At 33.9% G+C, this 57671-nt stretch carries 48 protein-coding genes, 4 tRNA genes, 1 other RNA gene and 7 pseudogenes (1 of these 60 only partly in view); 21 read left to right on the top strand and 39 right to left on the bottom strand.

The genetic code is table 11. From position 1 onward, the window contains the following. Window positions 1–62 precede the first annotated feature (62 nt). The 6 genes from petA to ONG75_RS07575 form a co-directional block, all read right to left on the bottom strand. Window positions 63–662 carry a ubiquinol-cytochrome c reductase iron-sulfur subunit gene (gene petA, locus ONG75_RS07600; protein WP_006014178.1) on the bottom strand — a complete coding sequence of 200 codons (600 nt, stop codon included), beginning with the start codon at window positions 660–662 and terminating at the stop codon, window positions 63–65. A gap of 94 nt (window positions 663–756) precedes the next feature. Continuing rightward, complete coding sequence (gyrA, locus tag ONG75_RS07595) at window positions 757–3459, bottom strand: DNA topoisomerase (ATP-hydrolyzing) subunit A (RefSeq protein ID WP_264376160.1); 2703 nt, start codon at window positions 3457–3459, stop codon at window positions 757–759. Window positions 3460–3510: 51 nt separating this feature from the next. Further along, a tRNA-Val gene (locus tag ONG75_RS07590) sits at window positions 3511–3583 on the bottom strand. A gap of 64 nt (window positions 3584–3647) precedes the next feature. Further along, window positions 3648–4514 (bottom strand): tetratricopeptide repeat protein, encoded by an 867-nt coding sequence (locus ONG75_RS07585; protein ID WP_264376159.1) that lies wholly within the window; start codon window positions 4512–4514, stop codon window positions 3648–3650. A gap of 68 nt (window positions 4515–4582) precedes the next feature. Further along, window positions 4583–4981, bottom strand: a complete 399-nt coding sequence (locus tag ONG75_RS07580) for a DUF1284 domain-containing protein (RefSeq protein WP_064085958.1) — start codon at window positions 4979–4981, stop codon at window positions 4583–4585. Then, entirely contained in the window at window positions 4978–5505 is a 528-nt protein-coding gene (locus tag ONG75_RS07575) for a biotin transporter BioY (RefSeq protein ID WP_010403957.1), read from the bottom strand. The genes ONG75_RS07580 and ONG75_RS07575 overlap by 4 nt, the downstream gene beginning before the upstream one ends. An 85-nt stretch (window positions 5506–5590) precedes the next feature. Between ONG75_RS07575 and ONG75_RS07570 the strand changes: the two genes are divergently transcribed. Together ONG75_RS07570 and ONG75_RS07565 are read left to right on the top strand one after the other, a co-directional pair. Next, window positions 5591–6181 carry a nitroreductase family protein gene (locus tag ONG75_RS07570; RefSeq protein ID WP_010403959.1) on the top strand — a complete coding sequence of 197 codons (591 nt, stop codon included), beginning with the start codon at window positions 5591–5593 and terminating at the stop codon, window positions 6179–6181. 116 nt (window positions 6182–6297) lie between these two features. Beyond that, window positions 6298–7108, top strand: a pseudogene (locus ONG75_RS07565) (IS630 family transposase). A gap of 28 nt (window positions 7109–7136) precedes the next feature. On the opposite strand, the pseudogene ONG75_RS07560 reads toward ONG75_RS07565, so the two are convergent. Together ONG75_RS07560 and ONG75_RS07555 are read right to left on the bottom strand one after the other, a co-directional pair. Further along, window positions 7137–8017, bottom strand: a pseudogene (locus ONG75_RS07560) (IS110 family RNA-guided transposase); the annotation flags it as partial. 170 nt (window positions 8018–8187) lie between these two features. Next, the gene (locus ONG75_RS07555; RefSeq protein WP_264376157.1) at window positions 8188–8895 is read right to left on the bottom strand and encodes a glycoside hydrolase family 5 protein; all 708 of its coding nucleotides are present in this window, start codon (window positions 8893–8895) and stop codon (window positions 8188–8190) included. A gap of 72 nt (window positions 8896–8967) precedes the next feature. On the opposite strand from ONG75_RS07555, the gene dapF reads away from it, so the two are divergent. Further along, window positions 8968–9762, top strand: coding sequence for a diaminopimelate epimerase (gene dapF / locus ONG75_RS07550; RefSeq protein ID WP_010403976.1), 795 nt, complete (start codon window positions 8968–8970; stop codon window positions 9760–9762). A 6-nt stretch (window positions 9763–9768) separates the two neighbouring features. Here dapF and sucD read toward each other — a convergent pair whose 3' ends face one another. From sucD to hemF, 10 genes and pseudogenes are all read right to left on the bottom strand, one after another. After that, a complete protein-coding gene (gene sucD / locus ONG75_RS07545) occupies window positions 9769–10650 on the bottom strand; it encodes a succinate--CoA ligase subunit alpha (protein ID WP_064085491.1) in 882 nt (293 codons plus the stop codon). Window positions 10651–10653: 3 nt separating this feature from the next. Then, window positions 10654–11814, bottom strand: a complete 1161-nt coding sequence (sucC, locus tag ONG75_RS07540; protein ID WP_264376156.1) for an ADP-forming succinate--CoA ligase subunit beta — start codon at window positions 11812–11814, stop codon at window positions 10654–10656. A 30-nt stretch (window positions 11815–11844) separates the two neighbouring features. Further along, complete coding sequence (gene rpsU / locus ONG75_RS07535) at window positions 11845–12045, bottom strand: 30S ribosomal protein S21 (protein ID WP_007302350.1); 201 nt, start codon at window positions 12043–12045, stop codon at window positions 11845–11847. 198 nt (window positions 12046–12243) lie between these two features. Next, window positions 12244–12317: transfer RNA gene (locus ONG75_RS07530), tRNA-Pro, on the bottom strand. 122 nt (window positions 12318–12439) lie between these two features. After that, a pseudogene (locus ONG75_RS07525) lies at window positions 12440–12745 on the bottom strand (RsmE family RNA methyltransferase); the annotation flags it as partial. Between the two features lie 33 nt (window positions 12746–12778). Then, window positions 12779–13738, bottom strand: coding sequence for an IS5 family transposase (locus ONG75_RS07520; protein ID WP_264375556.1), 960 nt, complete (start codon window positions 13736–13738; stop codon window positions 12779–12781). A gap of 114 nt (window positions 13739–13852) precedes the next feature. Further along, a pseudogene (locus tag ONG75_RS07515) lies at window positions 13853–14263 on the bottom strand (RsmE family RNA methyltransferase); the annotation flags it as partial. Window positions 14264–14295: 32 nt separating this feature from the next. Further along, window positions 14296–14367 (bottom strand) — tRNA-Glu (locus tag ONG75_RS07510). A 68-nt stretch (window positions 14368–14435) separates the two neighbouring features. Continuing rightward, complete coding sequence (locus ONG75_RS07505; protein WP_264376154.1) at window positions 14436–15425, bottom strand: hypothetical protein; 990 nt, start codon at window positions 15423–15425, stop codon at window positions 14436–14438. A gap of 232 nt (window positions 15426–15657) precedes the next feature. Beyond that, window positions 15658–16482: an oxygen-dependent coproporphyrinogen oxidase gene (gene hemF, locus ONG75_RS07500; RefSeq protein WP_264376153.1), complete on the bottom strand. Its 825-nt coding sequence runs from the start codon at window positions 16480–16482 to the stop codon at window positions 15658–15660. A 159-nt stretch (window positions 16483–16641) separates the two neighbouring features. On the opposite strand from hemF, the gene ONG75_RS07495 reads away from it, so the two are divergent. The 3 genes from ONG75_RS07495 to ONG75_RS07485 all read left to right on the top strand — a co-directional run bounded on the left by ONG75_RS07495 (window position 16642) and on the right by ONG75_RS07485 (window position 20914). Next, window positions 16642–19122, top strand: a complete 2481-nt coding sequence (locus tag ONG75_RS07495) for a response regulator (RefSeq protein WP_064085912.1) — start codon at window positions 16642–16644, stop codon at window positions 19120–19122. 86 nt (window positions 19123–19208) lie between these two features. After that, entirely contained in the window at window positions 19209–20051 is an 843-nt protein-coding gene (locus ONG75_RS07490; protein WP_264376152.1) for a ParA family protein, read from the top strand. Continuing rightward, window positions 20048–20914, top strand: coding sequence for a ParB/RepB/Spo0J family partition protein (locus ONG75_RS07485; protein WP_264376151.1), 867 nt, complete (start codon window positions 20048–20050; stop codon window positions 20912–20914). The genes ONG75_RS07490 and ONG75_RS07485 overlap by 4 nt, the downstream gene beginning before the upstream one ends. 84 nt (window positions 20915–20998) lie before the next feature. Here ONG75_RS07485 and ispD read toward each other — a convergent pair whose 3' ends face one another. Beyond that, window positions 20999–22204 carry a 2-C-methyl-D-erythritol 4-phosphate cytidylyltransferase gene (gene ispD, locus ONG75_RS07480; RefSeq protein WP_264376150.1) on the bottom strand — a complete coding sequence of 402 codons (1206 nt, stop codon included), beginning with the start codon at window positions 22202–22204 and terminating at the stop codon, window positions 20999–21001. Window positions 22205–22306: 102 nt separating this feature from the next. On the opposite strand from ispD, the gene ONG75_RS07935 reads away from it, so the two are divergent. The 7 genes from ONG75_RS07935 (at window position 22307) to ONG75_RS07440 (ending at window position 28831) form a co-directional block, all read left to right on the top strand. Further along, window positions 22307–23194 carry an alpha/beta hydrolase family protein gene (locus ONG75_RS07935; protein WP_236607922.1) on the top strand — a complete coding sequence of 296 codons (888 nt, stop codon included), beginning with the start codon at window positions 22307–22309 and terminating at the stop codon, window positions 23192–23194. Window positions 23195–23243: 49 nt separating this feature from the next. Continuing rightward, window positions 23244–24317, top strand: a complete 1074-nt coding sequence (locus tag ONG75_RS07465; protein WP_264375194.1) for an AI-2E family transporter — start codon at window positions 23244–23246, stop codon at window positions 24315–24317. 105 nt (window positions 24318–24422) lie between these two features. Then, complete coding sequence (locus ONG75_RS07460; protein WP_015588224.1) at window positions 24423–25058, top strand: DnaA ATPase domain-containing protein; 636 nt, start codon at window positions 24423–24425, stop codon at window positions 25056–25058. Window positions 25059–25428: 370 nt separating this feature from the next. Then, window positions 25429–26415 carry a site-specific tyrosine recombinase gene (locus ONG75_RS07455; protein ID WP_010404031.1) on the top strand — a complete coding sequence of 329 codons (987 nt, stop codon included), beginning with the start codon at window positions 25429–25431 and terminating at the stop codon, window positions 26413–26415. A 56-nt stretch (window positions 26416–26471) separates the two neighbouring features. Beyond that, complete coding sequence (locus tag ONG75_RS07450; RefSeq protein ID WP_029237643.1) at window positions 26472–27197, top strand: lysophospholipid acyltransferase family protein; 726 nt, start codon at window positions 26472–26474, stop codon at window positions 27195–27197. A 43-nt stretch (window positions 27198–27240) separates the two neighbouring features. Then, window positions 27241–27510, top strand: a complete 270-nt coding sequence (rpsT, locus tag ONG75_RS07445; RefSeq protein WP_007302369.1) for a 30S ribosomal protein S20 — start codon at window positions 27241–27243, stop codon at window positions 27508–27510. Between the two features lie 79 nt (window positions 27511–27589). Next, on the top strand, window positions 27590–28831 hold the full coding sequence (locus ONG75_RS07440; protein ID WP_064086000.1) for a citrate synthase: 1242 nt from the start codon (window positions 27590–27592) through the stop codon (window positions 28829–28831). A gap of 44 nt (window positions 28832–28875) precedes the next feature. Here the strand turns inward: ONG75_RS07440 and ONG75_RS07435 are convergent, their stop codons facing one another. Then, window positions 28876–30021 carry a hypothetical protein gene (locus ONG75_RS07435; protein ID WP_264376149.1) on the bottom strand — a complete coding sequence of 382 codons (1146 nt, stop codon included), beginning with the start codon at window positions 30019–30021 and terminating at the stop codon, window positions 28876–28878. A gap of 235 nt (window positions 30022–30256) precedes the next feature. Further along, window positions 30257–31158, bottom strand: a pseudogene (locus tag ONG75_RS07930) (IS5 family transposase). Window positions 31159–31469: 311 nt separating this feature from the next. Here ONG75_RS07930 and ONG75_RS07420 point away from each other — a divergent pair. Continuing rightward, window positions 31470–32123: a glutathione S-transferase family protein gene (locus ONG75_RS07420; protein WP_010403901.1), complete on the top strand. Its 654-nt coding sequence runs from the start codon at window positions 31470–31472 to the stop codon at window positions 32121–32123. Here ONG75_RS07420 and ONG75_RS07415 read toward each other — a convergent pair. After that, on the bottom strand, window positions 32095–32772 hold the full coding sequence (locus tag ONG75_RS07415) for an O-methyltransferase (RefSeq protein ID WP_006013497.1): 678 nt from the start codon (window positions 32770–32772) through the stop codon (window positions 32095–32097). The two genes, ONG75_RS07420 and ONG75_RS07415, sit on opposite strands and share 29 nt — an antisense overlap. A gap of 251 nt (window positions 32773–33023) precedes the next feature. Here ONG75_RS07415 and ONG75_RS07410 point away from each other — a divergent pair, with 251 nt between their 5' ends. Beyond that, window positions 33024–33302 (top strand): DUF2671 domain-containing protein, encoded by a 279-nt coding sequence (locus tag ONG75_RS07410; RefSeq protein ID WP_010403908.1) that lies wholly within the window; start codon window positions 33024–33026, stop codon window positions 33300–33302. Window positions 33303–33330: 28 nt separating this feature from the next. On the opposite strand, the gene ONG75_RS07405 is transcribed toward ONG75_RS07410, so the two are convergent. The 3 genes from ONG75_RS07405 to ssrS all read right to left on the bottom strand — a co-directional run bounded on the left by ONG75_RS07405 (window position 33331) and on the right by ssrS (window position 34717). After that, entirely contained in the window at window positions 33331–34062 is a 732-nt protein-coding gene (locus ONG75_RS07405; protein ID WP_264376148.1) for a DsbA family protein, read from the bottom strand. A gap of 14 nt (window positions 34063–34076) precedes the next feature. Continuing rightward, window positions 34077–34538 carry a type II toxin-antitoxin system RatA family toxin gene (locus tag ONG75_RS07400; RefSeq protein ID WP_254229976.1) on the bottom strand — a complete coding sequence of 154 codons (462 nt, stop codon included), beginning with the start codon at window positions 34536–34538 and terminating at the stop codon, window positions 34077–34079. Between the two features lie 17 nt (window positions 34539–34555). After that, window positions 34556–34717, bottom strand: a non-coding RNA gene (gene ssrS / locus ONG75_RS07395) — 6S RNA. A gap of 117 nt (window positions 34718–34834) precedes the next feature. Between ssrS and ONG75_RS07390 the strand changes: the two genes are divergently transcribed. Together ONG75_RS07390 and ONG75_RS07385 are read left to right on the top strand one after the other, a co-directional pair. Next, window positions 34835–35419 carry an MlaC/ttg2D family ABC transporter substrate-binding protein gene (locus tag ONG75_RS07390; RefSeq protein ID WP_179945643.1) on the top strand — a complete coding sequence of 195 codons (585 nt, stop codon included), beginning with the start codon at window positions 34835–34837 and terminating at the stop codon, window positions 35417–35419. Then, a complete protein-coding gene (locus ONG75_RS07385; protein WP_264376147.1) occupies window positions 35416–36714 on the top strand; it encodes a bifunctional folylpolyglutamate synthase/dihydrofolate synthase in 1299 nt (432 codons plus the stop codon). The genes ONG75_RS07390 and ONG75_RS07385 overlap by 4 nt, the downstream gene beginning before the upstream one ends. Here the strand turns inward: ONG75_RS07385 and ONG75_RS07380 are convergent. The 5 genes from ONG75_RS07380 to ONG75_RS07360 form a co-directional block, all read right to left on the bottom strand. Further along, window positions 36702–37538 carry a J domain-containing protein gene (locus ONG75_RS07380; protein WP_264376146.1) on the bottom strand — a complete coding sequence of 279 codons (837 nt, stop codon included), beginning with the start codon at window positions 37536–37538 and terminating at the stop codon, window positions 36702–36704. The two genes, ONG75_RS07385 and ONG75_RS07380, sit on opposite strands and share 13 nt — an antisense overlap. Next, a protein-coding gene (locus ONG75_RS07375) for an IS5 family transposase (RefSeq protein WP_264375461.1) occupies window positions 37535–38327 on the bottom strand; the annotation gives its coding sequence in 2 pieces (ribosomal slippage) (window positions 37535–38062 and window positions 38064–38327; 792 coding nt in all). Before ONG75_RS07375 ends, ONG75_RS07380 begins: the two co-directional genes overlap by 4 nt. 25 nt (window positions 38328–38352) lie before the next feature. Continuing rightward, window positions 38353–38487, bottom strand: a complete 135-nt coding sequence (locus ONG75_RS07370) for a hypothetical protein (protein WP_264376145.1) — start codon at window positions 38485–38487, stop codon at window positions 38353–38355. Window positions 38488–39307: 820 nt separating this feature from the next. Further along, window positions 39308–39787 carry a DUF4231 domain-containing protein gene (locus ONG75_RS07365; protein WP_264376144.1) on the bottom strand — a complete coding sequence of 160 codons (480 nt, stop codon included), beginning with the start codon at window positions 39785–39787 and terminating at the stop codon, window positions 39308–39310. A 62-nt stretch (window positions 39788–39849) separates the two neighbouring features. Further along, window positions 39850–39934, bottom strand: a tRNA-Leu gene (locus ONG75_RS07360). A gap of 62 nt (window positions 39935–39996) precedes the next feature. On the opposite strand from ONG75_RS07360, the gene tldD reads away from it, so the two are divergent. Then, entirely contained in the window at window positions 39997–41427 is a 1431-nt protein-coding gene (gene tldD, locus ONG75_RS07355; protein ID WP_264376143.1) for a metalloprotease TldD, read from the top strand. A 567-nt stretch (window positions 41428–41994) separates the two neighbouring features. Here the strand turns inward: tldD and ONG75_RS07925 are convergent. From ONG75_RS07925 to ONG75_RS07335, 3 genes and pseudogenes are all read right to left on the bottom strand, one after another. Next, a pseudogene (locus ONG75_RS07925) lies at window positions 41995–42922 on the bottom strand (IS5 family transposase). A gap of 424 nt (window positions 42923–43346) precedes the next feature. Further along, entirely contained in the window at window positions 43347–46811 is a 3465-nt protein-coding gene (locus ONG75_RS07340) for an ankyrin repeat domain-containing protein (RefSeq protein ID WP_264376141.1), read from the bottom strand. Between the two features lie 9 nt (window positions 46812–46820). Further along, a complete protein-coding gene (locus ONG75_RS07335) occupies window positions 46821–47798 on the bottom strand; it encodes a hypothetical protein (RefSeq protein ID WP_264376140.1) in 978 nt (325 codons plus the stop codon). 98 nt (window positions 47799–47896) lie between these two features. On the opposite strand from ONG75_RS07335, the gene priA reads away from it, so the two are divergent. After that, window positions 47897–50218 (top strand): replication restart helicase PriA, encoded by a 2322-nt coding sequence (priA, locus tag ONG75_RS07330; protein WP_264376139.1) that lies wholly within the window; start codon window positions 47897–47899, stop codon window positions 50216–50218. A 115-nt stretch (window positions 50219–50333) separates the two neighbouring features. Continuing rightward, window positions 50334–51113, top strand: a complete 780-nt coding sequence (locus ONG75_RS07325; RefSeq protein WP_264376138.1) for an ankyrin repeat domain-containing protein — start codon at window positions 50334–50336, stop codon at window positions 51111–51113. 123 nt (window positions 51114–51236) lie between these two features. Here ONG75_RS07325 and tnpC read toward each other — a convergent pair whose 3' ends face one another. From tnpC to ONG75_RS07305, 4 genes are all read right to left on the bottom strand, one after another. Beyond that, window positions 51237–52619 (bottom strand): IS66 family transposase, encoded by a 1383-nt coding sequence (gene tnpC / locus ONG75_RS07320; protein ID WP_264375454.1) that lies wholly within the window; start codon window positions 52617–52619, stop codon window positions 51237–51239. Window positions 52620–52771: 152 nt separating this feature from the next. After that, a complete protein-coding gene (locus tag ONG75_RS07315) occupies window positions 52772–54256 on the bottom strand; it encodes a hypothetical protein (protein ID WP_264376137.1) in 1485 nt (494 codons plus the stop codon). 26 nt (window positions 54257–54282) lie between these two features. Then, entirely contained in the window at window positions 54283–54462 is a 180-nt protein-coding gene (locus tag ONG75_RS07310; protein WP_264376136.1) for a hypothetical protein, read from the bottom strand. 80 nt (window positions 54463–54542) lie between these two features. After that, window positions 54543–54671 (bottom strand): hypothetical protein, encoded by a 129-nt coding sequence (locus tag ONG75_RS07305; RefSeq protein WP_264376135.1) that lies wholly within the window; start codon window positions 54669–54671, stop codon window positions 54543–54545. Between the two features lie 150 nt (window positions 54672–54821). On the opposite strand from ONG75_RS07305, the pseudogene ONG75_RS07300 reads away from it, so the two are divergent. Then, window positions 54822–55107 (top strand): annotated as a pseudogene (locus tag ONG75_RS07300) (GIY-YIG nuclease family protein). A gap of 144 nt (window positions 55108–55251) precedes the next feature. Here the strand turns inward: ONG75_RS07300 and ONG75_RS07295 are convergent. Continuing rightward, window positions 55252–56472, bottom strand: a complete 1221-nt coding sequence (locus tag ONG75_RS07295; RefSeq protein ID WP_264376134.1) for a hypothetical protein — start codon at window positions 56470–56472, stop codon at window positions 55252–55254. A gap of 268 nt (window positions 56473–56740) precedes the next feature. Then, on the bottom strand, window positions 56741–57671 hold the 3' portion of the coding sequence (gene ruvB, locus ONG75_RS07290) for a Holliday junction branch migration DNA helicase RuvB (RefSeq protein WP_007302374.1). 59 nt of this gene lie beyond the right edge of the window; the window shows 931 of its 990 coding nt (coding positions 60–990); its start codon lies beyond the right edge, outside the window — the gene reads right to left on this strand; its stop codon occupies window positions 56741–56743.

Here is a 57671-nt window from a genome sequence, read left to right as displayed (position 1 = left end):
TATGAAGTCAGTGTGCTTCTTGAAATGCAATATACTTTTATTACTTTAATTATGAAAATCCGTTAAGCCTTCTTGCCAATTACTACAATATTTTCACTTGGAAAAAAGTAGTCAGGTATAGCCATGTTCTTTGGTGCAGGACCGCCAATTACTCGGCCTGATGTGTCATAATATGAACCGTGACAAGGGCAGAACCAACCGTTGCCGTCTTTTGTAGCGTGATCAACTGGTACACATCCAAGATGGGTGCATATTCCAATCATAATTAACCATTCATCTTTTCCTTTGTATACTCTTTTTTCATCTGATTCAGGATCTCTCAAATTTTCTGCATTTATGGCTCTTGCAGCCTCAATCTCTTGTTTTGTGCGCTTGCGGATAAATACTGGCTTACCTTGCCATTTTACCTTTTTTCCTTGTCCTTCTTGAATATCAGATAGATTAACCTCAACCGTAGACATCGCTAAAACCTCAGCAGAAGGATTCATAGACTTAACCAATGGCCAAAGACCGCTTGCAGCTCCTATACCTGCCATGGCACACGTAGTTAATGTGATAAAATCTCTTCTACTCTTATTTTTGGCAAAATCTTTAACAAGAGATGTTTTTTTATTCTTCTCATTCGTCAATGATTTTTTATTTTTAGTTAACTTCTTATCCATCAATCTCTACTTGAACATAGACATATATTTTAATTTAAATATTATAGATTAATCAATAGAAATTTGCACTATTTGTTTAACCTTTGCTATACAGTTAAGAAGAAACAGAGTTGTCAATTTCGGAAATACTATCTTCAGTGGAATCGGGATCCTCAACTTTCGCTACTGACACCACCTTTTCTCTACTCTCTGTTTTAAACAGAGTGACTCCTTGAGTGCTACGTCCTGCAATTCTGATATCATTTACTGAAATACGAATTAACTTTCCTTTATCTGTAATAAGCATGATATTGTCACCCTGTTCAACTGGAAAGCTAGCAACAACATTACCGTTTCTGTCGGTAGTAAGGATATTTGTAATACCAACACCACCTCTATTTGTTACCCTATACTCGTACGCAGAAGTTCTTTTACCAAAGCCATTTTCAGTAATAGTTAATATGAACTCCTCATTCATTGCAAGTTTTAAGAACAGTTTGTTATCTATTCCTAAATCATTCAAAGTCTTTTCCAATTTAGAATCAATGGAGTTATTAATTGCAGTCCCCAGTCTTTTTGCAAGTGGAACTTTTAAGTAAAGTTCTTTTGTTTCTGTTGCTACACCTATCCCATTTAATATGGTCATAGATATCACGCTGTCATTCTTTGCAAGTCTGATACCTCTTACGCCATCTGAATTGCGACTTTTAAATTGACGCACATCACTTACAACAAATCTGATACTTTTGCCGAATCTTGTTGAAAGAAAAACATGATCAATTTCATTGCATACTTTAACTGATATTAACTTATCTCCTTCATCGAGCTTGATTGCTATTTTTCCATTGCTTGGAATATAGTGAAAATCTGCTAAAGAGTTGCGCCTTATGTTCCCATGAGCAGTAGCAAAAACTATGTTTTGATTTTCGTCATTTTCACTTGGTAATGGCATTATATTAGTTATAGTTTCACCATCGCTAAGCGGGAATATATTAACAAGTGCTCTTCCACGTGCAGTTGGCTCTGCAATAGGTAACTTATAAACTTTTAATCTATAGACTCGGCCAATATTAGAAAAGAATAAAAGGCTAGTGTGGGTATTCCCAACAAATAATTTTGTGGTTACATCCTCTTCTTTTAATCCTTGTCCTAGCTTTCCTTTTCCACCACGACGCTGAGTTCTATAATGAGAAAGCTTCACACGCTTGATATAACCATTCATAGTTACGGTTATCACCATATCCTCTTGTGGAATTAGATCTTCAGCTTCAATGTCCGTATCTGATTCCTCTATTGAAGTTTTTCGCGGCACAGTAAATCTGTTCTTTATTTCTTGTAGATTGTTTTTTATTTCTTTCATCAACTTCTCTCCTGAGCCAAGAAAAGCGATATATTCTTTTATCAGGTTGATCATTGAACTTAGCTCAGCTTCTAATTTGTCTTTTTCAAGGCCTGTTAAACGTTGCAATTTCATGTCAAGAATAGCTTTCGTTTGCAGCTCAGTTAATCTATACACTCCGTCTTTCAAAAAGCTTGTGCTGTCTGAGATTAATCCAATAATTGTGTTTATCTCAGCTGAAGTTTTCCATTCTTTATTTAAAAGTTCTCTACTTGCTTCCGCAGGATCTTTTGCACCACGGATGATTTTTATCACTTCATCTATGCTCAAGACCGCAATGTAGAGCCCTATATATATATGAGCTTTTTCCCTCGTTTTTCTTAGACGAAACTCTGTTCTCCTGATTAATACTTCTTTTCTAAAATCAATAAAAGCAGCTATAATTTCTTTCAACGACATCAAAGCAGGCCTGTTGTTGTTGAGGACTAAAGTGTTAACACTAAAACTACTTCTTAGTGGAGTTAGTCCCAATATTTGATTAAGTATAAAACTTGCTTCAGCATTTCTTCTGAGGTCAATTACTACCCTAATACCAGACTTATCAGATTCATCCCTAATTTCTGTTATGCCATCAATTCTTTTTTCTTTTACAAGCTCACCTATCTTCTCAATTAATTTTACTTTATTTACCTGGTAAGGTATTTCATCAATCACTATTGCTTGCCTATCTTGTGACAGGTCTTCCATGTGAGTCTTGCCTTGCACAACAATTGATCCACGACCCGTTGCAAATGCTGATCTTATTCCAGACCTTCCAAGAATCGTTCCCCCAGTTGGGAAATCCGGTCCTGGCATCACTTCAAGTAACTCATCCAAAGTAACTTCAGGATTATCTATATATAACATACAAGCATCTATTATTTCTCCAAGGTTGTGAGAAGGAATATTGGTTGCCATACCAACTGCAACACCGCTTGCACCATTTACCAATAGATTCGGAAATTCTGCAGGCAGTACAACAGGCTCTGTTTCATTTCCATCATAGTTTGGCCTAAAATCAACTGTATCTTCGTCAATATCATTTAGTAAAAAATGCGACACTCTGTGGAGCCTTGCTTCTGTATATCGCATTGAAGCTGGCGGATCTCCATCTATCGAACCAAAGTTACCTTGCCCATCAATAAGTGGTAAAAGAAGAGAAAAATCTTGAGCCATCCTGACCAAGGAGTCATAGATAGCCATGTCACCATGTGGGTGATATTTTCCCATTACATCCCCGACTATACGAGCTGCTTTTTTATACGGTTTACCGGCATCGAACCCAGCCCTCGACATTGCGTATAATATGCGCCTATGAACAGGTTTAAATCCATCTCGCACATCAGGTATAGCTCGACTTATGATCACACTCATTGCGTAGGAGAGATAAGAATCCTCTAGCTCTTTCACTATTGAAACTGGTACTATGTTGTCTTGCATTTTCTATACTTTGATTGAAATAATTGTAATATTAATATTCAACTAGGCTAATGGGCAATGACAGACTTGAACTGCCGACCTCCTCGGTGTAAACGAGATGCTCTACCAGCTGAGCTAATTGCCCCTCTAGATATAATTCTATAGTTCAATGTTGTTGTTGTAAACAAAAATAGCGATACAAGCAACTCTTATGGAATCGCTGGGTACGCACTATGGAGTTGTATAAATTTTAGCCTTGCTGCTACCTTGTATAAAGGTATTCTTTCACTTGCATTTTTTGACATGTTCAACAACTTTGAATAACATGCTGTGGCATTTTTAAAATCTGAGAGCTTATCTAGAATAACAGCTAAATTATAGGTATAAAAAATATTGTTTTGATCTAAAGAAATTGCTGCTTTCATATATTCTTTAGCTTTTACGTAATCCCCTTTTTTCATATAGATCAAACCTAAATTTGCTGATAAAGGGGCGCTATTTCTGAGTGTATCATACAATTTCAACATTTCACTCAATGCTAAATTAGGATCATATTGTGAGATTATCGTCAGAAAATTCTTTAATACATAAGGGTTGCTAGGATATTCTTTTAACAGTCTTGTGTAAATCTCTACAGCTTTTTTAAATTCTTTGTTAGCGTAATAGATATTCCCTAGTCCAATTAAAGCACTTTCATGATAAGGAAATCTTGCGATAATCTGATTGAGGAGAGAAGTAGCTGTTTCACTATCTCCTAACTCAAAGGAATCTTTTGCTTTTTTTAAAATAGAGTATATGTCAAAATTCTTGCCAGAATTCTGCGAAATTTTGATATTAAATTTGTCACTTTTTCTCTCGAGAACATCAAGATCTTTATATTTTTTATCAGCTTTTATATGCTTGACAACACTATCAAAGACCTTCTGTATCTCCAAATTTTCACTAGCATAGGTAACAGAAGACCTCCATAAAATCACAACGCAAATTAACATGCAGACAAACATAGATCCTAGTGTTGTGGCATTGGCTGCAGCGCGTAACCAGTAAATCTTATTTCTTTGAACTATACGCAACACATTACAAATTCATAAATGCTAAATTACTTATCTAATATAATAATAAAGATATTATTAATTGGCAGATACTATTTAGAATGAGTTAAAAGAGCACTTCTACAGATTCCATATGGTTGCCAATTACACTCCTCACATGCGTAGTCAAATTTCTCTAAAGACATTTTCTTTCTAATTCTTTTTACTGCTTTACTCCAGGTCAAAATCTCGCCAATTTTTATTCCTAAAATTTCCATATGCCTTCTATCTAGCTCTAAAACTTTAGCTTGTGTGGTACATTTACCTTGTTTAGTCTGGTTTGGGCAAACACTACAAATAGTGTCAAGATTATCAACTACTTCGATTTTAGTATTAGGATCACTAATTACTTTACTTGCTATCTTTTTGTAATTTTCTACAAAGCTCTGAGAATATCCATACCCTTGAAATGCAAGAGTGCACATAAAATGATGAGGACGAAACCTTATCACTTTTTCAAATACTGCAAAGCTGCTACAAGTAGAAAAATTTTTACCAAACCAGGAAGGATGAATGGTAAAACACCTACCATTATTGCTTGTTTCAGACCCACGTAAATAGTAAGCCAACTAATACCACAAATAAAGATTACGACTGTACCCGCCAGACAACTTAAAGAATTACACATAAATGATTTATATTTAGAGTTCAGTAATTCATTTACTCTGCTCATTACTACAACAGCAACTAAACAGCCAATCAAATATCCACCTGTTGGCCCGAGAAAAATGTGATAACCACCAGAAAAATTCGCAAAAACAGGCAATCCTGCTGCACCAAGTGATAGATATGTAAGCACAGAATAGAATGCTGTTCTGCGGTTAAATTTAAGCCCAATAAGCATTACTCCTAAAGTTTGCAATGTGATAGGCACAGGCTGCAATGGTATGCTTATTTGAGCCATCAAGAATAAAAGTAAAACGCAAGACAATATTTCAGCCAGTGTTGATCTGCTGCTAGATTGTGTTATAAACATACTTTCCCAATAAAAATAACTTATTAAATGTCATATATGTGTATGAGAGGTTTTGCAATTTAAATTTTGCTCATATTGTGCTACAATGAATTATTTATGCACTATTAAATTAAAAATGATGAGTAAACAAGATCTATTATCGTTGATGAAAGCAAGACACAGCGGACGTTCATACGATCCTACAAGAGCAATATCTCAGGAAGACATGGATATTTTAATGGAAGCTGTAAGGCTGACTCCCTCATGTTTTGGTGATGAACCCTGGAGATACGTAATATGCAACAAACAGAACAATCAAAGCGCATGGGAAAAGCTGCTAAATTGCCTTGATGAATCTAATCAAAAGTGGGCAAAAGATGCACAAATACTAATTATATCTCTAAGCGCTAAGAATTTCCGTAAATCTGACAAAGGTGAAAATTTTTGGGCTAATCACGATACTGGTGCAGCAAATTATGCACTTATGCTACAGGCTGCAGCTATGAACTTAATGGCTCATCAAATGGGTGGATTTGATAGAGATAAAATAGTAGAAAAATTCAACATATCCGATGATTTTAATGTAATGTCAGTGATAGCGGTTGGTTACGAAGAAGATGGCGCTGAAACAAGTAAGAAGAAAAGAAGACCAATAGAAGAAATATTTTTTTATGATGAGTGGCCAAAAACTAGTTAACTTACTTTGACCACCCCTCTCTCAATACCTTAAAAATAGGATTATCTGGTAAGTATAGCTCTTTTCATAATAGTCCAAACGAGGTAAAATAAGGTTTTATAGTAGTGAAGGTAAGGATGCCAGCAGCATATAGTTATAAAAAAAGCAATGGAAGCACTAGAAGAAGGAGAGAGCAGGGAAACGGTGGCAGCAAGATTTAAAATTGGAAGAACTACGTTATGGGAGTGGCAGCAAAGAAGAAAAGAAACAGGAGATTTTCAGTCAAAAAAACTTGGAAATGGAGGTTATAATCACAAAATTACTGACTGGAATAAATTTACTGAATTTGCTAAAAAATATGGTGGTATCGGAAATGGCTAAGCTTTGGAGCAATGTTAGTATCCCAACGATCCATCGAGCTCTTAAAAAAATTGGACTCACACGCAAAAAAAGACATATGGATACAAAGAAAGAAACGAAGAAAAACGCGCTGAATTTTTGAAAATTATAGCAACAAAAGAACCTCAAAACTTAGTTTATATAGATGAGTCTGGACACCGAGTTATGGATATTGCCAGAAGGGACAGAGGTTTTATGCTCTAAAATCTGGTAAAAAAATTCAACGAATCAGTATGATTGCAGCCTTAAACGGCAGAAAAATAGTTGTTCCGTTAACATTTGAAGGCCACTGTAATATGGATATCTTTAATAAATGGTTTGAGCAGTTTCTGACACCGATTTTGAAACCTGGACAAACTGTTATCCTTGATAATGCTACTTTTCATAAGTCTAATAAGATTTGCTAAAGGAGTTGGCGCAGAAATTTTATATCTACCGCCTTATTCTCCCGATTTTAACAAAATTGAGCATCATTGGTTTGCTATAAAAAACAGAGCTAGTCCTCTATTCACATCTTTTCGTCATGCTGTTGATTCCGCTTTTCTATAAGCTTTTCGGACTATTATGAAAAGAGCTATAGTATATCCAATCCAGGAATTTTGGTAAAATCTATACCAGTTACTCGATATAATTCTTCATGCAAAGCAAAGTTTGGTTTACTTTTTCTGTGCTTATTTTTCTCTTCACCTAACTTTTTACTCTCATCAGACTTTGTCTCAAATGTTTTATAATATTCTTAAATGCTCCTGTCACATTCTGCTACTTTTTCCTGATAAATATTATATAGCTCAAATTCTTGCTTTAATGTAAATAGGTGTTCTTTTCTATAGTTTCCTGCTAATGCTTTTGCAATAACAGATTTATCACTTTTTATTCGTCCATCTCTTAGTTCAGCCAATTTTTCAGGATTATTCTCACCATCTATTATTGCTTTAATAATTTGCATTCCAGTTACACCAGTTGTATCGCTTATAACTTTATGTAGTTGAATATTCATTTGTGTTAGCGCTTTTTGCATACGCAAAGTATGTGTAGAAGCATTTTCAATTAAATTTTTACGTTGCCGAACATAACTACGCAATACACACATTTGATCATCTGGCCTAAATGACCCTTGGAGTAACCCGTAACTGTGTAGTTGTTGAATCCATTTGCACATCTGATTTTCTCCCAGGTACATTTTTAACATGTTTTGCGTTTACCAGTTTTACTTCAAATCCGTGTGATTCAAGTACTTGAAACAAAGGAATCCAGTACACTCCTGTTGACTCCATGGCTACTGTATTAACTTTACATTTTTTCAACCATTTTGCTATGTTGTAGAGATCTTACGTAAAGCAGCTAAATTTTTGTATACGTTGTTCATCGCTTCCTTCGGGTACACATACATAATGTACAGCCGAGCCAACATCGATTCCTGCTGCATTAGATCTCTAATTTACTTTTGAACTTTGCCATTTTTAATCTCCATTATATAATAATCCATAATTGAGAAGTGCTTAAGCTTGGGACGGTTGAGTTATACATTCTTCTAATCGAGGTAGCCCAAAAGGCTCCATCAGTGGTTCGACCGTTCCTCCAAAGCCACGCTGTCCTACGGGCACTTAAGGCACCATTGCACAGTTCGGCTATAACTGCAAAAAGCTCTTCTCTACAAAATTATACATAAAATTTGCTATACACTCAGCTAGGAAGTTTCTTTTTGGTTTGACAGGTTTTATCTGTCCGGCGCTGTCCAGTATGATAGGGGTTTTTAGGTCAATTCGGCGGATGCTATATACCATGCTGCTATAAAACCTAAATAAATCTTTCTGAATTCGACTTTGTTCTACATTATGAATGGCAGAATTGTTAGTATTATAAAGCCTTTCTGGATGTGGTTCATTTAAGATATTATATCCAACAATGGCAGGATGGTCCTTAAGTTCTCTTGCAAGATCTTGCCAAAATTTTGCTGCTTGTTTTTGAAAAGCTTGATCTGACCATAAACGTAAATCATCTTTATCGTTATTATTTTGCTTCCATCTAGATCCAGGTAAGCTAAGCATCGTTAACACTACTGGTATTTTTTGTTGATGAAAAGCATCTAAAACATCTTTCAGAACTTTCAGGTCTTTGGAAATCAGGCCCGGATAATTGTCTGCATTGCCTAAGAGGAAGTCACGTTGCGTAGTTTCAAATTTGTCAGGAGCAAGACGAATAAAACCAATTTTGTATTCCTTTGCTGCTTTGATTAAGTCACTATCAACTTTTCTATTGAAAACATTTGCTCCCTTTCTAACTCCAGTTTGCCAAAAGAGCATTTTGCTGTTCTCCGGTATTGACTTAGCACTCACATTACAGAAAACTATAGAATACAAAACAGCTGTAATTAGAAGAAAAATTTTCACTTATATAATTTTGCTATAATGGTAAGTAACCTAACAGACAAGATCCCGTTTGTAAAGATGCATGGTACTGGCAATAGTTTTGTTATCATAGACTCACGTTCAGCAAATAATTTAGACTGGAATTATAGACAAATTGCTGATCAAGGCAGTTGTGATCAAGTGATAATTATAACAATGTCTAATGCTGCAAACTGCTTTATGCATATCTACAATGCTGACGGTAGTCGAGCTGAAATGTGTGGAAACGCAGCACGCTGTGTTGGATATTTGATAATGTTAGAAAAAGGTACTGAATATATCACTATTGAGCTGATAAATAATCGTATCTTAGAATGTTTTAAAGTAGGTGATAAATCAATAAAGGTCAATATGGGTAAACCACTGCTTAAATGGAATGAAATTCCTCTTTCTTGTGAATGCGATCCCCTTTATCTACCTATAGAGCTTGAAATGCTGAAAGAGCCAGTTGCAGTAAATATTGGTAACCCTCATATAGTTTTTTTTGTTGATAACATAAGCGAAATACCATTGCAGAATTTAGGACCAAAGCTAGAAAATCACGAATTATTTCCTCAGAAAACAAATGTTAGTATTGCACAAATAGAAAAATCTGGAGAAATAAACTTAAGAGTTTGGGAAAGAGGAACAGGTATTACTGCTTCATGTGGTAGTGCGGCTTGTGCAGCATTTGTTGCATCTATACTTCGTAAGTGTTTGGCTACTAAACAAACTTCAGTGCATTTACCAGGAGGTCAGTTACTGATTGAGTGGTCAAAAAATATACTGATGACTGGGGATATAGGGTTTTTATGACCTAGGCTAGGCACTGACACTCATTACTTCTAACACCTTTTTACCAATCACAGCAGGGGTTTCTGCAATCGCAATCCCAGCACTGCGCATAACCTCTAACTTTGCACCAGCACTTCCGCCACTAGAGGAGATAATAGCCCCAGCGTGCCCCATACGTCTTCCTGGAGGTGCTGTTTGACCTGCTACAAAACCAACGATTGGCTTTTTAGTTTTTTCTGTTTTCACAAAATGTGATACATCCTCTTCTTCGTTTCCACCTATTTCACCAATAACTACAATACCATGAGTATCGTCATCTTTTAAAAAGAGCTCCATACAGTCAACAAACGTCATACCATGAACAGGATCCCCTCCAATTCCTATACATGTTGACTGACCAAGACCAACAGCGGTTGTTTGTGCTACCGCTTCATAAGTTAAAGTTCCAGAACGAGACATAATTCCTATATGTCCACGTCTGTGAATATGTCCTGGCATAATTCCTATTTTGCATTCTTCGGGTGTAATAACCCCTGGACAGTTTGGGCCAATCAATCGACTGTTTGAACCAGCGAGAGCGTGCTTTACCTTTACCATGTCAAGTATAGGAATGCCCTCTGTGATGCAAACTATTAATTCTATCTCTGCATCTATTGCCTCAAGTATTGCATCAGCTGCAAATTTAGCAGGTACATATATCACAGTAGCATTCACATCAGTTTTTTCTTTAGCTTCTGCTACGGTATTAAAAACTGGTAAATTAAGGTGAGTGCTTCCACCCTTGCTAGGAGTTACACCGCCAACCATTTTGGTTCCATAGCTAATTGCTTGTTCTGAATGAAATGTACCTTGTGCACCAGTAAAGCCCTGGCATATTAATCTTGTATCTTTATTTACTAAAACAGACATACTCTACTTCACCTCTTGTACTATTTTCTGTGCAGCCTCGTCAAGTTCGTCTGCAGCAATAATATTTAGCCCTGACTCTTCTAAAATTCTTTTTCCTTCTTTAAAGTTAGTGCCTGATAATCTAACCACTAAAGGGACCTTAATATCTATTTCTTTTGCAGCTTCAACTATTCCATTTGCAATGATATCACAACGCATTATACCGCCAAATATATTAACCAAAATTCCTTGTACATTACTATCAGATAATATAATTTTAAATGCTTCAGTGACAGTTTCCTTATTTGCTCCACCACCAACATCTAGAAAGTTAGCAGGCTCTGCTCCATAGTACTTTATTATATCCATTGTTGCCATAGCAAGACCTGCACCGTTCACCATGCAACCAATATTGCCATCCATTTTGATGTAACTAAGTCCATGTTTTGAAGCTTCTATCTCTTCTTTAACTTCTTCATCATAATCACGAAGCTGCACGATTTCTGGATGACGATATAAAGCGTTGTCATCAAAATTAATTTTAGCATCAAGTGCAACAAAATCCCCGGAATTTGTTTCAACTAGTGGGTTAATTTCTATTTGGCTTGCATCAGTTGTAATAAACGCATCATATATATTTTTTGCAATATTTGTTATTCTTTCTATTTGTTCTGAATTCAAATTAAAATTATTGGCAAGTTTACTGTTATCAAGATTTGTAAAACCAGTAGCAGGGTCAATATCAAATTTCACAATTTTTGTAGGAGAATTTTTTGCCACTTCTTCAATATCCATTCCACCTTCTGAGGAAAATATAAATACTAACCTACTGAGCTTTGGATCAACTACTAGACTCAAATAGTACTCTTTTTTAATGCTTGAACCTTCCTCAATGTATACTCTTCTTACCTGCTGTCCACTAGGCCCTGTTTGATGAGTAACTAAAGTTATGCCAAGCATGTCCTTTACAAGTTGTTGAGCTTCTTTAGTTGACTTTGCTAGCTTTACGCCACCAGCCTTACCCCTACCACCTGCATGAATCTGAGCTTTAACCACAAACACGTCAGATTTTAGTTGATTTATTTGAGTTTCTACTCCTTCTGCAGATGTAGCAACAAAACCCTTTGGTACCGGGACATTAAACTTGTGTAAAATTTCCTTTGCTTGATATTCATGAATATTCATAAGATAACTAATTATTAACCTTAGTAAAAACTACCAACCATAACGCTGTCTTCTGCATTCTTGCTGATACCTCTTTTTCCTTGCTTCAGCTTTTTTTTTAGCTGTTTTCTCTGATTTCTTTTCGTGATATTTTTTTTTCATTTTGAGCCCTCTTCCTTCCTTTTGAATTATTTTTCTCAACACTGGAAGAGCTCTATCTACATCACCATAATGGACTGATACTTCAATCAAACTCTATACCTCCTTCGGTAATCACTTCAAAATCCATTTATAAATTAGAAAATTAACATTGTCAATTATTTTATAAACTTGAGCGATAGAATATGATATGCAGTGATTTATATGAAAAAAGCTTCATTCTGCTGTCAATCATTTACTTGCTGATAAAAATTGCTTTTAGGTTACAGTGCTCTTGTAATTTTTCTAATCTCGGGGCGGAGAGATTTGAACTCCCGACCCTTTGGTCCCAAACCAAATGCGCTACCAGGCTGCGCTACGCCCCGACTTCTTTACTAAGAGTATCGATAGTTCGGAAAAATGCAAGTTTCATTTATTTCTTTTAGGAAAAATATAATGCAGATTTCTTTATATAGAGTGTCAAGTTGCACTAGCCATATTAAAAAATCTAGCTATACCAATTGGTGAAGGTTAATGCAGCAACTACAGCAGTATCAACTCTCAAAATTCTTTTTCCTAGACTCAGTTTCTGACAAAATTTATTGGTAGAATCAAGTTCGTAAGATGAAAAACCACCTTCGGGGCCAACAATAATAGCAACGTTTTTCTTGCCTTTTAGAACTTTATTAGGAGGTTGTCCTTCACCTGTTTCATCACACAAAACAAAATTTTTATTCTGGGAATCGGATAATTCACAAAAATTAATAGGAAGAAAAATCTGTGGTATACTTGTCCTACCGGATGGCTTTGTTGCATAGCACTGATAGGCATGTAAATCACAGTGAATTTACGCAGCTAATTTAAATTTAGCCATACCTATATCAGTAAATTTGTTCAATAAGTAGCACTTAATTAACAGCTCTTTTTCACGATTTACCTCTGATTTATTTTTCAAGCCAAACCCAAATATTTGCTTCAACCTATAGAAAAAGACTTCAATATAAGACCGTGCTCCATACTTAACTTTTTTCTTCCATTCATTAATACCATCTTCATAATTCTCATATGACCTAATTCTACTAATATACTTGTTTCTTTCTGATAAGTAGTCAGCTAAACAAATTTTAGTATCCTTCCTAGGGCGAATAATAGGCACAATATTGTATTTTCTGCATTCTTTATACACACTTTTTATATCATAAGCCGCATCTGCTCGAATAGAACAAATGTTATATTTATCACTGACTTCTTCTAACATATCGCAGACCGGCAAATAGTCTACAGCAACACCACTAGTGTAGTTCATGCTTATTGCTTTCTTATCATTTATGTTTAAAACAACATGTAATTTTCTTACTTGACCATAACCACTGTATTTCCTTTTTCGAATATTAAGCTTACTATGCCCACCGTTATTATTGTAGATACTAACTCTAGTGCTATCTACGGCAATTTCAACATTTTCCAGATCATCTTTATTGCTTCTATGGTCATCAATCTTCAAATTAAGCTTTTTAAATCTTCTGGAAGCTTGTGTATAGCTGATAATCTTAAGTTTTTTGCCTATTTGTACCATATAACCTTTTACAAAACCTACAGCTTGTCTCAAGCCAATTCTAAAAAGATGAACTATTATGTGTATTAAAATTACAACTTTATCACTATAAGTGTTATTGCCACCTGCAACTTTTGGACTATTTTCATACCAATTTTCTATGGCTTGATTAACAAAATGAAAAACATTTCCTCTTTTTTTGAGAAACTCGTTATATTCTCTTTGGTTACTTACTCTCATTTTTTGTGGCATAAGTTGTACTTGTTTGAAAAATGCCTATTTTACAACAAAATGCGTTAGTAGCCATATATTAAAAAGCTTTTCTTCTTACAATAACCTCAACCAACACTAGCTATGCAACAAAGCCCTACCGGATTGTTCCGCAGCTTCAATTGCCTGTAATTTCGCTCTACTTAGGTTAATGTTTTTTACTACTGTACGTTCTGTTGAAATAAATTGAATGCAGGTTACTCCCATTTCAGTTGCTTGTCTTACTATGTTGCTTAAGGCGCCGCTTTTTACCAGAGCACAATACAAATATAGATTTTTTTCATGTTGTTGTTGTTTAGTGCGTTCTTTTATTATAATTTTTGTCGATTTACTTGATATATTCACTACTTCTCCTAACCATTCTCCATCCTTTCCATTAAAAAGATAGATGTTATCATGCTTCTTAAGCCGCATTACATTGTAAATATAGTGACTTTGTCGTGGATGAAGAGCCAAACTTACATTTTGTGATAAAGCTTCTTCAACATAAAGCCTAATTTTTTTCATTCAAAACTTTAGTTATTTGCATTCTGTTTGAGTGACTCTTACGGGATTTGAACCCGTGTTACCACCGTGAAAGGGTGGTGTCCTAACCACTAGACGAAAGAGTCGACTTGAATCTAACTGAGTTATATCGATTATACATATAAAGTCAATTCAATTATTTTGAATCACACAGTTAGAGTGATATATCAGTGATTTTATATCGACAGCCTCCTATTACCCCATGTTCAATGCTTACTGAACCTATCTCAGATTTAGGAGCTTTAGATCCTAAATCTAATTTTTGTTCAACTTTTGTATCTGAATCATAGCCAGAATCGTATCCAGAATCTCTACGCTCAAAATTTTGCCTTATTTCTTTTACGTTAAAGCCAGCCTTGGTCTTGATTTGCTGACTCGCTGGCTTATTAGCACTTTGCTCATTTAGTTTTACTTGCAAATTATTCACTTTATCCTGCACTAATCCATGATAAGTCCCAGAATTATCTTTTATATGTTTTGCTTGTCTTTCTGATCTCTTTTTCGATAAATCTACTTTGGCATAAATAGGCTCTGGTTGCTCTTTATGATTTAAGCTAGTGGGCTTTTTTTGCTCTGAGAAATCATCTACATCTTCATAAATAGGTTCTCCTGATATACTAGAATAACCACTATCTTTCAATGATAAATTTTCAGTAGATCTTTTATGCAAATCATATACTTCAGCATAAATGGATTCTTCCGATACGCTCAACTCTTCTAATGAGTTACTAACCTTAGCGTCATATACCTCATCATAAATGGGCTCTTTTAAAAGTAAAATATCATCATGCTCAAAAATTCTAGGAGGTTTTTTAGGTGAGTTGGCCTTAAATTTTAGCTCTACTTCCTCTTTAAGCTTGTCACAACTTTCCGTTTGTTTCAAAATCTCCAATATTTCTTTTCTTTCTTTTTTTATTAGCTCACCAAGCACTAAACAACATTTTTCTTTACGATCTTTGAGACTGTCCTTATCTCCGTACTGCATAGCTTCTGATGCTATTTTGTATTGAAGGATTACATTTCCTATACTATTATTTATTTCATTAATATTTGCTCCAGCACTAATAAGTAACGTCATTACATTATGATCAAGATTTGTTACTGCATACTCTAAAGCTCGATTTAAAGTTTGATCATTATTCAAGTCAAATGACCCCTTGTTCCTAAAAGGATTAATTCTAGAAAAGAGTTTTTCAAAGCTGTTTACTATATTATGAAGACTTAAAGCTAGCCTCACGCCTCTTATATTGCTATTTCTAGCGGATTTAATTAAAAAACTATCTACTATACCCATGATTGTACCCCTCTATATAAAAGCTCACCATTGTGGTACAATTTTAAACTATAACGATTTATTTTATATTAATAACCGCTTTTCACACCCACTTGACAAGAGGCGGCATCGACATCATAATTGCATCGGGGTTACCATTAGTCATTAAACCAAACCTTGTACCACGATCATAAAGAAGATTGAACTCCACATATCTGCCACGTTTTATCAATTGTTCTTCTCGTTGTTCTTTTGTCCAAGATTTTTGCATATGTTTGTGTATGATGTGTAAGTAAATTTCTAAAAAGGCTTCACCTACTGCTTTTGTGAACTCAAAATCATTTTTCCATTTGCCAGAAGTTAGATTGTCATAAAAAATTCCACCAATACCACGTGGCTCTTTTCTATGTTGTAAAAAAAAGTAATCATCACATTGCTTTTTAAATTTCGGATAATATTCGATGTTGAACTCATCGCAAGTTGCTTTAATTGATTCGTGAATATACTTGCAATCTCCCTCATCTTTATAAATTGGAGTAAAGTCCATTCCTCCACCAAACCATTGTTTTGAGGTATATATCAGCCTTGTGTTCATATGTGCTGCAGGGATAAGGGGAGATTGCATGTGAGACACTAAAGATATACCGCTTGCCCAAAACTCTCCATTGCTTTCACTTGCACCAGGAATTTCATTAATGGCTGAGTCTGAGAGCTTTCCGTATACTCTTGAAACGTTTACTCCAACTTTTTCAAAAATATTACCAAAGATAATTGTAGATTCACCACTTCCTCCACCTGGTCGGTTCCACTTTCTTTTTTCGATTTTTGGTTCTGTGAATGACTGTAACTCAATTGATAAGAAAGATTCGGTGATCTTGTTTCTCAGTGCGCAGAACCATTCAAATGCTTGTGTCTTTTGTTTTTCCATAATGCCTTCTGTTGGCTTATTAATATTATTCTACTCTATATTTACAGGAATTAATTAGATTGGGATAGTAACTACCTATCAAGGATGTTAATAAATCTATAATAATTAAATCAATATAGTAGAATATTTTTATATGTGCAAGGATGCCAAGCAATAATAATGAGTAAAAGATACATAGATAACAAAAAAGAGAACAGAGTTGACTTCATACTAAGAAATTATGGGATGTCAATTATTGTGATGGCAGTCATTATGTTCTTACCTCCAATAGCAATATCAGTACTCTATTTTTCTAATGTATATAGTCAGCATGTTAATATAGAGATTAATTTATTAATTAGCATTCTAATGACTCTCTTTGTGGCATATAATATAAAACGTTACAAGTATCTACTTAATATCATAGAGTTTCAAAATGCAATATTTGCAAATGCGCTGAATCATAATACAGAGTTTTGTCTCATTTTACATAAAGATGAGGGTATTATTTATGCTGATGCGAGGTTCTACGAAAGGTTTAAAGATCACATAAACGATGATGTTACGCTAGATAAAATCCTTGAAGCAGGAGATGTGTCAGAAAAAGACAGAAAATCACTCTATCATGCGTTAAGAAATAACACTTCTGTAAAAGTATGCATTTCCTTAAGCAAGAAGAGTAGAATATCTAACTTTCTTTTGCTCTCTGAACCAATACCGGATAATCCACAAATTGCTATAAATAGTAATAAGACTTTAAATTTATCATTAGCCCCAATAGCAAGACCGAATGGGTATTTTGTACTGAAGGCAACACAGGTAAACAAAGAGCAGGTATATGAAGAGTTGATAGAGAAACACAATATAGCAACTTACGTTGCAAATACAAAAGGAGGTATCTTATCTGTAAATAAAAGATTTTTAGACATGTTTGAACTAAAAAAATTGGAAAAAGGTAGCTCAATCAATGATTTTATATCTCAATCTAAGTATGACGATACAATAACCAAAAATGAAATTATGTTTTTTACTATAAGCGGTGCTCCATTTAAGGCTTATATGAGTACTGCTATATTTTGTGATAAATACAATCATAGCTATATACACGGCTTTATAACACCAACTGAATCAAATATTGTTGATTATCAACTACACCCTTGTTTTACAAATTCGTCAATTGCTATTGCACAATGCGACATAAATGGCAATTTTATAAAGAAAAATATAGCATTAGTAAAACTTGCGGGGTCAAATAATGGTTCTATCTTTGCATTGATATCAGATGGTTATCATATGAAAGTGCGTGAATATTTTTCAAGTAATAGGATAAATAATGCGTCCTTTGATGTGCAGCTCAATGGCGGTAATAACATGAAAATATATTTTAATAAGTTTCTTCATAATAAAGTGATGTTCATACTTTGTTATTTTATTGATAATACTGAACGTAAAAAACTAGAGATAAAACTTGAGCATTATCAAAAGGTGCAAGCTATAGGGCAATTAGCAGGTGGTATTGCACATGATTTCAATAATATATTAACCGGAATAATAGGATTTTGTGATTTGCTTTTACTCCAGCACTCAGCTAGCGATCCATCTTTTGGAGATATAATACAGATACAGCAAAATGCAAAACGTGGGTCAAATTTAGTAAGACAACTGCTTGCTTTTTCAAGAAGACAGACTTTGCAGCCAAAGATTATTAATGTAAATGGTACGATAGCTAATCTTTATGAAATGATCAAAAGATTAATAGGTGAAAATATAAAATTTAATATTTATTATGGTAGCGATTTGGGTGCTGTTAGGGCTGACCAAGGACAATTAGAGCAAGTTATGCTTAACTTAGCAGTTAATGCTGGTGCTGCTATGGAAAAGGGGGGAGAGTTAACTATACGAACCTTTAATCAAAAGGTTGATTCATTAAATTCTACACCTCAGGATATGTTTTCTCCAGATAAGGAAACGATTGAACATGGGAATTATGTTGTGATTGAAGTGATTGATACTGGATGTGGAATGACGAGTGATATAATTGAAAAGGCATTTGATCCATTTTTTTCTACCAAAGATATTACTTCTGGTACAGGTCTTGGCCTCTCTACTGTATATGGCATTATTAAACAAACCGAAGGATACATCTATGTTGCTAGCAAAGTGAATCATGGAACTAAATTTAGCATATTTTTGCCCATAGTTTACATATCGGATGAAAATGATAAAGAGGAAGATAGTAAAGAAATAGAGAAACCGGTAGAGATTAAAGGTAATGGTATAATTTTATTAATTGAAGATGAAGATTCAGTAAGGGAATTTACTGCTAAGGCTCTTACAAGAAAAGGATTTAATGTAATAGAAGCGAGTATAGGCAGCGAGGCACTAGAGATCATTAGAAAAAAAAATCAACACATAGATCTAATAATCACTGATGTAATCATGCCAGAGGTGAGTGGTCCAGAAATAGTTAAAGAAACATTGATACATAGGCCAAACATCAAAGTTATTTTTATTTCTGGGTATACAGAGGATGCTTTTTTAAAGAGCGATGAAATCAATATAGAAGACTTCCATTTTTTACCCAAACCATTTACTCTGAATGAGTTAGGAAATAAGGTTCAAAGTGTGTTACACAAGACAAAAAAAGGCAGTTTACTTTGAGCATGATTGGCAACAAAAAAATTTTTCTAATGCAAAAATTTCTTGCATATATACAATAGAGTTATTTTATACATAAGATAAAAGGCGTGAGCAAGATCATTGCAATAGTAAATCAAAAGGGTGGAGTTGGTAAAACTACAACTAGTATAAATTTATCAACAGCCTTTGCTGCTGTGGGAAAAAGTACTTTACTGGTAGATCTTGACCCTCAAGGAAATGCTAGTACAGGACTTGGGATTTCTTATCGTAGCAGGGAAGAAAAAAATATATATAAAATACTGCTGAGCAGCGAAAGTGAATTGGTGGAATCGGCAATTTTCAATATAAAGGAAATTCCAAATCTATCGCTGATTTCATCAGTGGTTGACTTATCAGCTGCAGAAATTGAGCTATCACAACTTGAGCAGGGAAAATTCGTACTAAAAGACACTCTAGAGAAAGTGCGTGATAATTATGAGTACATAATCATCGACTGCCCTCCATCACTTGGTCTGCTTACTATCAATGCTTTGACCGCTGCTAACTCTATTATTGTTCCTCTTCAGTGTGAATTTTTCGCTCTGGAAGGATTGAGCCATTTAGTTAAGACTGTAGAGCTGATAAAAAGAAATAACCTAAACCCTTTCCTGGCAATAGAAGGAATATTGCTCACAATGTATGACAGACGCAACAAACTTAGTGAGCAGATAAAAAATGATATTTGCCAGTATTTAAATGATAAAGTATATAAAACTATCATCCCATTGTATGAGACCATTATTCCACGTAACGTACGGTTATCAGAAGCGCCTTCTCATGGAAAACCTGCTATTGTATATGATCTTAAGTGTCCTGGTGCACAAGCATATATAAGTTTGGCAAAAGAAATTTTAAAGAAACACATGAGCATCTGTAAAGAGAAAAAGCTGATAAGTGAGGGTGCAGCGTGAAGGACAATAGGCGCTTAGGTAGAGGTCTTGCTGGCCTCATAGGCGATAATTATGGTAATAAAGAAGATCGGTTACCTATTTCATTACTACACCCGAGCAAATTTCAGCCGAGAAAATATTTTGATGAGGAGTCATTAAAAGAACTTGCAGGTTCGATAGAGAAAAATGGTATAATACAACCTGTTGTGGTGCGCAAAGATCCAAATAATGAAGGTTATGAAATAGTAGCAGGGGAACGTCGTTGGCGAGCAAGTAAGGTCATAAATCTTGATAGTGTGCCGGTTATCATAAAAGATTTAAATGACAAGGAATGCTTAGAAGTATCGATAATTGAAAACATACAGAGGCAAGATATTAATCCAATAGAAGAAGGTGAGGCGTACAGAAAACTAATAGATGAATTCTCCTATACACACGAAGAATTAGCCTTAACTTTAGGTAAAAGCCGCAGTCACATAACCAATATGATACGAATGCTGTCACTCCCTAATGGAGTAAAAACAATGATCAACGAGAAAAAATTGTCTATGGGTCATGCAAGAGCATTGATTAATGTTGAAAATGCGGAAAGTATTGCAGAAAGAATAGTTTCTCAGGGCCTGAGCGTTAGACAAACTGAAAAATTGATAAAAGACTTACAACAAAATAACGACCGAAAAGAGCATAATTGTACTAAAAATCAAGATATGGCAGCATTAGAAGGAGCTATATCTTCTCAGCTTGGTTTAAAGATCAAAATTAATGACAGTAATTCTAAGGGTAAAGTCATGATACGTTATAACAACTCAAATGAATTGGATTTTATATTGAAAATTTTGAATAGAAGACTTGAATCAGCTATTAATGTCGAAAGTAGCTCATAGAAATTTCTTGACAAACCTTCCCACTTTCCTTGCAATGGAAGTGAAATGGTGGAGTTTGTCAAGTAAGTTATTTCGTTTCTACCTTCAATAAAAATTTGCACGCAATAGCACAGAAGCATACGTTGCTATTCCCTCATTTCTTCCAATAGAACCTAATTTTTCCGCTGTGGTTGCTTTGATATTTACGAATTCATCATTAATTTCTAATATTTTTGATATGAATTCCTTCATTCCTGCTTTGTAAGGCGATATTTTAGGCTCTTCACAAACTATAGTAATATCTAAATTAGACACGCTATATCCTTTTTCCTGTGCTTTTTTAGCAGCAAAGTCAAGAAAATGAGATGAATTGCAATCCTTCCATTTAGAGGAATTAGGAGGAAAATGTTCTCCTATATCGCCACATCCTAGTGCTCCGAGTATTGCATCAACGATTGCATGTATTGCAACATCACCATCGGAATGTGCCTCTATTGCCATATTATGCTCAATTTCCACACCGCAAATTTTTATAAAGCTCTTAGCATCATTTTGAATTTTAACAAATTTATGTATATCATAACCGGTTCCGACACGGAATTTTGGCTCTCCAAAGAGAAGTTTTGCCATATTGATATCCTCTTTTGTAGTTAACTTAAAATTCTTTTTCTCACCTTCAATAATCGCAACATGTTTTTTATGCTCCACCATTAGTGATGAATCATCAGTAAATTCTTTGACTGACTGATGGCACGATAATAATTCTCTGAAATTAAAAATTTGAGGGGTTTGTATGGCTCTAAGTTTTTCTCTTGAAATCGTAGATTCAACGAAATTATTACTCACCAACGATATAGTATCCTCGACTTCTATTGCTGGAACTACTCCTGTATATTGACCATTAATCATAGATTCAATCAAGTTATTTATTAGAATATTTGATACAAAAGGCCTACAAGCATCATGTATAATAACAAAATCTGGATTGATCTTTTGCAAACTCTCCAGTCCAAGTTTAACTGAACTCTGCCTGCTTTTTTCTCCACATACTGGACTCAGCAATTTAGTATCTATAGTTGATGACGTAACTTCTTTATAGAAATCTTTTTGACTTTCATTTACTACCACTCTTATGTAACTTATGTACTGATTAGCTAAGAATTTTCTAATTGTGTGAAATAAAACAGACTTACCTGCCAGTTTTATATACTGTTTAGGGATTTTGGCATTGCATCTACTGCCTACTCCTGCTGCAACTATTAATGCTGCTATCTTGTATTCCTCAAGTCTGTTAGTGTACATGCTTATCATTTTCGTTGTTAATACAAGTTATCTAGCATTTTAAAAAAGTTTGATCCAATTCTCAAAAAAGAATATTCTTTTACTAGGTGTAATATATGTTAGAGGGAAATAATGCACGTTGCTAAGTATAATAAAGAAAATGAGATACATCTTATATTTTTTCATGGAATAGGTGATAATTATAAAAATGCGTCCAGGTATATACAAGATAGATCTACATATCTCCATAGGTCTAATTTCTACACTCATGCACATAAATACCCAATTGCATTTCAAAACTATATAACTTACGCAATAGCTAGTTTCTTATTTTTAGGAATATCCATATTATCACCCGCTCTGATATTATTTACCAACCCAATGACGTCTAGGACAGCGAATTCAGCAATATTAGCAGCTTTGATTTGCACTTTTTTGTCTATATCAATACTCATGATTCCATTTATAAATAAGAATAAAAGCTTATCTCAGTCTTCGATAAAAAAAATCAATGAATTAATGGACAAGGGTGTAAAACCTGAAAACATCATACTTTTCGGCCATTCCTTTGGAGGAGCAGTTGCATCAGAAGTATTAAAATATTTTACAGACAAAAATATTAAACTTGGAGGCGTTATTTTTACTAGCACTTTCAGCTCTTTTCATAATGCAATAAAGCATTTTCCAATTCCTCAAGCAAAAATTTTAAGTGTACTGCCCTCATGCTTATTGAAAAAGATGCTTAAGGTCCTAAATTTAGATTTTGATATAGTAAGCAATATACAAAAGCTACAAAATGATAATATACCAATAGTAGTCATTAATCATGAAAGAGACACCTTAATACCATATCCTGTACAATTGGCAAAGGCAGTAGATGATCTATTGTTAAATAGAAATTCGATTAAGATCGTTAATCTGAGAGGCTTTACAGATAACCCGCATAACGGAGTTTTATCTAGTTGGCAATTGAGTGAAAATTTGGCTGATCTCATGCCTAATAAAATAATGAATAGATAGTACTTACAAAAAACTGTATATTTTTCGGTAAATTAACTATTCTAAACACATGCAAAAACGTCATATAACTATTTGTTGTGTACTGCTTTTCATAATAGGGGCATTATTTTTGATGCGTCCTATGATTGTTCCGTGTCTAATATCTGTTTTTGTTGCACATCTATTTAACCCGCTAGTAACCAAGTTTGAAAAATATAGAATACCACGTTCATGTTCTGTAGTTTTTATAATACTTACCTTATTGATAGCTTTTATATTAGTTATCACATTTGTTTTACCTATTATATATTTTCAAATTACTTTAATATTAAATTTCTTAGTGAATAAGATACCTTCATTAAAGCTTAAAGTGATTCCTTCTGTGCTAGAATTTCTTAATATAAAAACTGAAGATAGTTTATTTGATCACTTGTCTAAAAATCTAGTAGAAAATTACAGTGATTATATATCTTATTTTATAAATGCTCTTAGCATGGGCAGTAATCTTATAATTCAAGTGCTAAATTCAAGCTTTAATTTGATTTACATGGTATCATTAATAGCTATTACGCTTGTGGTGTTTTTTTATGTATTACGTGATTGGCCTGCAATTGTAGAAAAGGCTAATAAACTAATTCCCATTCTTTACAGAGAAAAAGCTGCAGGTTATTTTTCCAAAGTAGATTTCATTATATCTAATTACCTAAAGGGACAGTTAAACGTATGTATAGTCATGATGATCTTTTACTCCGTGGGCCTTAGCATAATTGGGCTGAAGCATTCTGTAGCTATTGGAATTTTATCAGGAACATTAACATTTATACCCTATATAGGGCCATTATTATACACTATTATCGGATTTTTGAGCGCCATTACTCAATTTAGTGGATGGTTTGAAAGTACTGCTGTCTTGCTATTATTTAGTGTTGGTCAATTAATAGACTCAAGCATATTAGTGCCTTTATTAATAGGAAAAAAAGTTCATATACATCCAACTATCATTATTTTAGGAGTTGTCATATGCACCTCATATTTTGGGTTTATAGGTATATTATTTTTTATTCCAATAATAGGAATGTTCAGTGTATTAGTAGAATATGCAGTCAATAAATATTTTGAAAGTGAGCTTTATAAAAATGGCTAATTAGTTCACGATAAAAAGAAAAAGGACCTCTGATACATTTGAGAGATGCAAGTAAATTTTTATGCAAAAATTATTATCAAAAAGTAGTAATGTAAGAGGCTTTACGTGCAATTAAATTTATTTAGCAATAATCAAGTTGATTATTGCTGGCAAAACTATATCACCTTAGACGAAAATAAGCACGTATATAACTCAATAGTTAACGATTTATCTTGGAAATGCCTGATTCTTTTTGGACCTAACAGCTCTGGAAAAACTCACCTTGCTCATATTTGGCAATCAATAAATAATGCAATTTTTATCAATGTGAATAATTTTGTAAGCGAAATTAGGTATAGCGATGCGTTTATTTTAGAGGATGTACAAAACATTAAAGATGAGGAAATGTTGTTACATTGTTATAATTATATGAAAGAAAATGATAAGAGACTGCTAATCACTTCTTCAATTTCACCAAAAAAGCTTAACTTCAAACTAAGAGATTTAAGCTCCCGAATATTGTCAACTACCAGCGTAAAAATTTTGCCTGCAAGCGAGGAATTATTAAGAATTATGCTAATAAAACGATTTTCAGATAAACAGTTAAAAATTGATTTAAAAGTGATTAATTATATTCTAGCAAGAATAGAACGTTCTTTCCACAGCATTAATAAAATTATAGAAAAAATAGATAGTGAATCCATAGGATCAAATGTAACCATTCCTTTTATTAACACTTTATTAAAAAAAAGTCCCAAGTGATTCCTTCTGCTCAAGACATTTGTTATATATATTAAAGATTTATTAATACCCATACAATAATGAAGTTGAAATCACTATCTCTTTATGTTAAAATTATAATAAACGCTATGATGTAATAAGCATAAACAGACATAGCTAAGGGATATTTTATATGATAGTAAAACTTACTTTACAGGATGTTTTTTATAGATTTGATGTTATAATTGAAATATGGTAAAAATAAGATCAAATTTAAAAAAAAGGTTAAAACAAAGGTTTGTAGTACTTACTTTATTGATAAATGTTTTATTTATCTCATATTTTCTTATAAAAAATACAAAAAATACTTTTAATCAAATTATAGTCAAAGAAATAAATATAGGAGCTGATAATGAAAAATAAACAACCACAAAATAAAAAAGAGGATCTTTACATAACGTATTACATAGATACTTTGGTTTCCGAAAAATCCTCTACACAAAATACTTTGGAAAGTTATCGTTCAGATTTACACCAACTTGAAAAATTTTTATTAGAAGGAGGCACTACCTTAGTTGGTGCAAGTAAAGCTAATATTAAAGATTATGTAAACTTTTTACGTACACAAAAGAAATATAAAACTAGCTCTATATCAAGAAAAATATCTGCTATCAAAAATTTCTATAAGTGCCTATTTAATGATGGAATAATAGATTTTAATCCAGCACCGGCTAATGATAATGAATTAAGAAATCCAAAGGTTTCCCGTCCTTTGCCTAAGTATTTAAGTGTTCAAGAAATATTTTTGCTCATGGAAACAGTAAAAAAATCAGCAAGCGGATCGAATAAAGAGATAAGCAGTAAAAGGCTATGTGCAATTTTAGATATTCTTTACTCTTCCGGGATGCGTGTTTCTGAACTAATCAATATGAAGTTATGTGAAGTATCACATTTAGTAAACAGTAATGGTAAGGAAGGCTACATAATAATAAAGGGAAAAAGTGGCAGAGAAAGGCAAATCTTTTTTAATCAACAAGCATTGCAAAGCCTTAAAGATTATTTATCAATTCGTGACAATCTGCTCCCTAACAACAAAAAATCTGATTGGCTATTCCCAGGTGATAAACCTAATAAACCAATTACAAGGCAAAGAGTTGGTCAATTAATAAAGGAATTAGCAAGAAAGTGCGATATTGATGAAAATAAAATCTCTCCACATGTGATTAGGCATTCTCTTGCTACCCATCTACTGAATAGCGGAGCAAATATTGTGCTGATACAAAAAATTCTTGGCCATACTAATCTTTCTACAACACAAATATATACTCATATTGCTAACGAAAAGTTAAAGGACAAATTAGCTGATTCTCATCCTATTACTCAGATGATCAATAATTAAACTTATTGCTTTTAGTTTTGTAGTAAAGTTAAATTCAAATAAGTTTACGTGTGTTTGTGATTGCAAGTTTATTATTTAATTTACTCCTTATATTATGGGAAGTATTCTATACTTTAATTACTCTCCCTGTAATTTTCTTTCCTGAGTGTGTAATAACCATTTTCCTTGTTTGCTCGGTGAGAGTTGTATTATTCATGTTGCGTTTATTATGTGGCATTAAATATGAAGTGAGGGGAATGGAAAACATTCCTAAGCAACCTTTTATAATTGCATCTAAACACCAATCTCCATTTGAAACATTTATTTTTATACTACTCTTTAGAAAAGCAGTTTTTATTTTAAAACGTGAATTGAAATGGATTCCATTCATTGGTTTGCATCTCATGGCATTAAAAATGATTTTTATTAACCGCTCAGATGGTATTAGTTCTGTGCGTCATATCATGAAATTAGCAAAAGTGTGTATAAAAGAAAATAGAGGCATAATAATATTTCCTGAAGGTACAAGAACAACTATAAACCAAAATATAAAATATCAATCGGGTATTGCTGCTTTATATAGCGTATTATCTGTTCCTGTGTTACCGATTGCTTTAAACACTGGTTTGTTTTGGCCAAAAAGCATACTTTCTCTGAGAAAGAATCCCGGAAAGGCGGTAATAGAAATATTACCTCCCATATATCCTGGGTTAAACAAAAATGAATTCTTGCAAAGTTTAGAAAAAATCATTGAAGAAAGAAGTAGTAGATTAATTGCAGAAAAAACTGATATTGCAAATTAACAAAAAAACTTTATAATTAAAAGAAAAGTACAGGTATTAATATATGGCAAATCATAAGAGTGCTAAAAAAATGATGAAGGTAATAGCAAAGCGTACTTTAGTAAATAAGATGCGAAAAAGCAAAACTCGTACTGCTATTAGAAGATTAGTTGATATAATCAAGTCTGGTGATAAAGAGAATGTTGTCTTGGCATTTCGGAATGCTGAATCCAATTTACACAAATGTGTAAATAAAGGTGTCATTCATAGGAATACCGCTGCGCGTAAAATAAGTCGCTTAAATGCAAAAGTAAAAGCATTGATGACCGCTTAATACGGTTAATGTAAAGTTAGCTGTATTAATATATACTCTTCAGTTTGTATATTCTGTATAAAATTAAGTAGCTTAAGTGATGGATAAAAAAGCATTATTGGAACTAAGTAATGGGTCAAAAATTGATCTACCCGTATTAAATGGAACAGTAGGTCCTGGCGTGTTAAATATCAAGGATTTATATAAGAAGACAGGATTATTCACTTACGATCCAGGGTTTGTTTCTACAGCTTCATGCTCTTCTACAATTACATTCATTGATGGAGATGAAGGAGTTCTTAAATATAGGGGACATAATATAGCTGATTTGGCAGAGAATAATAATTTTACTGCTGTGATTTATTTATTGCTCTATGGTGAATTACCCAGTTCAGAGCAACACAAAAAATTTCTTCTCAAAATACAAGAATCATCCAAAGTATCAGAGCAAGTTACAAATGTAATCAAAGCATTTCCAAAAACTGCTCACCCTATGTCGATTTTAGTTGCATGTTTTGCAAATTTGTCAGCGTCTTACCATGAAATGCATGGCAACAATGTCAATGGTGAAGATTTAGATTTTGGAATTTCTGCAATAGCAAAAGTTCCTGCAATTGTTGCAATGATTTATAGACATATCAACAATCAGGAATTCATAAATGCTAATAATAAATTAAGTTATAGTGAGAATTTCTTAAATATGATATTTGGCAGTGCTGTTAATAATACCCTTTTTGTAAAAGCTCTGGATAAAATATTTACTCTTCATGCTGATCATGAACAGAATGCTTCTACAGCAGCTGTCAGATTGGTAGGGTCAGCTGGTTCTAATCTATTTGCAAGCCTGTCTGCAGGAGTTGCTACACTTTGGGGTCCAGCACACGGTGGAGCTAATGAGGCAGTTATAAATATGCTAAAAGAGATAGAGCAAAGTGGAGATGTAGATAGATTCATTGAGAAAGCTAAAGATGATAAAGATCCATTTAAGCTAATGGGATTTGGACATCGTGTTTATAAAAACTATGATCCGCGCGCGCTTATATTAAAGGATGCTTGTCATGAGATTTTAAGCAAACTAGAGCAAAACAATAAATTACTTGAAATTGCAAAAAAACTTGAAGAAATAGCTTTAAAGGATGAGTATTTTATTACACGTAAGTTGTATCCAAATGTTGATTTTTACTCAGGTATAATAATGAATGCTATCGGTATCCCTTCAAGTATGTTTACACCCATTTTTGCACTTGCAAGAACCACTGGTTGGGTTGCCCAGTGGTATGAAATGGTAAACGATAAAGAAACCAAGATTTGTAGGCCAAGGCAGCTATACCTTGGCAAATAAACTTTCATTCACAATTCGTCCTCAAATAGTCTAATTTTCTTTAGCTATAAAATACAGCAAATTGATTTTTTACTAGTTGATGTCTGCTTTTTTGCAGAACATTGGTCAGGCTGTGATATAGAAGGTTGGTTAAATGTTGTTTTGGGCTTATTAAAAGAAGATCGTGCTGAAGAAGGGCCAAAGCCACTATCTTTAGCCGAAGCATCATCCCCACCTTTACCTTCACCATAGTAGTCGGGCCTAAGGAATTTGCTCGAGTTTCCATTATGTGATTTACCTATAACTGAATTCTTAGGTGAATCACCAAAACCACTATCTGCACTTGTATCTGCACTTGGTCCATCCGTCCCTACTTTTTCTTCAGAAGGGGCAAGAGTTTGTGGTTTCATAGCTGGCACACGCGCAGGATCAATGGACAGTTTATAATCCTCATTGATTACAGAGCTCTCTATGATCTTATCCATCACGCAGTAAGCAATGTCTCGGTTAAAAAAGTCTATTGCATATATTCGTCCGTCACCATATGTTGGCAGACCTCTTTCTGCAATATCATCTTTTACATCACGCAATACTTTTGTACCACCAAACACCTTATTATTAATATGATCAACTTCTTTTTCATTTAAAAACTCTATGTAATTATCATAATCAATAACAGGAGCCAAAATTGAATACTCATCTTCACTTTCTTTATGGGAAGTATGCCACATAGAATCAATTGGTAGGTGCGGTAGTGCCTTACAAATTAAATCAACAATTGCGAACTTCAGAGTTTTATTCATTTCATCCTCGGTATTTGGATTATCATCCTCGGTATTTGGAGTATCAAAACAACGGCATGTCAGAGATACTATATGCTTTACTATGTCTTTAACAAGCTTAGGATTATCAAAAATGCTTTTCTTTAGATATACATAATTTCCTTTCTCTTCTAAAAAATCCTTAGTTTTTTTAGGACCATTTTCATAACCTGTTATCCTCGATGAGAGCAAATCTACAAAAGAACGTTGCAAATTTCTATCAACACACTCCGCACCATATAGATAAGATCCCTTATCAAAGACTTCATCAATTATATTATAATCTACATACTTTTCTATCTCCTTCTCTATATCATTTGGTAGCTCCTCAAAACCTAGTTCCGATTTTTTGTCTTCTTTTTTTTTGCTCTTTAATAAGATCTGTTGCAAATCGCGCTATTTCATTGGCTAGTAAAAACTTTAGATTAGAAACCACCTCTTTCCTCATTGGCACCAAAAATTTATTACCTTCAGGCAATTTCTTTTGGTAAGAGTTAAAAGGAAAAAACTCTGTATAAAAACAATCATCACTAATAGTGTCATCAGAATGCCTTTTTTTCCTGTCATCCCAGTCTGGGATGGCTTTGTTGCATCACACTTTATGAGATGGTGATTTATGGTAAATTCATGTAACTATCTCAAATTTATCCACACCAATATCAGTGAATTTATTAAGCAAATAGCATTTAGTTCTTTTTCTCGATTTATCTCAGATTTATTCCTAAAACTAAATCCGAATATTTGCTTTAATCTTGAGAAAAACCCTTCAATATAAGATCTTTTCCCATAATTTACTTCTTTTTCCATTCTTTCATGCCATCTTCACCGTATAATTTTATTAACCTAATAGCAGCATTCCTGTCAGACATATAATCTATTTCTGGATGTTCTGCCGCATTGTTTATTGGTGGAATTTTTGTCTTTATATCATATTCGTTACACAACTTATAAAACTTGTGCCTATCACATGCTCTATCTGCATATAGTGCTTTTATGGCATGCTGAAAATCAACTTCTTTTAGCAAATCACAAGTGATCAGAGTAGACACCGTTACTGTATTTTACAGCTATGGCTTTTTTGTTGTTTATATTCAACATTACGTGCAATTTTCTCGTTTGCTCATAGCCACTCTGTCAGTGCTATTTTCCTTGCTGTGTGTCGTTGTATATACTAATTCCTGTACTGTCTATAGCAATTTCGATATCTTCTATATTATTTTCTGCAATCATTTATCTTAATATTAAGTTTTTTTTGATGCTTGTGAATAGCTGCAAATCTCTTCCTATTTGTTGCAAATACCCTTTTATAAACCCGACTGTTTGTCTTAAACCAATTCTAAAGAAACTGACGATTATATGCACTAAAATCACAACTTTATCACTATAAATATAGTTGCCGCCCTGCATTTTTGGACAATTCTCGTACCAATTTTCTATGGCGTCATTGATATAACAAAAAATGCTTCCTCTTTCTTGGAGAAATTTGTTATATTCATGGCAGTTACTGACTCTCATTTTTTGTGGCATATTTTTTCTTCAACAGTTAAATGGCTATTTATAATGAATTTTGTCAGTAACTGCCAGTTCTTTTCACTTGAGCGATGCAACAAAGCCATCCCAGTGTCACGCACTGAAATGACACCCTTCCGGTGGGTATTGCTCTCAGACTACAATGTTCGTACAGTTGTACTGGGATTCAAGTATAAAAATATTTGGAAATTATACAATGGACAATGGATTCTAGGAGTATATGTTAAACATAATGAAATAAGCTGGATTCCAATGTCACGTACTGGAATGACAACATATAGGTATTGGAATAACAAAAGAGGAATATTATGATTTTATATCATTTTCCTCTTTGTCCGTTTTCACGAAAAGTTAGAGCTCTTCTCAAGGAAAAAAAGCTGAGTTGTGATTTGGTATATGAAAATCCATGGGAAAAGCGGAATGAATTCATGGAGATCAATCCAATCGGACAAGTACCAGTATTAATAGATAATAACTTTGTAATAGCGGATAGTAATGCCATTTGTGAATATATAGAAGAGACTTACAATAGCGACGTCAAATTACTTGGTTCATCCACTATTATTAAGTCTAAAATACGCGCTTTAATCAATTGGTTCGATAGCAAATTTTACAATGAAGTTACTAAGTATATTATGAATGAAAAAGTAATTACTAACCGCAGCCCTGACTCTAGATTTCTTCATGCAGCTCAGAATAACCTGCCTTGCCATATGGAATACATCGAACACTTAATTAACAAGAACGTTTGGCTTGCAACCGATAAGTTCACTTTAGCCGATATTACTTTAGCATCACATATTTCTATAATAGACTACGTAAATAGTTTCCCATGGGAAAAAAGTAAGATTTTAAAAGAATGGTACTCCATTGTTAAATCAAGGCCTTGTTTTCGCGAAATATTATTAGAGAGAGTTTTTGGCTTAACTCCCCCTAGACATTACGCTGACCTTGATTTTTAACTTGCGTGAGTTTTAAAGCTACAGTCATTCCTTCGTCAGTAGGAATCAATATGGAGAAATATTTTTTTTCATCTGACAATCTATCGTTAAACTCTCTCATAGCATGCCATGACTTTTCTGATACTTCTTTTGGAGGAGATTCTAAAAATACTGTATCAAATAATAGAGTGTTATCTGCAACGATTAGCCCATCTTGTTTAATGTATGACTCTGCCCAATCTAAATACTTAGGATAACTACTTTTGTCAGCATCGATGAATATCATGTCAAATGGTGCCTTTGCTGATAATTCATTAATTTTTTCCAGTGCATCACCTTCTATTAGAGTAATTTTATCACTTAGATTAAAAGCACTAAAATTTTTTTTTGCTATTCTTGAGTGTTGAGGATTATTTTCTATTGTATATATATGACCATCTTTCGGTAAAGCTTTTACCATACAAATTGACGAATAACCATATAACGTGCCAATTTCAACTATGCTTTTAACTTTATGGATTTTGATAAATAAATTTAATAATTTTCCTTCTTCAGGAGTGATTTGAATACGTTGTTTCTTATCAAGAGTACAATGTTCTTCTATTTTTTTATACTCTTTTGCAAATAAGCTTCTTATGTACAACGATTTTCTGCTAAAGTTATGACGCATTAAGTTTTATAATATAAACTAAGGAGGTTTAATCTATATAAGATTTATAAATATAACAATAGAGTTAAGAATAATAAAATTTTTTTATTTTAAGTTGTTATTTTATAAAGTAAAATTTTAAGTGACAAAGATTATTATATATTTTACTATGGTTAACTAGTATAATAACCAATTGTTATACTAGAATTAAGGGATCGTTTATTTACATCTCTCTTAAAATGTAATTTTTATAATCAATTAGAGGGGGTTATATGTCTTATAACATTGCTAACGAAGTTGAAACGTTAAGCAAGAAATCTAATAATAATGAAGGAGTGAAATTACTGCACAATCCAGCTTATCGCGAGAAGTACAAAGAACGCTTTAACGAAGCTCAGAAAAAAGTTATGGATATGGTCCAATTTTATGATGGAACGATAGTATTAATAGAGAATAAAATTGCTATGTATTATTATGCTTGGCACAGTAAAAAAAGAGAGTTTGAGCGTAAAAAGCAACAAACAGTATCAAAAAATACTGATTCAGCATAGGGTTTTTATATGGTAAGCTAAAGTGTTATTACTTCACTATAGCTTTTCCATATAACTCATCTATTACATTAGTGAAATATTCCAGCTCTCTATATCCTTCATGTTTAATTTTATTATTCTCTACATATGATTTATTATTGTTAAGCTTGACGATAAATACTGGAGTAGCTGTGATATCAAGTTTATTAATTGCAAGTGATTTATCATTTATAATTTTGTCCATCATCTTTTTATCATTAATGCATTGGTTAAATACATCTTGCTTCAAATTGCTTAGTGCAGCAATTTTTTGTAGTATAGTTAAATCACTAAAATTAGAGTAGTTCCACGAGTCTATTGCATTAAACACAGCTTTGTTAAAATTAAAATAGTCTTCTTCTTTTTCATAGCAATAACTTAGCATTGCAGCTTTTAATCCTCTGTAATCTAGAGGAAAATGACGGAATATGTATAACATCTTACCTGTATCTATGTACTTCTCTTTGATTTTAGGAAAAACTTTCTTATGAAAAAGAGAACAGTGATAACAAGTGAGCGAAGCATATTCTATCATTAAAATTGGTGCTTTTGGATCACCTAATAATTTATCATCAGGCAGTAGTGACAGTAGTTCTTTTGATGTTATTTCATCAGTTTTTTGAGTGTTGGGTAAGTTTTGTTCAATAGCTGCATAAGAACTAACACTTATAAAAATAAGTAAGAACAATAATCTAAAAATCATTACAATGGAAACACTTAACTTATTAAAGAATTTATGCATTTATATAAATAATGTCAAGATAACTTTTTCTCGGCAACACTTTCTACTCTGTCTTTAAATGCAGCAATTATTTTACTTTGTGTGTATTTATAAACTGAGTTTAATAAGGTGGAAAACAAATTGGATTTAAATTCAAACTTTATATAGAACTCTACCATAGTTTTACTTTCATCTATAGGAGTGAATTTCCATTCGTTGTATAAATGTTTAAATATTCCATTTGACGACACAGCTTTTATCCAACTTTTATTTGCTCCATTTGGAGAAAGAAAGGTCACTTCTGATGTGTAACTTCCTTTAATGCCATGAAAAGCTGCAAGGAGGTCCACAATCATTTGGCTATCAGTTTTTTCTTTTATATAAACAGCTTTGCACCAAGGAACAAAATCAGGATACTTCTCAACGTCAATTACAACTTGAAATATCTCATGAGATGAACAGAAAAAAACACCTTGTTCTTTATATTGGTGTAACATAAACCTAAATAATGGAAAAGGGATCCATATCTACCGTCAGTCTTAGTAGATTCCTGAGACCTAAAGTTAAGGTGGGCATCACGTACTAATTTCAATGAAATTAACAGAGGCAATTCCCTTGATCAGAAATTATCGCTCGGGAAATTTAACTTAACTCATAACGCATAGCACAGACCCCTAAATTAATTATAGATTATTTATATAGAGTATGTCTATAGATATATTAAAACTAGCGATCATTATTTTGCCTTTGTTAAATTTTGCATTTTAAGTATCATAGCTAATAAATATATCTTATGAATCTTATTAAGTTCTTAACCATTTTTATTGTAATCTCCTCAAGTGCTTACGCGAATTGTATAGGGCACAAAACTTTTGTGCTTGCCATGAAGCAGCAAGTAGACAACACGTCTATGAAAGGGAATAGAAAAAATCTAGAACATGTACAAGAAGAACTTCTGAAAATTATTCAGAATAATGTTGACCTCAAAGGAATATCTCGATTTGTCATAGGGAAATATTGGAATTTATCTACTCAGAAAGAAAAAGAAGAGTTTCTAAAAGAATATGAAGTATATCTCGCGCGCTTGTGCGCTAAAATTTTGTATAAATACATAAATAATAGTGAAATGATCATAATGAGTACAAAAGCAGTTGACGATGAAACTTGTCTGATAGGAACAAGATTTTCTTATGGTGATGAGGAATTTACAAACATTGACTTTAAAGTGACTAAAAATGACAATTCTTTCTTAATAAACGATGTTGTAATGAGTGGGATAAGTATTGCTATTAATCAACGTTCTCAATTTAGTGAAAAAATCGACACGCACGGCATGGCAAGTGTAATAGATGAATTAAAATGTAACAATAATCTATGATATACATGCCTCATTGGCCTAAGCCGCTTGGCAGTAGACCAAAGGATTTTTCTCTTGATCGCATAAAAAGCTCTCTCAATAGATTAGGCAATCCTGAGAAAAAAATACCGCCAATAATTCACATAGCTGGCACTAATGGCAAAGGATCGACACTATCATTTCTAAGATATATAATGCAAGCAGCAGGGTATAAAGTTCATACCTACACTTCTCCACATTTAGTGAATTTTAATGAAAGAATAGTTATTGCAGGCAATGATATCGATGATAGTGAATTACATAACTCACTAGAAGAATGCCGTATAGCAGTCGCAGAACAACCCATCACTCTATTTGAAGCCGCAACGACTGCAGCCTTCTTAGCTTTTTCTCGTCATAAAGCTGATATTACTTTAGTTGAAGTGGGTCTGGGTGGAAGGCTTGATGCAACAAATGTTATAGATAATCCAATTCTAACGATCATCACTTCAATTTCCCTTGACCATACAGAATATCTTGGTCCTACCGTAGAAACCATAGCAGGTGAAAAGGCTGGAATAATGAAACCTAATGTTCCTTGCGTAATAGCACCACAAGAAAAATCTATAATGAACACGCTAGAGCATCATGCAATAAATAAGAAATCTCCTCTGTATAGAGGAGGACTTGAATGGAATTGCGAAAAACAGAATAACAGAATGGTCTTTCAATCGGCTATTCAATCAATAGAATTTTCTTTGCCATCTTTAAAGGGTGAACACCAAATAATCAATGCAGGAAACGCCATTGCAGCATGTAGCATTTTGAGTGGAAAATATGGATTTGATATTGGAGAAGAGGACATTGCTTCAGGTTTACAGAGCACTTATTGGCCTGCGCGGCTAGAGTCTATAAAAGAAGGTAATTTAATTTCTTTATTACCAAAAGATTGGCAATTATTTCTAGATGGTGCACACAACAATGATGGTGCCAGAGTGTTAGCTAGGTGGGTAAAAGACAATTTTGCTGAAGGTGTTTATATGATCTTTGGTGTCACTCGTAACAGAAACGTCGCAGAGTTCTTAGAGCACTTAAAGCCATACATCAAACTACTATGCGCCGTTTGTGTTAAATCTGAACCTAAAGCAACAAGTACAGATTTAATCAGAGAAGGAGCTAATAATATAGGAGTAAATGCTATTGAATGTGAATCAATCGGTGATGCAATATCAAATCACATACTAAAAGCCTCTATTCAAAACGTCAAAACCATACTAATTTGTGGCTCGTTATTTTTAGCCAGAGATTTGAGTATGGAGAATAATCAACCTACTTGATGAGCCGAGACGTTAAAAGCACCATCAGGATTTACAATGCTGCTTGGCTTTTCGGTTGATGCTCCTATAGGTACATTTTGTTCATCACCTATTCCTTCAGTTTTTACAAGATTTACAACTTTTCTCTCGTAGATTTCACTTGCTAAGTGTAGTAATAAACTACAACCTAGTACTGTAGCAAATCCAATGAGTATTTTACTGTCTACGCAACTAGATTGATACTGTAACACCAAACCTGCTATTAATAAAATAGGAGGGAGATAACTCGAACATTGGGAAGTAAAAATGAAATATTTAAATCTTTTACTTTTTAATATTTCTTCCCATCTCTCTTCTTGATCTAAATTTTCACCTTGTTCCCGTTGAGAATTTTGCAAATCTACAATTTCTTTCATTAAAGGTGATATCAAATAAATAGATAAGAAAAAAGTTGTAACAAATGTTATTAGGCTCGCACTAAACAAAATGCCAGGTGTATCAGTAAAATTAGCAGCCTTATATAGCTTACACCCCAAGTAAATATACGACACTAATGACGAGACGGACAGTAGGAATCTTACCAAACTAAAAACAAAATGATACTTTGTACGCTTATCATTCTGACCTTGCTGAATTGACTGTAAACACCTTTTCCATTCCTCAGGAATGATTAATCCCTGATTCTTTCCACTTAGTGGTTTAATATATTGCAAAAGTGCTGCTTTATTTCTGTTGAGGGCCTGTATTTTTTCATCGCTACCTCCTGGTTTATCTGGGTGACACTTTATTGATAACCTTCTATAATTTTTTGCTATTATATTAGATATTTCTAAGAGCCTGTTCATAATCTTTTGAGGAGTAAAGCAGTAAAGGCTAGAACAACCATTTGCAGGCTAGTATTGAGTTTCCGCTCGCAATTTTTCCACAATCGCCTACATTTTTCCAACCAAGCAAAAGATCTCTCAACAACCCATCTTTTCGGCAATACAGCAAAGATGTGTAATTCGCTGCGCTTTATCACTTCAACAGTTGCTCCAATAATATCTTTTATTTGAGTTGCAAATTTTTCTCCCGTATAACCCGCATCAACTAGTATATTTTGGACTTCAGAGAGGTTTTCTCTTGCATTTTTGATCATTTTTACAGCACTGCTACGGTCAGTTATTTCTGCTGTTGTGATATAAATTGCGTGTGGTAGACCTTGAGTATCAACTGCAATATGGCGTTTTATTCCTGAAATCTTTTTACCAGCATCATAGCCTTTTTCTTCAGCAGTATCTGCATTTTTTACGCTTTGTGCATCAATTATGCAGAAGCTGGTTTTTTCTTTCCGACCATTGTTTTGTCGAACTACGCCAACTATTTTTTTTTAATACCAGCTCCAGAACACTTTCTTTATTTGCATCTGCTTTTTCACTCCACTTCTTAAAATAGTCGTAACAATTCCGCCATTTTGGAAACTCTTTTGGTAACATTCTCCACTGGCATCCACTTTTTAGGACGTATAATACTCCACAAAATACATCATATAAATCAAGTGTTCTCGGCTTTGTTCTCTTCCTGCAAGACTCCAGATCTGCTACAATAATCTCAAACTTTTCTCGACTTATATCACTTGGATATAAATTTCGCATATCCTACTTTATATACTTTATCCTCTCATTCTATCCCTTTTTTGAGATCACGTACAGGTTCTAAGAAGTTACGACCTTCTACTTCTTGCACTTGAATGCCTATCTCTTTAAATAAACTTTCATTATAATCATATTCTCTTTCTCTTAGCTTATAGCCCATGTCTCCACCTCATAAATTAACTAACTATTAATACTTTATAATATATAAATTTCCAAATCATTTCATTCATGCTTATTGTATGAATTATTTCTTTCACGACTACCATGACAAGTGTATGAAAGTTATCATTTAGTGCATAATAGTGCTTCAATGTTTAGGGTTACAGTTTTCATTGGTCATTTGAGTTACTCAAATCCAATTCATGCCAGTTCTATCTATCTTGTCATTTAAGTAGCCCTTTTTGTGTAATCCCAGTACCCTCTCTTTGATGTCATCCAAGTAGCCTACACTGGCTTTCCGTAATCTCAAAAAACGTTGTGTTTTAGCATAATTTTGTGCTCAATATGCTTGTTTATAGTAAAAATTTCTGGATTTCAGCATCAAATGCTGGAATATGGGTATCATTCAAGTAGCCCTTTGTTGTCATCCCAGTGCTCCGACACTGGGATCCAGGAACCAGCGTCACGTGCTGGCTCTCTAAAATTACTTTAGCTACAAATATTAAGAAATTTACTAAATAAAAAAAAGACAAAAAACCCCCGTATAGCGAGTTTTAATAATGTAAATTGATAATGTGCTAACGCTTAAAATAAGCGCGATTTGGATGAATGTAGAAAAAATTTAAAAGACATACAGCCGCTATAATTTTTATGTAATTTGCCAATAAATATCTGAGTTTTTTACTGAATTTTGTTGTTAAATCTGCAGAGATTAAAAACAAGGATAAATACTCTTACTTTCATAGTAAGGGGGATGGCGTAATTTGTCAAGTTAAATAAGCTAATTTATTAACATGTGATAATTAGACAGCTATCGTGGATTAAATGTTCAAATGACTACTAGATTTTAGATTATTACTTTCATCTATTTGCGGCTGACTAATCATAGTACAAACGAAATTGGTTGCCATAAAGGTACAGCCTAGAATAAAAAAAGCAGTAGAAATGAAAGGAATAATAGGAGATTCGAGAGGCAATATATATATTATTCCTCCTATTAAAAATGAAACGCTAGATGCAATATCAAGACAGATCTTCATTAATTTCTCTTGCCGAGGAACAAGTTGCTTATTAAGGTCACGCTGCCTGAAATGATCAGTTAATGACCATACATTTAAGACAAGAGAAAGTGCACTTAGTATAGTGCTGGCAATAGTAAAATACAAGCTTAAGGCAGAAATATTCAAAGCTAATGCTGCTATGTACCCACTCAAAGAAGCAATAGATAATGCAGTAACTAAGCGTTTTGAATAAGTTCTTATTTTCTTTCTGTAAACAAGCCTCTCTTTGTCGCAACTCATAAACTTAAGTATAGTAAATATGTTATATTATAGCATTAATTAACTCAAAAATCAATATAGAGTGCCCGAGAGAAGACTTGAACTTCCACAACTTAAAAAGTTACTAGCACCTGAAGCTAGCGCGTCTACCAATTCCGCCACCCGGGCTTTTTGTGATTTACTATGTTAAAATTAAATAATATACTTAAACAATTTTTAGCTCAAAGGTAATGCCAAATCTAGATCAAATATTTTTTGCTCAAAACAATGTTAATATTAATAATGTATATAAAATAGTCAACAACGCTTTGAGCGATAGTGATGGTGGTGAATTATTTTTAGAATTTTGCCAGTCAGAGTCCCTGGTTTTTGATGATAACATATTGAAACACATGGATTTGAATATCAGAAGGGGATTTGGGTTAAGGTCCTTTTGTGAGGATAGTACGTCTTTTGTTTGCTCTTCTGAAATTAGCGAAAAGGAAATTAGTAACGCTGCTTCTATAGTGAAAAGTTCAGTATCTTTAAACAAAACAAATTCAATAAACTTAAATGAGGGAACAAGAGAGCTGTATTCAAAGATTAACCCCATAAATGAAATGGATCTGAACTCAAAGATTAAACTACTCAATGAGGTTAATGAGTATGTAAGGTCCAAGAATAACTACGTGAAGCAAGTAAAAATAACTCTAAGTGGAGAATGGCAAGTTGTACAAATAATAAAGGGTGATCACAGGTTAAGCGATATTAGGCCTTTGGTACGTTTTAATGTATTAGTCATCCTAGAGAAAAATGGCCGAGCTGAGAAAGGCTCTTCAGGGCACGGTGGAAGAGACTCTTATAGTAAGTTTGTTTCTGAGAAGAAGTGGAAAGAAGTTGCAAATCAAGCGTTAGAGCAAGCGCTGGTAAATCTTGAGGCAATTCCAGCTCCGGCTGGAGAGATGACAGTTGTTTTAGGTTCAGGTTGGCCAGGAATATTATTGCATGAAGCTGTAGGTCATGGACTTGAAGGTGATTTTAACCGTAAAGGAATCTCGGCATTTTCAAATTCTATGGGTAAACAAGTGGCAGCCAGTAACATTACTGTAATTGATGATGGAACTCTACCTAATTTGCGTGGTTCTATTAGCATAGACGATGAAGGTACTTTACCTGGCTATAATGTGCTTATAGAAGATGGAATTCTAAAAGGATATATGCAAGATCATATGAACGCTAAACTCATGGGTGTAAGCCCAACTGGTAATGGTAGAAGAGAAAGTTACAAAGAAGTTACCATGCCACGCATGACAAACACCTATATGTTGCCAGGAAAATATACACCAGAAGAAATAATATCCAGCGTAAAGAGAGGCCTATATGCAGTAAATTTTGGTGGTGGACAAGTTGATATAACATCAGGAAAATTTGTTTTCTCATCTTCGGAAGCTTACCTAATAAAAAATGGTAAAATTACACAACCAGTCAAAGGAGCAACGCTAATTGGTGATGGGCCAACAGTGCTAAAAAAAGTATCAATGATTGGTAATGATCTAAAGTTAGATCCTGGTGTTGGTACGTGCTCAAAAGACGGACAAAATGTGCCTGTTGGAGTTGGTCAGCCAACACTCAAGGTCGATGCAATAACTGTTGGTGGAACTGAATATGTAGATAAGGGCTAAGCGAACTCAGCTCATGCTGTACAATTATATTGTAACCATTATTCAAGTAGCTCATATAGATGCAAAAACTACTTAACAAATCTCTCTGCCTTCCTTGCTATAACGTGTATAACAATCTCACAAAAAATAATATCATAGAATTCAATAGGTGATCTTTAAAAAATCCTTAAGGAAAGTAAAATACTGTTTAAATAGGCCGATATAGATGGTTTTACGATATAATAAAATTATTATAAACAAGAACTTATAAACTCTAGCAAATGAATTTGTGAGTTTAGTGGTGTTAGGAATACCTGGCTCTTTTATGTGGATTGACATTCTCAATAACCTGCTCTAGAGATAGATTATATAATTTTGACAAGGTTCTTGGCATGTGATATTTTTCTCGAATATAGGTAATGGTATAAATGACTTTATATCTATATCCAGCTCTAGGGGAAGATCTTCAATGTTTACGTCCATCCCTGATAAAGGATATTCTATGTCCATGTGCAGCTTTGGGGGATAGTTCTACTTTGAAGATTTCTTTCACTTTTACTATTGCGACTCCCGATTGGCTTTGTTGCATCACACTTTATGAGATGGTGATTTATGGTAAATTCGTGTAACTATCTCAAATTTAGCCACACCAATATCAGTGAATTTATTAAGCAAATAGCATTTAGTTCTTTTTCTCGATTTATCTCAGATTTATTCCTAAACAAATATTTGCTTTAATCTTGAGAAAAACCCTTCAATATAAGATCTTTTTCCATAAATTGCTTCCTTTTTCCACTCTTTTACACCATCTTGTCCATATAATTTTATTAACCTAATAGCAGCATTCCTGTCAGACATATAATCTATTTCTGGATGTTCTGCCGCATTGTTTATTGGTGGAATTTTTGTCTTTATATCATATTCGTTACACAACTTATAAAACTTGTGCCTATCACATGCTCTATCTGCATATAGTGCTTTTATGGCATGCTGAAAATCAACTTCTTTTAGCAAATCACAAGTGATCAGAGTAGACACCGTTACTGTATTTTACAGCTATGGCTTTTTTGTTGTTTATATTCAACATTACGTGCAATTTTCTCGTTTGCTCATAGCCACTCTGTCAGTGCTATTTTCCTTGCTGTGTGTCGTTGTATATACTAATTCCTGTACTGTCTATAGCAATTTCGATATCTTCTATATTATTTTCTGCAATCATTTATCTTAATATTAAGTTTTTTTTGATGCTTGTGAATAGCTGCAAATCTCTTCCTATTTGTTGCAAATACCCTTTTATAAACCCGACTGTTTGTCTTAAACCAATTCTAAAGAAACTGACGATTATATGCACTAAAATCACAACTTTATCACTATAAATATAGTTGCCGCCCTGCATTTTTGGACAATTCTCGTACCAATTTTCTATGGCGTCATTGATATAACAAAAAATGCTTCCTCTTTCTTGGAGAAATTTGTTATATTCATGGCAGTTACTGACTCTCATTTTTTGTGGCATATTTTTTCTTCAACAGTTAAATGGCTATTTATAATGAATTTTGTCAGTAACTGCCAGTTCTTTTCACTTGAGCGATGCAACAAAGCCATCCTATGGTCAAGCCATAGGATGACAGGAGAAGGAAACACTGGGATGAAAGCAAATGAAACCACTGGAACGTTTATTTTTGAAAGTAAGTTGCATAGTAGATGATGTCATTCCAGTACTTGATACTGGAATCCAGGAATTTTGATTCTAAATTAGGTATTGGTATGGCTAAATTTGAAATCATTACATAAATTTGTCGTAAACCATCACTGCTTAAGGTGCTATGCAACAAAGCCATCCCAGTGTCGAAGCACTGGGATGACAGGATAAGGAAACGCTGGAATGAAAATAGAAGATCTAATTCCTTATATCAATTAATTCTCATCCACCTTTTATGTTACATAAACTCATCACTTTTATAGAACATCTCATTAAAATCATTCAAAATTCCAAAATCTTGATTTTTAATAAATAGATGCCCATCTGCAATATAGGACTCAGCAAGAGTAAATGGTTCATCATGATGCTGTGATGCTGGCCTAACAATTTCATTGTACAAAACCATTACTTGCTCATAATTGTATCCACTACCATCATGATATTTACCACGTATAGTGTCATAAAAATTTCTTACATCATCATACGTAACTTGCAGTTCTACCTTATATTTCCCTATTTCAACAGCCTCACCCACTTTGATTTTTAAAGGATGTTGTTTCACATTATCTATAACAATTGTTTCCTCTGGCTTCTCTTCGTCTCCTCTTATCGATCTTTTACTCCTTTCTTCACTCGCAGGTTGATCTGCTGGCATTTGGTCTATATCGTTAGATTCTTCTTCTTGCATAGTAATTTTTTTGAGATAGCTAAGCATATCCTTTCCAGCTTTTTCCCAAGTTGCAGCTTCTTTTGAAAGCTCACGATAATAAGAATCATTACCGCCTTTGCTATCTATTACATCTCTTTCTATACCTTTCCCTTCTGCCCATAACTCAGCATGTTCAATAAGTGTCCTGCCATCTTTGCCCACAACATCAACGTCAGCTTTGTTTTTTATTAGATATTCTATTGTATCTAACTTTCCATGCCTCACTGCATGAACTAAAGGTGTCCAACCATCATTATCCTGCACATTAACATTCGCACCTTTTTCAACTAAATGTTTTATTATTTCCTTATTTCCAAGATCAACAGCAAGGTGCAAAGGCGTTAAGCCGTAGCTATCCTGAATATCAATATCCGCATTATGCTCTATGAGATATTTAACTACTTCCATATTTTTCATGTGCATGGCAAAATGTAGTGGAGATTTACCAGAGCTAATATCACGGGTATCAACATCTATACCACGATCTATTAAGTATTTAGCAATTTCCGTATGTTTTAGCTCAATTGCATAGTGCAGCAGTGTTTGAGCTGACGTGTTTTTGATACCAAGATCTGCGCCATGCTCAATTAAACTCTTAACTATTTCCGAATTCCCTAGCTTAATAGCAGCAAGTAACGGAAAAGTATAATAACTTTTACTATTAGAATCTGCGTTATGATCTAATAGATACTTCACTATTTCTGTATTACCTGAATAAATAGCACTGTATAATGGTGTTTGGGAATAAGCATCTTGAATATTAGGATTTGCACCACGATCTATTAAGTATTTAGCTATCTCTATATTTCCAGACTCAATAGCATAGTGTAAAGGTGTCTTATAATACACATATTTAGCATTAGTTTTCTGATAATAATTGTCATGAACATTAAGATTTGCTCCATGATCAATAAGATATTTTGCTACTTCCGTATTTCCTGACTGAATGGCATAATGTAGTGGCGTTTGTCCATTATGGTCTCTTGTATCAATATATGAATTGTGTTTTAGTAGCGTTGCTACTTTGCTTAAATCTCCCAATGAAGCAGCAAAATGTAAACTAGTCGCACCTGTTACCTTATTTATCTCGTTTACTTTTCCTATAGTATTTTCTACATTATTGTCATCAATATTCACCTTTAAGAAAGGCTGTTTATTATACTTCATAACTTTTGTTGTAACAGCTTTTCCTTGTTCGTCTTCACTCGCTTTTTTAGCAGGTTGCATAGAATCTTCTCTACTGACACTTGATTTAGATTCTATCTTGGTTTTATCACTACTTACATAATGTACTGGGCTATAACCATATAGACCCTTGCCTGCACTTTGTTGGCTTGTTGAACTTTCAACACTGTTAGATTCAACAACATTATATTCCATATGTTGTTCACCACTCAGCTCAGCCTTAACCCATTGTTTAAATTCTTGATCATAACCTTTCAGCTCAGCCAAAAAATCCTCAAATAATTTATTACCTTGAGACCTATTTGCACCAGATTTAGAAAGGCTCTTGAGCAAATTATCAATCATATCTGGGTGTTTATCTTCAAGAAATTTGATCACTTGTTCAGCATCCGAATGATAATGTTCCCCTTTATTACTCCAAATATTATTGCGCAATATTTCATCTGGTTTGAGACCTTTATTCTTTATTGCAATCAAGGCCTCTTTATCTCCGTGGTCATTGACATGCCGACCATCTTCTAAACTTGCCATATAGTTAGCAACCCCTTCATGCATAGCCTTAGATAAGACATCACCTGTACCATAATAGGAATTAATGATAGTTAAGGCGTGTCCCAATTCGTGTTTCAAAGTTTTACACGAGTCATCAAATTGGTCTTGTAGATAAAAATAAACATGAATTTCTGAGCCACGCCCTTGAACTGTTAAGCCAGAAGCGCCTTTATAGTTAACGTTCAACTCCTTAAGATAATTTTCGTAGTCACTCTTTGTATTAAATACGAAAACATTAACTTTATTTGGTATGTTGTGCCAAGGCTGAGAATTATTAATGCCAAATGCTGAATCAAAATCTTTTATAGTACTCTCGATGGCATTTTTTACACTACTCAATTTGCTCTGAGTTAATTCCTCATCATCATATTTTATATTTATTTGAAGCTTGTGTTCGCCAAAAGTCATAACTTCACTATCTGGCACAAGATCTGCCACAATTTTATCGCCACTTTTTACATCCATCCACTGCTTAAATTCTTTTTCAACTTCTGAGTTATTCAAAAGATGCTTGAATTTTGATATCGCTTCTACTCTATCGAAGGATATCTCAGTAAGCAATTGCTTTATGAATTGAGGATGTTTTTCTTGTAGGAATGTCACTAAGCAATCTGATATTCTATAGTCGTTAGACATACTTGCTATTTTATATGGTGTATCATGCCCAGATTCATGCATTTTATTGTATGCTTCTTTTGTATAATGCATATCGCGAGTGCTTTCTTTTTTAGCTGCATCATAGCTCCACATGAAAAGCTTCATACCGGTACGTAAAACTTCAGGTACTGTATCCATATTACCGGTAGAGTACTCAAGAAATGCATCGCTCATTTTTTCCATTAAAATTTTAGATTTTGCACAAAGTAAGCCATTTACATCTCCAACAATAAAAGTCTTTGCTATCGTGCCGTCAGCTTCGTGTGCTCTTACTGTTCCACCACCCCATAATTCTCTATGGTCCTTACCACCTGAAAGTTCCTTGATGTGAGCTTTGTAATCATCGTAATTTTTCAGCACATAAAGCTGCAATTTTACTGGACCAGAATGAACGCTTTTTTGTGAATAGAAATTATCAGACCAGGCTCCGTAAGCATCTTTTACAGTTTGTTTTATATACTCAGGGGTATAACTAGCTAATCCCCCATATTTTACTTCTATTGTAAGCTGATCGTTTATTACTATACTTTCTTTATTTGGAAATAATTTTTTAATCAAAGTTTGTGATTTATCATATTCAGAATTTGTTTTAAATTTCATATCCACCTCTTAAAAATTTTCACTATAAATAAGTCTTGAGAAAAATGCGTTAACTGTAGATTCAGCCTTTACCTTGTTTTTGCACAACTGCTGAGATAGTTGATCATCGCTGAAAAGCCGATTCTTAGTATTGAGATATTTAGCATAGCTTCTAGAATTAAATTCAGGGATTGAGTAGAAACCGCTTTCAAGTTCAAGATAAGAGCTGCTATTCAGAACAAAAAATAAATCGCTCTGGTCAAGCAGTATGTCATAACCAGAGCTCGTACAATGTAAGTATTCATTGCTTTCATACTCTGCTATGTAGTATTTACTTGCATCAAGATCACCATTAAGCTGTAAAATTGCTGCTGAACGTCCATTCCCAATACTATGGCCTTTTATTACTTTAAGTACTTTAATCTCATCATTTTCTATGAGTTCTCTTAACTTTTCATTCTTTTGATTTAATTCTTCCTCTGCCTTTCTTCTGTCTTCTTCTAATTTTGTTTCTTTTTCAACAAGCTCATTTTGTATTTGCAAAAACATATCTTGAATGGTTAAGCCATTTAGAAAGTAATCCAATACACTTGACACAAACGGCTGCAATTCACCATTATCTTCAAAGCTCTTTTCCTGCTTTTTGTCATATTGAGTGGGATTATAGATTGCATACAGAGGATAAAAACCATAATTCACCTCGTCGAATGATAACTCTATCGAAAATCCGCTCTGATCAAGTGGAAGTTTAGTAGCTAAATATCTACCATTATCATCTCTGACATATAGCTCATTTATACCATAGTGACCACTATATTTGTTGTAATAAATATAAAAATTCTCAGGATTAAGATTAAAGTAATCATCTAAATTGTTAGGTTTACCGAGCTTTTCACGTAGAAAACTCTTGCTCTTATCTGTAAGTTTGATGCGTGTAGAGAAGTAACACCGATCTATTCGGTCACCTTTTTCTATTTCAAAGTCTAGGACTATTTTATCGCTAAACATACAGAATTTCCTCACATTTCCAATATTTATGATTATAAATTGTGTACTATGAAAAAAGCATTAAGGCTTCTTTATGTATCTAAAAACAGCGCTAACTTATGACAAGAACAGTTGACGTATTACTACCACTTCCAATTGATCAGCTATTTTCATATGCAATTGAGAAAGATACTGAAATTTCAATTGGAGATTACGTAGTGGTGCCGTTTGGCAGAAAGCGTTTGATTGGAATAGTTTGGAGAGAAAGTAGCAAAAGCGATCGAGAATTAAAATTTATTGAACAAAAGGTCGATTTACCGAGTATTAGACCAAAACTGATCGAATTTGCAGAGTGGGTTGCGCAGTATAATGTAATACCTATTGGTATGCTTGCGAAAGTGATAATGGGGGGAGTGCTAAAAGTAAATCAAATAAATAAACTAGTTTATGCTGAACAAAAGCAGGAAATAAGCAAAATAGACTACCAATTAAACCCTGAACAGCAAGTAGCTCGCGATAAAGTAATAAGTAATTTGAATGAGTATTCAGTGACTTTACTTGACGGTGAAACCGGGTCTGGGAAAACGGAAGTTTATCTCTCTGTAATTTCACAGTTAATTAAGAATCATAGTATTTACGAACATTGTCTATCCTTCTCCTGTAATTCCAGTGTTTCCTTCTCCTGTCATCCCAGTGCCTACTTTTTTTGCAATTCCAATGCTCTCTTCTCTTGTCATCCAGGTGCCCTCTTCTCTTGTCATCCCAGTGCTCCGACACTGGGATCCAGTTTTTCATATAATCTCATCACAAACGTTTATTTTAATTTAAGACCAATACCTAATTTAGAATCAAAATTCCTGGATAAACACTGGAATGACACCTTTGTATTTAAGGCAAAACCCACTGTAACACTTAGCATACTGCCTTTGCCAAGCACTGGAATGACAACAGAAGGAGGTAATGCACAAGTCCTTATCCTTCTGCCAGAAATTGTCCTAACTTCACAATTGGTAAATCGTGTTCGCAGTCAGACATCTGGCAATATAGCTGAGTGGCATTCAGGACTTACTCCCAAAGCTCGCCGAAATAATTGGCTTAGTATTGCAAATGGAAGTGCGCAGATCATTATTGGGGCAAGGTCAGCACTTTTTTTACCTTATAAAAACCTAAAATTAATCATCATTGATGAAGAGCATGACTCATCCTTTAAACAAGAACAGGGGATTATATATAATGCTCGAGATATGGCCATTATCTTAGCCAAGCTCGAAAATATTTCGATTATTTTATCATCCGCCACTCCGCTACTTGAAACAATTTATCATGTTAAAAAAGGGAATTACAATCATGTAAAATTGACTAAACGATTCGGTGGTGCAGAGTTGCCACAAATAAAAGTAGTAAATAATAAGCAATGGATTTCCAATGAACTTTTCGAAGGAATAAAACAAACCATAGAGAAAAAACAGCAAGTTATGCTCTTTCTAAACCGCAGAGGATACGCACAACTTGCAGTTTGTAAAAAGTGTGGATACAAAATTTCCTGCTCAAATTGTGCTGTCTGGCTTACATACCACAAAAAGAAGAACGTCCTTTTGTGTCACCATTGTTCTTATCAATCAAAACTTCCAGAAAAATGCTCCAATTGTCAAAGTGAGCAGTCATTGCTTCTTTATGGTGTGGGAATTGAAAGGTTAGTTGAAGAAATAGTGAAATTAATACCAAATGCAAAAACTGCGATTATCAGCAGCGATCAGAAGTCGCTTGGTAGCGTCATTGACTCAGTGCTTAAGGAAGAGGTGAATATTATAATCGGTACACAAGTGATTGCCAAAGGGCATAATTTCCCTAAGTTAACTTTGGTTGGAGTGATAAATGCAGATTTAGGACTTGAAAATTCTGATCTTAGGGCAGCAGAAAAGACGTATCAATTATTGCATCAAGTTGCGGGTAGATCTGGGAGGTTCAACGAAAAAGGAACGGTAATAGTGCAAACTAATAATCCTGAAAGTTTGATAATAAAAGCATTGCAGCAGCAAAAAAGGGATTTGTTTTATGAAGTTGAACTTGAGTCAAGACGCAAAGCTAAAATGCCACCATTTAGTAGATTAATAGCGCTTATAGTTTGCGGTAAGGATCAATTTGCAACGCAGAAAGCAGCAAGTGAGATAACAAGCTTTTTGCATGATCAATGTTCAGCTACTATTCCTTCTGCGTTGTCATTCCAGTGCGTGACTAGAAAAAAAGAACTCGAAATTTTTGGCCCATCACCAGCAGCAATAAATTTCTTAAATAATAAATATCGGTATAGAGTGCTACTCAAAATACACAATAAACATAGTTTATCTATAAAGAAAAAGCTAAAATATTGGATTAAAAATTACAACTTGAATTCAAATATTGCAGTAACAATAGATGTTGATCCTGTGAGTTTTTTTTGATGTTATTTGAATTTATTTGACATTCACAGAATTAATTATATTAATTTTTTAATCAATGATTTGACTTTTATTAGAGTTTATTATATTATTGATATAACTAGAATAAGGAGATGGTATGAATACTTTACTTGAAATCGTCTGTAGGCCAGGGATAAAGCATAAAGAAAAAATTAGAGAATTGAAGGCATTTCTTAATAAAAATATCGAAATACCTATTGATAAGGAGTTATTTAAATCAGCTTTATCTATAGAGGATACTGTAGATATAAGAAAAAAGATGGTGTATCTTATTTTGCAACACTGCATTGTATACGATAGTACAAGGTCTAAGAAAGCAGAGATATTGTCATTTAAAAACGTGATGAAGATTTTAGATAAAGCGGTGAATAGATCTGTTACTCCTCAGTATTTCTACAAATTGATCAATTTTCAAGATCAAGATCGAGAGACGTTATTACACCAAGCTGTTAGAAATAATAACACTGGTGCTATAAGAGCCCTTTTGGAACATGTTACAAATCCTTTGATAGAGAATGTAAATAAGCAAATTCCATTAGATTTAGCTCAAGGAAATACAAGAGAAGTACTCATTGAATGTATGAAAAACCAAGCTAAATTGAAAAAAAGAGATGCTAGATGTAATAGTTTGATTGGCATTGTACCTGGAGTTTTTCTCGGTATTGGACTCGGTGTTGGTGGTGCTTTAGTCCCTTCAATGACTATTATATTATGCGCACTCGCAGTATCTGCTCTTGTTGCTGGAATAGCAGTTGGACTGTCTATATATTTCCTAAGTCAAGACTATAAACAGGCTAAATCGATAGAAAAAGCTGTTAACCCTCAACTCTCTTTTGTCAAGCATGAAAAGGCTTATACAAATGAAGCAATGCTATAAGAATAATAACTGTGAGTTTTTTAACATTAGATTTCTTGCATAATCAAGTGTGATCCCAGTGTCAGCTACTTGTATAACAAGAAAGAAGGCACTGGTCTCACAGTATCCGTTCAGGAGAGTGGTTTAAGAAACAATAGATAAGAGGTTTTGGAAAGGATTGAGACCCCTTTGTTTCCATGTTAAGTATAACGAAATTATCCGTTCAAGGAATGCATTTCCCCGCTTTGATTGTGTAAAATACGAATTTTTGCGGTAAACGACATAATGCCGTATCTGCTGTTCAGCATGGTTGTTTGTCAGCGGAATGTTTTTTGGGTCATCTAAAAAATTCCACATCATTCTTTCAGATTTCAAAATATTTTTCGCAACTCGAGAGGCTCCAATTGCTTCAGGTAAGTAGGATATTTCCTTCAAGTAATACCTTGTACGTTTTCGCAACTTTCTGGCACGTCTGGCAAATCTAAAAACATCTATCTCATTTTTTAGCAAAGCCTTTTTTAGTGCAAATAATTCAGTAGCTACATTTCTTAAGTAACAGCCAAGAACTTTGACTTCAATATTCCAACTATGCGCTAATCTTTCAAAATCCCTTGCTAAGTGTGCCCAGCAGATTTGCCTTTTTTCATCAGCAAAGTAATTGTATACTGCGTACCTGTCGGTTACCACTAAGCTATTATGATTGCAGCATGCGTTATTTTTTAAAACTTTCATTCCTCTTGACTCTGTCAACTTCACAAAACTTGCCGTATTGCTTGCAAACATCCAACACCAAGCGAGTTTACCTTTGTTATAATGGCTCGTTTCATCAATATGTAGAACTTTACTCCTACTTATCTCTTGTTCGATCTGCTCATACATTTTTTTGCATTTTGAAGCAACTCTATGTTCACTATTTGATATGCTAACGACGCTTATGTTCAAATTGAAGATATCATTTACGACACTCGCTATTTCGCGTTTTGAATTTTTGTAGAATCCGCTGAACGCTGCAATTATTGACTTAACCCTTGGACCAAATGTATCTGACGTAACACCTTCTGGTAACTTACTGCTTCTTCTTTTTCCGCATCTCCGGCAACGACCATGCTCCATCTGATATTCCACTACATAAGGCCTAATTTCCGGAAGATCAACTTTTTGATGAATGTACGGTCCATTGCATATTGCAATCCCTCCTCCGCATTCACAAGTAGATGACAACTTTACTTTTATCACCTCATCTGCATCCATTTTGGCGCGAAAACTTCCTTTATGACCAACCTGACCACCAACGTTTCTGTCGCTCTTTGGCTTGTCCTTTTTTATTTTGTACAACTCTCTAGAGCTTGGTAGAGATGAATTTTTCGAGTTTAAACCAAGCCTTTCCTTTAATTCAGCGTTCTCTATCTTTAAAGCCTTGTTCTCTGCTTTTAAACTTTCATTCTCCCTTTCCAGCTTTTCTATTTTTGCTTCTAACTTTTCTATTTTTTGCTGTAAATTTTTGCAAAGCTCTAAAAGGTTTACCACATTACCTCACTTTTGCTCTATGATTATCTTTTTAGATCACCTTGTCTACCTTATTCTGCCACTCCGCTGAACGGATACGGTCTCACATGCATCTAAACGGATACATAACCTTTCATTCACAATTCGTCCTCAAATAGTCTAATTTCCTTTAGCTATGAAATAGAGCAAATTGATTTTTTACTAGTTGATGTCTGCTTTTTTGCAGAACATTGGTCAGGCTGTGATATAGAAGGTTGGTTAAATGTTGTTTTGGGCTTATTAAAAGAAGATCGTGCTGAAGATCGTGCTGAAGAAGGGCCAAAGCCACTATCTTTAGCCGAAGCATCATCCCCACCTTTACCTTCACCATAGTAGTCGGGCCTAAGGAATTTGCTCGAGTTTCCATTATGTGATTTACCTATAACTGAATTCTTAGGTGAATCACCAAAACCACTATCTGCACTTGTATCTGCACTTGGTCCATCCGTCCCTACTTTTTCTTCAAGAGTTTGTGGTTTCATAGCTGGCACACGTGCAGGATCAATGGATAGCTTATATTTAATTTTATCTTTACCTGTATCTTTATCTTTAACTTTATATTCGCTGATTAAAGAGCTCTCTGTGATCTTATCCATCACACAGTAAGCAATGTCTGGGTTAGCAAAATCTATTGCATATATTTGTTCGGCACCATATGTTGGAAGACCTCTTTCTGCAATATCATCTTTTACATCACGCAATACTTTTGTACCACCAAACACCTTATTCTTAATATGATCAACTTCTTTTTCATTTAAAAACTCTATGTAATTATCATAATCAATAACAGGAGCCAAAATTGAATACTCATCTTCACTTTCTTTATTGGAAGTATGCCACATAGAATCAATTGGTAGGTGCGGTAGTGCCTTACAAATTAAATCAACAACTGCGAACTTCATAATCTTAACAGTTTCATTTTCGTCCCTTGACATTTCAAGATTACGATATGTCAGAGATACCTTATCCATTACTACGTCTTTAATGAACTGAGGATTATCAAAAAAGCTTTTCTTTATATACATATCACTTCCTTTCTCTTCTAAAAAATCCTTAGTTTTTTTAGGACCATTTTTATAACTTTTTACCTTTGATGAAAATGAGTTTACAAGAGAATTTTGTAATTCTCTATTCTTAAAGCGTATACAGTATAAATAGGATTTTCTGTCAAAGCTCACATCGCGTGTATTATCATCCACATAATCTTGATCAGAGTAACTTTCCATAATAACATTTGCTGTAAACTGTACTAGTGCACCAGCTAGCAAATACTTTAGATTACGAACTACTTCTTTTTCAATTGGCACTGAAAACCTATGTTTGCTACTATCTGTAGTCCACTTCCCTTGATCAAAGTTAAAAGGAAAAAACTCTGTATAAAAAAGATCATTGGCAGCATCTTCGGCAGCATCTTCATTACTTCCATAAAGCCTTTCTACTATACTCTTTCTCATATTGCTCAAGTACTCTCTACGCTGATCAATATTCATATTTTTATCAAATGAGAGAACAATATGATCTTTTTCTACAGTGAGATTAGTAATAGCAGTCTCATCATAAAGAAGAACACTATTAAACGATTTTACTAATTCTCGATTTATTTGATTTGTACTAGGCATAACGCCACCCCCTTAAACTAATATAATTATTTACTGCTACCCTGACCACTTTTACTACTACTGGATTGATTTTGCTTCATTCGTTCTTGTTCACGCTTAATCATATCGCTGAAGTTATCTATCCTATTTAGATCTAAATCTTTTTTATAAATCCTTGTTCTCCCTGAATCAGGTACTTTTTTATTTGGATCATTATTGCCATGCATATCAACCTCTAAATTAAATTATTATGTAATGAGTATATTAAGAATCAATTATTAGCACAAGCAGTTTTTTAACATAAATTTTATTCACCATTTTTATACTCCTGGATTCCAGACTGGGATGACAAGAGAGGAGGTAATGGAATAACACCTTTCCTTATTGACTTAAGTCGCAACTGTACAAACATTGCAATATGGCACATCGTTGGCACTGCCTCCCATTCAAGACGGTGTCATTCCAATACTTTCTCTCTTGTCATTCAAGTAGCCTCTTTGGTATCAAAGAATAGCCTCTTTAGTGTCATCAAGTAGCTCCTTTAATGTCATTCCAGTCTGGAATTCGGTAAATTTATTTATTATATATGAAAAGTTATTATATTTATATACTTGCAAGTGAACGCAATGGAACCCTATATACAGGTATAACATCAAATTTGACTAAACGAATTTGGGAACACAAAAGCAAAGCCATCTCTGGTTTCACGTCAAAGTACAATGTTTGTAAACTAGTCTATTTTGAAAGACATAAATTTAGCAATTAGTAGAGAAAAACTCCTGAAAAGTTGGCAGAGAAAATGGAAAATAAACTTAATTGAAAAAACAAATCAAGAATGGAAAGATTTATATGATGAAATTGTGTCTGGATGACAGTGTCTGAGTACACAACTGTACGAACATTGCAATATGGCGCATCGTTGGCACTGGCTCGCATTCAAGACGATGTTATGAAAGTAGCTGACACTGGAATCCAGATAAAAAACCAGTCTGGAATGACAAAAAGAGAGAGAACCTTTACACACCTCTCTCTTTGACTGAAGAAGCATGGTTTTCAACTTTTACGTCCTCAGTTAATCCTCCTGGCAATTCCACAGCAGCATTAGACTTTTGCTTATTATTCATTGAACGATTACACTCAGGAGATCCCTTTTGACCCTTCGTACCGAAACCTCTGTATCTGTTAACTCTCCTGTGTTCCTTTTGCTCTGGAGCAGGTGGACAGACAGCTAATTTTGGTTTTTCAGTTTTCTCTTCTTTTGCTTCTTTCTTTTCTTTATTCATTTTTTCCAGTTTTTGTACTTCACTATTTTTGTGACTTATAACAGGTTTAGGTAGAGTGTCTACTAATTTTTCTATAGGCTTTGGTAAAATAGCACGTTCTTGCTTGTCTAGAACAATTGGCATTGGAACTTGAGATGAAAAATTAAATAGGGAAATTGGTATGATTTCATTCACTTTTGTTTCTATTTCTTGACGAACTTCTTTTGATTCTGTTTTTTCTGCTTTTTTGTCTCTTTTTTCCTCAGTTACATCTTGCTCTACTACTGCTGCTAAATCAACTGCAAAAATTTCTGCAAACATTGCAATGACTGAGCCCACGAGAAAAGTTTGAAGCTTCAATTTTAAATTTTGCAACGCTTGCAAACGTTCGAGTATTGCTATTTCTTCTTCAGGAGATAACTCACCGCTGAGTAATTTCTCCTGCAATTCTTTTATCTCTTTGTCTAGCCTTTTATCCCAACTTAAATCTAAATCTTTTTTGAAGATCTTTTTAACTAATTCCTTAAGCTTATCACGCAAAAACTTAATTATCGAAAGAAGCAGATTTTTCTCTTTCTTCTCCTTGAGCATTTTGTAGACTTTCGGATCTACATTTACTTCAAAAAGATTAAAGAGGGATTCAAAGAAATTTGCGAATACCCCTTGATTATTATCAGTAAAGTAATCCTCATTATCTTGTATCTGTAGCTCTACTTGAGATAATGTTTCATCAATGCAACTCGCAGCCTGACGCTCAAGCTCTATTCTCTTGAGCTCAGCTTTCCTAGCAAGCTCCTCCATGAATCCTTTTAATTCATTGAGCTTCTGCTCTGCAGAGAGATCTTGCTCTCTGATTCGATTAATGTAGATTGAGCTACCGTCCTCTTCGTTGTTATTGATTAAAAAATTTTTCATTGCTTTTTCTCCATTAATTGAATTACTGTTTCTATAATTGTTTAGAAGGCTTTTTACCATTTTATCTTAAGTCTATAAAATACAATAACTCAATCTTACAATATGAAGTATTTAATAAGTATTAATCTTAAAAAATATCAATAAATTATTGATATTTTTACATTCATACTATATACAGCCTAGCATATATTACGTAATTTTTCAAGAACATATTCACTATAACAGAAGACTTTCTTATTTGCCTCTAAAACACCTGCAAATCATATAATAAAAGAATATTATAATGTTTAATGTAATACTATACAATGTTATAAAATATAGTATAATACTAGCATACCACTGAATTAATGCTGAGATATTCCCTTGCTTGATCAGTTAAAACACGTCCTCTTGGTGTGCGCTTTACAAAACTGACCTTGATTAAATAAGGTTCTACTGTTTCTTCAATATTGCCAACATCTTCAGATAGTGCAATAGATATGGTGTCAATTCCAACAGGTCCTGAGGTGTTAAACAAAAATCTCAGATAATCCATATCTAATTTATTTAGTCCCATTTTATCTATACCCAATTTTGATAGTGCAGAACCGGCAATTTCACAGGTAATTTTTTTATCATCTTTTACTTCAACAAAATCTCTTATTCTTCTGAGTAATCTCAAAGCAATTCTTGGAGTACCACGGGCGCGGCAGGCAATTTCCTGCACAGCATCCTTTTCGATTTCAGCACAAAGAACTCTTGCACCTCTTTTTATAATATCAACCAGTTCCTCAAAAGAATAAAACTCAAGATGCAGGGGAATACCAAAACGATCCCTCAGCGGTGCAGAAAGCAGTCCAAGCCGTGTTGTTGCCCCAATCAGTGTAAATGGTGGTAAATCTATTCTTAAAGTTCTGGTAGATGGGCCCTCACCTACTAGTATATCTAGGCAAAAATCTTCCATAGCAGTATATAAAACTTCCTCAATGCTACGATTTAATCTATGGATCTCATCGATAAATAGAACATCTTTTGCATTTAAAGTAGTGAGCACTGCAGCTAAGTCCCCAGCTTTACTAAGCAATGGACCAGAAGTTGCACGAAAGCTAACCCTTAACTCCTTAGAGACAATTTGTGCTAAAGTTGTTTTACCAAGCCCTGGAGGACCATAGAGCAATACGTGATCCAAAGCTTCAGCTCTCGTCTGTGCAGCATTTATAAACACTTTTAAATTTTGTATTAAGTCTTTTTGCCCGACAAAATCATCAAGTTGCTCAGGC

This window comes from Wolbachia endosymbiont (group B) of Sphaerophoria taeniata, from assembly GCF_947179355.1.
Classification (GTDB): Bacteria; Pseudomonadota; Alphaproteobacteria; order Rickettsiales; family Anaplasmataceae; genus Wolbachia.
Note: the sequence above shows the minus strand (reverse complement) of the source record. Positions and strands in the feature narration are given on the sequence as shown.

Excerpts from the sequence above, each read along its gene's own strand:
- dapF (WP_010403976.1), top strand. The coding sequence starts at position 8,968 with ATGGTAAGTAACCTAACAGACAAGATCCCGTTTGTAAAGATGCATGGT.
- ONG75_RS07380 (WP_264376146.1), bottom strand. The coding sequence starts at position 37,538 with ATGAACAGGCTCTTAGAAATATCTAATATAATAGCAAAAAATTATAGA.
- ONG75_RS07935 (WP_236607922.1), top strand. The coding sequence starts at position 22,307 with ATGCACGTTGCTAAGTATAATAAAGAAAATGAGATACATCTTATATTT.
- ispD (WP_264376150.1), bottom strand. The coding sequence starts at position 22,204 with ATGATAAGCATGTACACTAACAGACTTGAGGAATACAAGATAGCAGCA.
- ONG75_RS07440 (WP_064086000.1), top strand. The coding sequence starts at position 27,590 with ATGGATAAAAAAGCATTATTGGAACTAAGTAATGGGTCAAAAATTGAT.
- gyrA (WP_264376160.1), bottom strand. The coding sequence starts at position 3,459 with ATGCAAGACAACATAGTACCAGTTTCAATAGTGAAAGAGCTAGAGGAT.
- ONG75_RS07370 (WP_264376145.1), bottom strand. The coding sequence starts at position 38,487 with ATGGGCTATAAGCTAAGAGAAAGAGAATATGATTATAATGAAAGTTTA.
- ONG75_RS07365 (WP_264376144.1), bottom strand. The coding sequence starts at position 39,787 with ATGAGTTGCGACAAAGAGAGGCTTGTTTACAGAAAGAAAATAAGAACT.
- ONG75_RS07520 (WP_264375556.1), bottom strand. The coding sequence starts at position 13,738 with ATGCCACAAAAAATGAGAGTAAGTAACCAAAGAGAATATAACGAGTTT.
- ONG75_RS07295 (WP_264376134.1), bottom strand. The coding sequence starts at position 56,472 with ATGGTAAAAAGCCTTCTAAACAATTATAGAAACAGTAATTCAATTAAT.
- ONG75_RS07315 (WP_264376137.1), bottom strand. The coding sequence starts at position 54,256 with ATGCCTAGTACAAATCAAATAAATCGAGAATTAGTAAAATCGTTTAAT.
- priA (WP_264376139.1), top strand. The coding sequence starts at position 47,897 with ATGACAAGAACAGTTGACGTATTACTACCACTTCCAATTGATCAGCTA.
- ONG75_RS07385 (WP_264376147.1), top strand. The coding sequence starts at position 35,416 with ATGATATACATGCCTCATTGGCCTAAGCCGCTTGGCAGTAGACCAAAG.
- ONG75_RS07325 (WP_264376138.1), top strand. The coding sequence starts at position 50,334 with ATGAATACTTTACTTGAAATCGTCTGTAGGCCAGGGATAAAGCATAAA.
- ONG75_RS07420 (WP_010403901.1), top strand. The coding sequence starts at position 31,470 with ATGATTTTATATCATTTTCCTCTTTGTCCGTTTTCACGAAAAGTTAGA.
- ONG75_RS07455 (WP_010404031.1), top strand. The coding sequence starts at position 25,429 with ATGAAAAATAAACAACCACAAAATAAAAAAGAGGATCTTTACATAACG.
- ONG75_RS07310 (WP_264376136.1), bottom strand. The coding sequence starts at position 54,462 with ATGCATGGCAATAATGATCCAAATAAAAAAGTACCTGATTCAGGGAGA.
- ONG75_RS07410 (WP_010403908.1), top strand. The coding sequence starts at position 33,024 with ATGTCTTATAACATTGCTAACGAAGTTGAAACGTTAAGCAAGAAATCT.
- ONG75_RS07465 (WP_264375194.1), top strand. The coding sequence starts at position 23,244 with ATGCAAAAACGTCATATAACTATTTGTTGTGTACTGCTTTTCATAATA.
- ONG75_RS07340 (WP_264376141.1), bottom strand. The coding sequence starts at position 46,811 with ATGAAATTTAAAACAAATTCTGAATATGATAAATCACAAACTTTGATT.
- petA (WP_006014178.1), bottom strand. The coding sequence starts at position 662 with ATGGATAAGAAGTTAACTAAAAATAAAAAATCATTGACGAATGAGAAG.
- tldD (WP_264376143.1), top strand. The coding sequence starts at position 39,997 with ATGCCAAATCTAGATCAAATATTTTTTGCTCAAAACAATGTTAATATT.
- ONG75_RS07570 (WP_010403959.1), top strand. The coding sequence starts at position 5,591 with ATGAATTATTTATGCACTATTAAATTAAAAATGATGAGTAAACAAGAT.
- ONG75_RS07390 (WP_179945643.1), top strand. The coding sequence starts at position 34,835 with ATGAATCTTATTAAGTTCTTAACCATTTTTATTGTAATCTCCTCAAGT.
- sucD (WP_064085491.1), bottom strand. The coding sequence starts at position 10,650 with ATGTCTGTTTTAGTAAATAAAGATACAAGATTAATATGCCAGGGCTTT.
- rpsT (WP_007302369.1), top strand. The coding sequence starts at position 27,241 with ATGGCAAATCATAAGAGTGCTAAAAAAATGATGAAGGTAATAGCAAAG.
- ONG75_RS07335 (WP_264376140.1), bottom strand. The coding sequence starts at position 47,798 with ATGTTTAGCGATAAAATAGTCCTAGACTTTGAAATAGAAAAAGGTGAC.
- sucC (WP_264376156.1), bottom strand. The coding sequence starts at position 11,814 with ATGAATATTCATGAATATCAAGCAAAGGAAATTTTACACAAGTTTAAT.
- ONG75_RS07575 (WP_010403957.1), bottom strand. The coding sequence starts at position 5,505 with ATGTTTATAACACAATCTAGCAGCAGATCAACACTGGCTGAAATATTG.
- hemF (WP_264376153.1), bottom strand. The coding sequence starts at position 16,482 with ATGGAAAAACAAAAGACACAAGCATTTGAATGGTTCTGCGCACTGAGA.
- ONG75_RS07415 (WP_006013497.1), bottom strand. The coding sequence starts at position 32,772 with ATGCGTCATAACTTTAGCAGAAAATCGTTGTACATAAGAAGCTTATTT.
- ONG75_RS07495 (WP_064085912.1), top strand. The coding sequence starts at position 16,642 with ATGAGTAAAAGATACATAGATAACAAAAAAGAGAACAGAGTTGACTTC.
- ONG75_RS07405 (WP_264376148.1), bottom strand. The coding sequence starts at position 34,062 with ATGCATAAATTCTTTAATAAGTTAAGTGTTTCCATTGTAATGATTTTT.
- ONG75_RS07400 (WP_254229976.1), bottom strand. The coding sequence starts at position 34,538 with ATGTTACACCAATATAAAGAACAAGGTGTTTTTTTCTGTTCATCTCAT.